Source organism: Pseudoxanthomonas composti (assembly GCF_004122095.1).
Taxonomy (GTDB): Bacteria; Pseudomonadota; Gammaproteobacteria; order Xanthomonadales; family Xanthomonadaceae; genus Pseudoxanthomonas_A; species Pseudoxanthomonas_A composti.
The window spans coordinates 1-57,671 of sequence record NZ_SAWZ01000003.1 but is presented as its reverse complement, the minus strand read 5'-3'; the positions used below and the strand labels follow the sequence as shown (position 1 = coordinate 57,671).

43 protein-coding genes and 1 tRNA gene (1 of these 44 running past the window's edge) are annotated in these 57,671 nt (G+C 69.3%); 19 read left to right on the top strand and 25 right to left on the bottom strand.

Annotated features, from left to right (window positions below; genetic code table 11):
* A protein-coding gene (gene bioF / locus EPA99_RS06750) for an 8-amino-7-oxononanoate synthase (RefSeq protein ID WP_129470457.1) crosses the window boundary here: on the bottom strand, positions 1–462 show its 5' portion. Its footprint begins 759 nt before the window's first position; the window shows 462 of its 1,221 coding nt (coding positions 1–462); its start codon is at positions 460–462; its stop codon lies beyond the left edge, outside the window.
* A 314-nt stretch (positions 463–776) separates the two neighbouring features.
* On the opposite strand from bioF, the gene EPA99_RS06745 reads away from it, so the two are divergent.
* A complete protein-coding gene (locus EPA99_RS06745) occupies positions 777–1,481 on the top strand; it encodes a ComF family protein (RefSeq protein WP_129470456.1) in 705 nt (234 codons plus the stop codon).
* Between the two features lie 107 nt (positions 1,482–1,588).
* Here the strand turns inward: EPA99_RS06745 and EPA99_RS06740 are convergent, their stop codons facing one another.
* Positions 1,589–2,983: a short-chain fatty acid transporter gene (locus EPA99_RS06740; RefSeq protein ID WP_129470761.1), complete on the bottom strand. Its 1,395-nt coding sequence runs from the start codon at positions 2,981–2,983 to the stop codon at positions 1,589–1,591.
* A gap of 217 nt (positions 2,984–3,200) precedes the next feature.
* A complete protein-coding gene (gene ubiA, locus EPA99_RS06735; protein ID WP_129470455.1) occupies positions 3,201–4,094 on the bottom strand; it encodes a 4-hydroxybenzoate octaprenyltransferase in 894 nt (297 codons plus the stop codon).
* A gap of 312 nt (positions 4,095–4,406) precedes the next feature.
* Here ubiA and EPA99_RS06730 point away from each other — a divergent pair, with 312 nt between their 5' ends.
* The 6 genes from EPA99_RS06730 to EPA99_RS06705 all read left to right on the top strand — a co-directional run bounded on the left by EPA99_RS06730 (position 4,407) and on the right by EPA99_RS06705 (position 11,214).
* Positions 4,407–5,957 (top strand): glycosyltransferase, encoded by a 1,551-nt coding sequence (locus EPA99_RS06730; protein ID WP_129470454.1) that lies wholly within the window; start codon positions 4,407–4,409, stop codon positions 5,955–5,957.
* 132 nt (positions 5,958–6,089) lie between these two features.
* Positions 6,090–7,385: a lipopolysaccharide biosynthesis protein gene (locus tag EPA99_RS06725; RefSeq protein WP_129470453.1), complete on the top strand. Its 1,296-nt coding sequence runs from the start codon at positions 6,090–6,092 to the stop codon at positions 7,383–7,385.
* The gene (locus tag EPA99_RS06720) at positions 7,382–8,377 is read left to right on the top strand and encodes a glycosyltransferase family 2 protein (protein ID WP_129470452.1); all 996 of its coding nucleotides are present in this window, start codon (positions 7,382–7,384) and stop codon (positions 8,375–8,377) included. Before EPA99_RS06725 ends, EPA99_RS06720 begins: the two co-directional genes overlap by 4 nt.
* Positions 8,374–9,876 carry a lipopolysaccharide biosynthesis protein gene (locus EPA99_RS06715; protein WP_129470451.1) on the top strand — a complete coding sequence of 501 codons (1,503 nt, stop codon included), beginning with the start codon at positions 8,374–8,376 and terminating at the stop codon, positions 9,874–9,876. Before EPA99_RS06720 ends, EPA99_RS06715 begins: the two co-directional genes overlap by 4 nt.
* A 228-nt stretch (positions 9,877–10,104) precedes the next feature.
* Entirely contained in the window at positions 10,105–10,971 is an 867-nt protein-coding gene (kdsA, locus tag EPA99_RS06710; RefSeq protein WP_129470450.1) for a 3-deoxy-8-phosphooctulonate synthase, read from the top strand.
* A 166-nt stretch (positions 10,972–11,137) separates the two neighbouring features.
* Positions 11,138–11,214, top strand: a tRNA-Arg gene (locus EPA99_RS06705).
* Positions 11,215–11,369: 155 nt separating this feature from the next.
* Here the strand turns inward: EPA99_RS06705 and EPA99_RS06700 are convergent.
* From EPA99_RS06700 to EPA99_RS06685, 4 genes are read right to left on the bottom strand one after another with little or no spacing between them, the layout of a single operon-like run.
* On the bottom strand, positions 11,370–12,824 hold the full coding sequence (locus tag EPA99_RS06700) for a 2-dehydro-3-deoxy-6-phosphogalactonate aldolase (protein WP_129470449.1): 1,455 nt from the start codon (positions 12,822–12,824) through the stop codon (positions 11,370–11,372).
* Positions 12,821–13,750: a 2-dehydro-3-deoxygalactonokinase gene (locus EPA99_RS06695; protein ID WP_129470448.1), complete on the bottom strand. Its 930-nt coding sequence runs from the start codon at positions 13,748–13,750 to the stop codon at positions 12,821–12,823. Before EPA99_RS06695 ends, EPA99_RS06700 begins: the two co-directional genes overlap by 4 nt.
* Entirely contained in the window at positions 13,747–14,484 is a 738-nt protein-coding gene (locus EPA99_RS06690) for an SDR family NAD(P)-dependent oxidoreductase (RefSeq protein ID WP_129470447.1), read from the bottom strand. The genes EPA99_RS06695 and EPA99_RS06690 overlap by 4 nt, the downstream gene beginning before the upstream one ends.
* A gap of 42 nt (positions 14,485–14,526) precedes the next feature.
* On the bottom strand, positions 14,527–17,220 hold the full coding sequence (locus tag EPA99_RS06685) for a TonB-dependent receptor (RefSeq protein WP_129470446.1): 2,694 nt from the start codon (positions 17,218–17,220) through the stop codon (positions 14,527–14,529).
* A 239-nt stretch (positions 17,221–17,459) separates the two neighbouring features.
* Between EPA99_RS06685 and EPA99_RS06680 the strand changes: the two genes are divergently transcribed.
* Together EPA99_RS06680 and EPA99_RS06675 are read left to right on the top strand one after the other, a co-directional pair.
* On the top strand, positions 17,460–18,392 hold the full coding sequence (locus tag EPA99_RS06680) for a dihydrodipicolinate synthase family protein (protein WP_129470445.1): 933 nt from the start codon (positions 17,460–17,462) through the stop codon (positions 18,390–18,392).
* Positions 18,389–19,558, top strand: coding sequence for a mandelate racemase/muconate lactonizing enzyme family protein (locus EPA99_RS06675; RefSeq protein ID WP_129470444.1), 1,170 nt, complete (start codon positions 18,389–18,391; stop codon positions 19,556–19,558). Before EPA99_RS06680 ends, EPA99_RS06675 begins: the two co-directional genes overlap by 4 nt.
* A 122-nt stretch (positions 19,559–19,680) precedes the next feature.
* On the opposite strand, the gene EPA99_RS06670 is transcribed toward EPA99_RS06675, so the two are convergent.
* Positions 19,681–20,946, bottom strand: a complete 1,266-nt coding sequence (locus EPA99_RS06670) for an MFS transporter (RefSeq protein ID WP_206733710.1) — start codon at positions 20,944–20,946, stop codon at positions 19,681–19,683.
* A 368-nt stretch (positions 20,947–21,314) separates the two neighbouring features.
* Positions 21,315–22,034 carry an IclR family transcriptional regulator gene (locus EPA99_RS06665; protein ID WP_129470443.1) on the bottom strand — a complete coding sequence of 240 codons (720 nt, stop codon included), beginning with the start codon at positions 22,032–22,034 and terminating at the stop codon, positions 21,315–21,317.
* A 337-nt stretch (positions 22,035–22,371) separates the two neighbouring features.
* Between EPA99_RS06665 and EPA99_RS06660 the strand changes: the two genes are divergently transcribed.
* Positions 22,372–23,379, top strand: a complete 1,008-nt coding sequence (locus EPA99_RS06660) for a glycoside hydrolase family 43 protein (protein WP_129470442.1) — start codon at positions 22,372–22,374, stop codon at positions 23,377–23,379.
* Positions 23,380–23,449: 70 nt separating this feature from the next.
* On the opposite strand, the gene EPA99_RS06655 is transcribed toward EPA99_RS06660, so the two are convergent.
* Both EPA99_RS06655 and EPA99_RS06650 read right to left on the bottom strand, forming a co-directional pair.
* On the bottom strand, positions 23,450–24,172 hold the full coding sequence (locus EPA99_RS06655) for a response regulator transcription factor (protein WP_425479184.1): 723 nt from the start codon (positions 24,170–24,172) through the stop codon (positions 23,450–23,452).
* Entirely contained in the window at positions 24,169–24,525 is a 357-nt protein-coding gene (locus EPA99_RS06650) for a hypothetical protein (RefSeq protein WP_129470440.1), read from the bottom strand. Before EPA99_RS06650 ends, EPA99_RS06655 begins: the two co-directional genes overlap by 4 nt.
* A 157-nt stretch (positions 24,526–24,682) precedes the next feature.
* On the opposite strand from EPA99_RS06650, the gene EPA99_RS18665 reads away from it, so the two are divergent.
* Positions 24,683–24,859 (top strand): hypothetical protein, encoded by a 177-nt coding sequence (locus tag EPA99_RS18665; protein ID WP_164978592.1) that lies wholly within the window; start codon positions 24,683–24,685, stop codon positions 24,857–24,859.
* A 193-nt stretch (positions 24,860–25,052) separates the two neighbouring features.
* Here EPA99_RS18665 and EPA99_RS06645 read toward each other — a convergent pair whose 3' ends face one another.
* The 11 genes from EPA99_RS06645 to EPA99_RS06595 all read right to left on the bottom strand — a co-directional run bounded on the left by EPA99_RS06645 (position 25,053) and on the right by EPA99_RS06595 (position 37,835).
* On the bottom strand, positions 25,053–26,690 hold the full coding sequence (locus EPA99_RS06645; RefSeq protein ID WP_129470439.1) for an IclR family transcriptional regulator domain-containing protein: 1,638 nt from the start codon (positions 26,688–26,690) through the stop codon (positions 25,053–25,055).
* 204 nt (positions 26,691–26,894) lie between these two features.
* Positions 26,895–27,908 carry a DUF2268 domain-containing putative Zn-dependent protease gene (locus tag EPA99_RS06640; protein ID WP_129470438.1) on the bottom strand — a complete coding sequence of 338 codons (1,014 nt, stop codon included), beginning with the start codon at positions 27,906–27,908 and terminating at the stop codon, positions 26,895–26,897.
* 35 nt (positions 27,909–27,943) lie between these two features.
* Complete coding sequence (locus tag EPA99_RS06635; RefSeq protein WP_129470437.1) at positions 27,944–29,356, bottom strand: sugar porter family MFS transporter; 1,413 nt, start codon at positions 29,354–29,356, stop codon at positions 27,944–27,946.
* A gap of 295 nt (positions 29,357–29,651) precedes the next feature.
* Positions 29,652–30,410 (bottom strand): 2-dehydro-3-deoxy-D-gluconate 5-dehydrogenase KduD, encoded by a 759-nt coding sequence (gene kduD, locus EPA99_RS06630; RefSeq protein WP_129470436.1) that lies wholly within the window; start codon positions 30,408–30,410, stop codon positions 29,652–29,654.
* Between the two features lie 43 nt (positions 30,411–30,453).
* On the bottom strand, positions 30,454–31,302 hold the full coding sequence (gene kduI / locus EPA99_RS06625) for a 5-dehydro-4-deoxy-D-glucuronate isomerase (protein ID WP_129470435.1): 849 nt from the start codon (positions 31,300–31,302) through the stop codon (positions 30,454–30,456).
* A 131-nt stretch (positions 31,303–31,433) separates the two neighbouring features.
* The gene (locus tag EPA99_RS06620; RefSeq protein WP_129470434.1) at positions 31,434–32,486 is read right to left on the bottom strand and encodes a LacI family DNA-binding transcriptional regulator; all 1,053 of its coding nucleotides are present in this window, start codon (positions 32,484–32,486) and stop codon (positions 31,434–31,436) included.
* A gap of 41 nt (positions 32,487–32,527) precedes the next feature.
* A complete protein-coding gene (locus tag EPA99_RS06615; protein WP_129470433.1) occupies positions 32,528–34,132 on the bottom strand; it encodes a family 43 glycosylhydrolase in 1,605 nt (534 codons plus the stop codon).
* Between the two features lie 42 nt (positions 34,133–34,174).
* Positions 34,175–35,458, bottom strand: coding sequence for a TRAP transporter large permease (locus tag EPA99_RS06610; protein WP_129470432.1), 1,284 nt, complete (start codon positions 35,456–35,458; stop codon positions 34,175–34,177).
* Entirely contained in the window at positions 35,458–35,979 is a 522-nt protein-coding gene (locus tag EPA99_RS06605) for a TRAP transporter small permease (protein ID WP_164978591.1), read from the bottom strand. The genes EPA99_RS06610 and EPA99_RS06605 overlap by 1 nt, the downstream gene beginning before the upstream one ends.
* 10 nt (positions 35,980–35,989) lie before the next feature.
* Positions 35,990–36,979 (bottom strand): TRAP transporter substrate-binding protein, encoded by a 990-nt coding sequence (locus tag EPA99_RS06600; protein ID WP_129470431.1) that lies wholly within the window; start codon positions 36,977–36,979, stop codon positions 35,990–35,992.
* 40 nt (positions 36,980–37,019) lie between these two features.
* A complete protein-coding gene (locus EPA99_RS06595) occupies positions 37,020–37,835 on the bottom strand; it encodes a 2-keto-4-pentenoate hydratase (protein ID WP_164978590.1) in 816 nt (271 codons plus the stop codon).
* A 140-nt stretch (positions 37,836–37,975) separates the two neighbouring features.
* On the opposite strand from EPA99_RS06595, the gene EPA99_RS06590 reads away from it, so the two are divergent.
* From EPA99_RS06590 to EPA99_RS06575, 4 genes are read left to right on the top strand one after another with little or no spacing between them, the layout of a single operon-like run.
* Entirely contained in the window at positions 37,976–38,980 is a 1,005-nt protein-coding gene (locus EPA99_RS06590) for an alpha/beta hydrolase (RefSeq protein ID WP_129470429.1), read from the top strand.
* 8 nt (positions 38,981–38,988) lie between these two features.
* Entirely contained in the window at positions 38,989–40,617 is a 1,629-nt protein-coding gene (locus EPA99_RS06585; protein WP_241688321.1) for a carboxylesterase/lipase family protein, read from the top strand.
* On the top strand, positions 40,614–41,477 hold the full coding sequence (locus EPA99_RS06580) for a rhamnogalacturonan acetylesterase (protein ID WP_129470427.1): 864 nt from the start codon (positions 40,614–40,616) through the stop codon (positions 41,475–41,477). The genes EPA99_RS06585 and EPA99_RS06580 overlap by 4 nt, the downstream gene beginning before the upstream one ends.
* Positions 41,474–42,487 (top strand): D-hexose-6-phosphate mutarotase, encoded by a 1,014-nt coding sequence (locus EPA99_RS06575; RefSeq protein ID WP_241688300.1) that lies wholly within the window; start codon positions 41,474–41,476, stop codon positions 42,485–42,487. Before EPA99_RS06580 ends, EPA99_RS06575 begins: the two co-directional genes overlap by 4 nt.
* Before the next feature lie 997 nt (positions 42,488–43,484).
* Here the strand turns inward: EPA99_RS06575 and EPA99_RS06570 are convergent.
* Both EPA99_RS06570 and EPA99_RS06565 read right to left on the bottom strand, forming a co-directional pair.
* A complete protein-coding gene (locus EPA99_RS06570) occupies positions 43,485–47,342 on the bottom strand; it encodes a LamG-like jellyroll fold domain-containing protein (RefSeq protein WP_129470757.1) in 3,858 nt (1,285 codons plus the stop codon).
* A 164-nt stretch (positions 47,343–47,506) separates the two neighbouring features.
* Positions 47,507–50,263 carry a TonB-dependent receptor gene (locus EPA99_RS06565; protein ID WP_129470426.1) on the bottom strand — a complete coding sequence of 919 codons (2,757 nt, stop codon included), beginning with the start codon at positions 50,261–50,263 and terminating at the stop codon, positions 47,507–47,509.
* 244 nt (positions 50,264–50,507) lie between these two features.
* Here EPA99_RS06565 and EPA99_RS06560 point away from each other — a divergent pair, with 244 nt between their 5' ends.
* The 3 genes from EPA99_RS06560 (at position 50,508) to EPA99_RS06550 (ending at position 53,108) form a co-directional block, all read left to right on the top strand.
* A complete protein-coding gene (locus tag EPA99_RS06560; RefSeq protein WP_129470425.1) occupies positions 50,508–51,533 on the top strand; it encodes a sugar kinase in 1,026 nt (341 codons plus the stop codon).
* 511 nt (positions 51,534–52,044) lie between these two features.
* Positions 52,045–52,506, top strand: coding sequence for a DUF4019 domain-containing protein (locus EPA99_RS18660; RefSeq protein ID WP_164978589.1), 462 nt, complete (start codon positions 52,045–52,047; stop codon positions 52,504–52,506).
* Between the two features lie 263 nt (positions 52,507–52,769).
* Positions 52,770–53,108: a hypothetical protein gene (locus tag EPA99_RS06550; protein WP_129470423.1), complete on the top strand. Its 339-nt coding sequence runs from the start codon at positions 52,770–52,772 to the stop codon at positions 53,106–53,108.
* Positions 53,109–53,895: 787 nt separating this feature from the next.
* On the opposite strand, the gene EPA99_RS06545 is transcribed toward EPA99_RS06550, so the two are convergent.
* Positions 53,896–54,375, bottom strand: a complete 480-nt coding sequence (locus EPA99_RS06545) for an Lrp/AsnC ligand binding domain-containing protein (protein ID WP_129470422.1) — start codon at positions 54,373–54,375, stop codon at positions 53,896–53,898.
* A gap of 93 nt (positions 54,376–54,468) precedes the next feature.
* Here EPA99_RS06545 and EPA99_RS06540 point away from each other — a divergent pair, with 93 nt between their 5' ends.
* Positions 54,469–57,417: an L-glutamate gamma-semialdehyde dehydrogenase gene (locus EPA99_RS06540; RefSeq protein ID WP_129470421.1), complete on the top strand. Its 2,949-nt coding sequence runs from the start codon at positions 54,469–54,471 to the stop codon at positions 57,415–57,417.
* Positions 57,418–57,671: the final 254 nt, after the last annotated feature.

Sequence of the window (57,671 nt, the reverse complement as noted above, 5' to 3'; positions counted from 1 at the left end):
ATAGCGGCGCAGGCGGCAGCCAGCCAGGCGGGTGGCATCGAGCAGGCTGGCGTGATTCAGCCGGTCCTGCACGCAGACATCGCCTTCCTCCAGCAGCAGCGCCTGCTGCACGGCCAGGTTGGCCAGGTAGCCGCTGCCGAACAGCAAGGCCCGTGGATAGCCCAGCCAGTCGGCGACCTCGCGCTCCAGGGCTTCGTGCACGGCGTGATGACCGCACACCAGTGGCGAGGCCCCTGCCCCCACGCCGCCGCGGGTGGCCGCATCGGCCAGCGCGTTGACCACGCGGAACTGCTGGGACAGGCCCAGGTAATCGTTGCTGCAGAAGGCGGTCAGCCAGCGGCCGTCGACCTCCACGCGGGCGCCATCGCGACGGGCGATGGTGCGCCGCTCGCGCAGCCGGTCCTGGGCGCTACGCAGCTTGCGCAGGGCGCCGACGCGTTCGGACAGGTCGGGGCGGCTCATGGCGCGCTCGATCCGGCGCTGTCGAGGGAGACGTACTGGACTTGCACGGGGCGACACTCCATTGATCGTTGCGTGCCCCGCTGCGCGGCCACCGCATGTTCCGGGAACTCCGAGCCGCTGACGTGCCTGGATGCCACCAGGCGGATGAGGGCATGCCCTCGCCCTGCGGGCTCGACCTGCGCTGAACGATACGCGCAAGCGGGCGCTTCGCACAGGTCCACCCCTGGCCGGGTCGGATCATGGCGCCGGACCCAGCCAGCGCTTACAGTCCAAGGGTCGGGCCGGAGGCCCGTCCGAGCGAGCCAAGGAATGCGATGAAGCGCGAACGCTGGTTGCAACGACTCGGCCTGGCCGTGCTGTCCCCGCGTTGCCTGCTGTGCGGCGAGCCGGGGCATGCGGGCCTGGACCTGTGTTTGGCCTGCCGCCAGGCGCTGCCCTGGAACCACCTGGCCTGTCCGCAGTGCGCCCTGCCCCTGGACACCCCGACCGGCACCGCCAGTCCCTGCGGCCACTGCCTGCAACAGCCGCCGCCGCTGCATCATGCCGCGGCGGCCTTCGTCTACGGCTTCCCGCTGGACCGGCTGGTGCCGCGCTTCAAGTTCCATCAGGACCTGGCCGCCGGACGCCTGATGGCGCAGCTGATGGCCGAGCATTTCTCCGGTTGCGCCGCCGGCACCCTGGTGCCGGTGCCCCTGCATCCGCGGCGGCTGTCGCGACGTGGCTACGACCAGGCCGACCAGCTGGCCAGGGACCTGGCCCAGCACTTGGCGCTGCCCCGCCAACCGGGACTGCTGCGCCGCGTGCGCGACACCGCCGCGCAGTCCGAGCTGGAAGCCGAGGCGCGCCACCGCAACCTGCGCCAGGCCTTCGCCGTGCCGCCCGGCCAATCCCTCCCCGATCACGTGACCCTGGTCGACGACGTCATGACCACCGGCGCCACCCTGCACGCGGCCGCCCGCGCCCTCACCCAGGCCGGCGTGCCCCGCGTGGACGCCTGGGTCTGCGCGCGCGTGGCTTGAGGCGAGGAGTGAGCGAAGAGGAGTGAGGAGTGAGGGAAAGCAAGAGCCAAGCGAGGCTTTGCTGTTGCTCTTACTCACTCCTCACTCCTCCCCCCTCACTCCTGCTTTCAAGGTATGACCGGCGGCTCGTACGGCAAAGTCATGCCCAGCAGCCACAGCAGGCCGATCACCAGCGGGATGTGCACCAGCAGCTGGATGAAGGTGAAGCCGACGATGTCGCGCGCCTTCAGCCCCAGCACGCCCAGCAGCGGCAGCATCCAGAACGGATTGATCAGATTGGGCAGCGCCTCGGCGGCGTTGTAGACCTGCACCGCCCAGCCCAGGTGCGACTGCAGCTCGTTGGCCGCCTGCATGACATAGGGCGCCTCGATCAGCCACTTGCCACCGCCGGAGGGCACGAAGAAGCCCAGGATGGCCGAGTACACCCCCATCACCGCCGGGAAGGTGTCCTGCGTGGCCACGTGCACGAACAGCTGCGAAAGATGGTGGGCCAGGGTGTCGCCGTCAGCGCCCTTGGCGCCGGTCAGCATCATGGCGATGCCGCCGTACAGCGGGAACTGGATCAGTACGCCGGTGGTGCTGGGCACGGCCTTGGCCACGGCGTTGAGGAAGCTGCGCGGCCGCCAGTGCAGCAGCAGGCCCAGCGAGAGGAACAGGAAGTTGTAGGTGTTGAGGTTGGCGATCGCGGTGACGACGGGCTTGGCGGCGAACTCGCTGAACAGCCAGCCGAAGGCCAGCAGCGACAGCAGCACGGTCAGCAGCGGACTGTATTCCAGCCACTCGCCCGGACGCGCGCGCGGCGGCAGCGACTTGTCCGGCTCGGCCAGGGCCGCATCCGGGAAATCCTCGGCGGTGCGCGCGGCCTTGCCCGAGGGCGAGGTGACCCAGCAGATCAGCAGCGACACCACGATCAGCACCGCGGTGAGCAGGATCGACTGCCACAGGAAGATGGTCTCGGTGAAGGGCAGCACGCCGGTGATTTCCACCAGGCCCGGCGGCATGCTGGCCGGATTGGCCTGCAATTGGGCGGCCGAGGAGCTCAGGCCCATGGCCCACACCGCGCCCAGGCCCAGGTAGGCGGCCGCGCCGGCGGCGCGATAATCCATCCGCAGCTCGCTGCGCTTGGCCAGGGCGCGCACCAGCAGCCCGCCGAACACCAGCGAAAAGCCCCAGCTCAGCAGCGAGGCCAGCATGCTCACCAGGCCGACATAGACCACCGCGCCACGGCCGGTGCGTGGCACCTGCGCCAGGCGGTCGATGAAGCGCGCCACGATCGGCGCGGTCGCCACCGCGTAGCCGCCGATGACCACGAAGGCCATCTGCATGGTGAAGGGGATCAGGCTCCAGAAACCGCCGCCGAAGGCCTCGGCCGTGGCCTTGGGGGTGGCGCCGAAGGCCATCGCGCACAGCGCCACGATCACCACGCCCAGCACGGCGAAGACATAGGCATCGGGGAACCATTTCTCGGCCCAGGCCGCACAGCGCAGCGCGGCGCGCGCCATGACGCCTTCCTGCAGGGATGACGGGTGCGGGTCTGCCATGCCGGTCGCCTTTGCCTCGTGGGGAGGCTGCATGGTCGCCGCAGTGCGTCAAAACGTCTGCTGTACCTTCGTCTACGGGCTTTGATGACCCATGTGTCAGGCACGATGGCGGCATCGCGATGCAGTGCGATGGCCACGCCATACGCCGGCCGGCAGCGGCGTGCGCCGATGCCCGGGTTCAGCGCAGCAGCTGATCGCCCACGATGCCGGCGAAGACCACCGCACCGACCCAGTTGTTGTGCAGGAAGGCGCGGAAACAGGCGCCGCGTTCGCGATGCCGGCATAGCCGGAACTCGTAGGCCACCAGGCCGATGGCCACCAGCAGCGCCAGCCAGTAGACAGGGCCCAGCCCCGCCAGCCCGCCGACCGCGGCCAGGGCGAGGAACACCAGGGTGTACAGCAGCGCCTGGATCGCCAGATCGTGCCGGCCGAACAGGATGGCCGTGGAATGCGAGCCGGCGCGCAGGTCGTCCTCGCGATCGACCATGGCATACCAGGTGTCGTAGGCGGTGGCCCACAGGATGTTGGCCACGTACAACACCCAGGCCACCATCGGCACCCGCATCTGCACGGCGGCGAAGGCCATCGGGATGCCGAAGCCGAAGGCCAGGCCCAGGTACACCTGCGGCAGGTGCGTGTAGCGCTTGAGGTAGGGGTAGCTGGCCGCCAGGAACAGCGCGATGAAGCTCAGCCCGATGGTCAGCGCATTGAGCGTGAGCACCAGCACGAAGGCCACCAGCATCAGCACCGCGAACACCACCAGCGCCTCGCGTCCGGACACCGCGCCGGTGGCCAGCGGGCGGGTCTTGGTGCGTTCGACCTGCGGGTCCAGCCAGCGGTCGGCGTAGTCGTTGATGACGCAGCCGGCCGACCGGGTCAGCCAGACCCCGGCGGTGAACACCAGCAGGATCCACCACGGCGGCAGGCCGTCGGCGGCCAGCCACAGCGCCCACCAGGTCGGCCACAGCAGCAGCAAGGCCCCGATCGGCCGGTCGCCCCGGATCAGCTTCCAGTAGGAGAGCCAGCGCCCGGGGCGCGGCGCGGCCGGCGTATTCAGGTGTTCGGAAGCCATGGCGCAAAGGGTAGCAGCCCGACTGTCCGGCCGAAGGCCGATCCGCCGTTCTTGCATCCACCAGAGACCGATTTCGCGATCGCGCTGAATGTGACTTGCGTCGCGGTTGTTGCTATCGTGAGTACGGTTTTCGCTGCACTGCAACATCAGGCGCCAACATGGAGCTGGTGCGAACAAGGGGCAATCACCGCAGGCGTACGCAGCTCCGACCAAGCGCGCGCCACGTTGCGGTTACACAGGGAGGAGCGCCCAGCGACGGGCGTGACGCAGGGGACACAATGCGGAAGAACATGACAGCGGATCTGGCTCGGCTTGACGCCGCATGCCTGGTCAGCGGACGAGGCCACCGCTCGCCCGCTCCTGCGATACACCCTCACCATGCCGCGCCGATGCGCGTCTGGGCCACTCTCTCCTCCCCGACGCGACCGCGAAGCGCCGACGCCGCGGGCGACCGCCAGGCCCGATCGCGATGCCTTCCTACCCTCTCCGTCCTCAATTCCCAAGCCCGGGGCCCTCATGCATAAGCGCGTGGTTTATCTCTGCGAATCGTTTCCCGTCCTGTCGGAGACCTTCATCTCCGACCAGGTCGAGCAACTCCTGGCGGCGGACGTTCCGGTGCAGGTGCTGTCGCTGTTCGAAGGACGCAATGCGGCCCTCAACGCGCGCTGGCGTGCCGATTCGCGGCGCGACGCCGCACTGACCACGCTCTACCGCGACCGCCAGCAGGCACGCAGTGCCTTGATCGCGCCGTGGCTCGTGCTGCGCCTCCTGTTGCGTCCTGCAAGCTGGGCCATCACCCTGCGGTGCGCCTTGCAGGCGCGCGGCGCCTTGCGCGATGCGGTGTTCTACGCGGGCTGGCTCAGCAAGCACCCCCAGCGCGCGGACGTGCTGGTCTGCCATTTCGGCCCGGTCGGCTATCTCGGCGCGCTGCTTCGGGCCTGGGGTTTGATCGATGCGCAACAGGTCACCGTCTTCCATGGCTATGACATGTCGCGCGTGATCCAAAGCAAGGGCCGGGGCTTCTACCGCCCCTTGTTCCGCGACGATGGACACCACAGCCTGGCCATCACCCGCCACTGGCAGGCGCTGCTGCGATCGATCGGCGATGCGGCGCCCAGCTGGGTCCCCCTGGGCGTGGATACCACTGCCGTTGCCTTTCGTCCCCGTCCGTACCCGGAGCACGGGCCGATCCGGTTGATCACGGTCGGCCGCCTGACCGCGAAGAAGGGGCAGGCGGACACCTTGCGGGCCTTGGCGCAGCTTCCGGCGGACCAGCCCTGGAGCGGCAATTGGGAGTACCACCTGGTCGGCACGGGGCCCGACGAGGCCGAGCTCAAGGCGCTGGCCGCATCGCTGGGCTTGCAGGAGCGGGTGATCTTCCATGGTGGCCTGCCCCATGCGAAAACACTGGAACTGCTGGAGACCTCCGACGTATTCGTCCTCACCAGCAAGACCGCCGCCGACGGCGACATGGAAGGCCTGCCCATTGCCCTGATGGAGGCCCTGGCCAGCGGCATGCCGACACTCAGTACCCGCCACAGCGGCATTCCCGAGCTCATCACCCACCTGCACAACGGCCTGCTCTGCGACGAAGGCGATGTGCAGGGCCTGCGCGACAACCTGGCCATGATCATGGCCGAACCCCAGCTCTGGGGACGGCTGGTCATCGCCGGTCGCGAGACGGTGGAGCGGCAGTTCGATCTGCCGACCAATGCGCAGACCTTCGCCCGCTTCCTCGATGACGTCTGCGAAGGACGGCCGCTGCTGAGCTATGGCGAGGCCATGCCGGCACCAGAGGCCGAGGAGGCCAGCGAGCCTCTGCCACTGCTCGCGGCCGCGCCAGCATCCACGACAGAAGCCTGAGTCTGCGACCACCATGCCGCTCCGTCGCAGCCCAAGCCCGCGCAACCGGGCTTCACGGCGTGCTGCCCGCGGTTCGTCACTGGCCAGGCCGCGGGTCGTCCGCGCCGCGTTGCATCGCGGCGGGGTGATGCCTTGAGTGCGGCTGCGCGCCTCCGGCGGCTGGGGGCCAAGCTGGGGAATGGGCATTTCGCCGTGGCCGACCAGCTGGCCATGGTGGGCGGCAATTTCCTGATGAACCTGACCCTGGCGCGTGCGGGCGATCTGGAAGCCTTCGGATCCTTCAGCGTGCTCTATGCGCTGCTTGTGCTGGTCAACGCCGGCCAGAGCGCCTTGATCGGCGAGCCGTTGGCGCTCTCGCGCGAGCTGGATGCGCAGCAGCGTCCACGCGCGCTGGACGGACAGCGCGCCAGTCTCCAGATCGTGCTGCCGTTCAGCGCGCTGCTCGCCGTCCATGCATTCGCGACGATGCCGGGGCTTGGCCTGTTCCATGCGCTGTTGTTCGTCCTGGCCTGCACCGCCTGTTCGGCCTACTGGTCGTCCAAAGGACGACTCCATGCGCTGGGCAAGCACCGATCGGCCTTCAACGCGAGCCTTTCCGGCGGTGTGGTCGTGGTTGCGACCGCCTTGCTTGCGATCACGCGCACCGACGCTGTGACCGCAGGCCTGGTGGCCATCGTGGTCTCCTCGCTGTGCGGCCTGGCCGTGGCACTCCATGCCGATGGCGAACGTCGCGCGCATGCCAGCCTGTCGCTGCGGGGGGTGGCCGAGCTGGGCAAGGCCGGCCTGCCCATCGCCCTGCTGGTGTGGATCGCCAACAACATCGTCTTCCTGATGTTGGGGCAAGCGCAGCGCCTGGACGATGCGGCGGGTCTGCGGGCGATCCTGACGCTGTTGCTGCCGGTCAACCAGGTCATGATCGGATGCTCGGCTTTCGTGCTGCCCCAGCTGGCCGCCATGTCCAGGGCCGGTGAGCAGGCCCGCATCGCGGCCTTCAGCGGGCGTGCGCTGGCAGTGTCCGTCGGCGCCGCGCTGGTTTTCGGTGTTGCGACCTGTCTTGCGGCCGGCCCGGTGTCGCGCCTGGTGCTGGGACCGCAGTTCGACCCGTACATCCAGGCGCTGCGGCTGGTGGCGATCGCCTTGCCGGCCAGCTGGGCCTGCGTCATCGTCGTGCGCGCGCACTTCCAGGGCGGGCGGCGACCCCGTTTCGTCCTGTTTGGCTATGTTTCCGCGTTGGTGCTGGGTGTGCCCGTGGCGGCGTGGGCGCTACACCAGGATGGCGCCTGGGCGGCTGCGGCCGCCACACTGGCCATCCACGGTTCACTGGCGGTCGTCCTGTTTGGTCTGTTCGTCTTCGACGTGCGCGCCAGGCGCCACGCCGACGCCCATGCACGAACATCCGAAATCGCAAGACCCGAAGAGACGACATGAGCAAGTTGCAGGACCACCGCGATGTTGCCGCCGATGGCGCGCCGCGGATCTCGGTCATCATCCCCTGTTACAACGCCGCCGACTGCTTGCCGCGTGCGGTCGCCTCGGTCCAGCACCAGTCCGTCCAGGACTGGGAAATCCTGGTGATCGATGACGCATCCACCGACCAGACCCTGGCGGTGGCCGGCAGCCTGGCCCAGGCCGATGGCCGTTTGCGCATCCTGCGCCAGGAGGTCAACCAAGGCCCCTCGGCGGCCCGCAACCGTGGCCTGGAAGCTGCCGGCGGGCAGTGGATCGCGGTGCTCGATGCGGACGATGCGATGAATCCCGGCCGGCTGGAACGCCTGCTCGAGACCGCCGCACGCCACGGCGCCGATGTCGTAGCCGACAACCTGACGCCTTACGACCACGGCGCCGATTGCCTGATGCCTGCGGCCTTCGCATGGCGCCAGGAGCATCGCCTGAGCTTCGATCTGCTGCTGGCGCGCGATGTCTACATGCAAGGTGCGCCCCTGGGCTGGATCAAGCCCATGTGGAAACGAGAGTTCCTGATGGCGCGCGGGCTGCGCTATCCGGTCCAGTACCGGCATGCGGAAGACTTCTACCTGCTGGCATCGGTCCTGCTCGAAGGGGCCAGCTTCTGGCTGCGGCCGGATGCGGACTACATCTACACGCTGCGCCAGGGTCCGATCTCCAAGAGCAGGTCGCCCTTCTCCGCAAGCCAGCCCAATCTGGCGAATGTGGCCGCATCCTGCGAGGACCTGATGCAACGTTATGCCGCCCGCCTGAGCGCGTCGCAGAAGCGACAGTTGGCCGCGCGGGTGCGTCGCTTCATGTGGGGCGGCGCGCTGGTGGAGATCCGTAGCCTGTTGGGCGCGCGTCGCCCGCTGGCCGCTGGTGTGCGCGCCTTGACCCACCCCGGTGCGTTGGCGCTGTATGCGCAGGTCAAGCTGGCCGGGCTGTCCCGGCGCCTGGGATTGGCGCAGGCATGAGCGCTTCGGACAAGGGGGGGCGTGAATCGCTGGCACGCCTGGCCACCAGCGGTACGGCGTGGTCGTTCGTCGCCTCCCTGGGACAACAGGCCATTGCGTTCGTGGTCTTCGTCATCCTGGCGCGCCAGCTGGGTCCGGTCGAGTTCGGTGTGGTCGCCCTGGCCAATGTGTTCCTGGACCTGCTCATCCTGGTCGGCCGCGGCGGCCTGACCGAGGTGCTCATCCAGCGCGATCGGCTGGATGAAACGGAAAAGTCCACGGCCTTCTGGAGCAGTCTGTGCCTGGGCTCGGCGGGAACCTTGGCCATCTGGTTCGGCGCCGGGGCCGCCGCGCGCTACTTCGATACCCCCGGCATGGTCCCGGTCATGCACGGCCTGGCCCTGGTGTGCATGCTCAACGCGCTGGGCACCGTGCAGGAAGCCGAACTCAAGCGTGATTTCGGCTTCAAGGCCCTGGCCATGCGCACCCTTTTGGCGACCTGCGTCAGCGGCATCGCGGCCGTGGCCGCCGCCTACGCCGGGTGGGGGGCAATGAGCCTGGTCGTGCAGCGCCTGGTGGCCACGCTGCTGCTGACCGGAATCCTCTGGTATGCGGTGCGTTGGGTGCCGAAACTGACCTTCTCGCTGTCTGCCGCATCGCGGCAGCTGCGGATGGGCTCGGCGATCTGCGGTTCGTCGCTGTTGGGCGTGGGCAACCAGCGCGTGATCGATGTGGTCATCGGCCGCATGCTGGGCGCCACGCCGCTGGGTTACCTGCGGATCGCCTGGCGCGCCCTGGACCTGTTGATGGAGCTGGGGCTGCGCCCGATCCAGCAGGTCACCCTGCCTGCGTTCTCCCGGTTGCAGAACGACGCAGGGGCGTTGCGTGCCGCTTACCTGCGCACGGCGCGGGTGACGGCCATCGTCATCTATCCGGTCTTCATCGGCGCGGCGATCGTCGCGCCCGACCTGATCACCCTGGTCTTCGGCGCGCAGTGGGGACCGAGTGTGCCGCTGATGCAGATCCTGGCCCTGGGCGTGCTGGTCATGCCCCTGATCTGGTTCAAGAGCAATGTGTTGCTCGCCATCGGGCGGGTGCGCGCGGTCATGCTGCTGAACATCGTCGAGTTCGCGTTGAGCGTGGCGGTGGTGACCATTTCCTGCCGCTGGGGCGTGACAGGCGCCGCATGGGGCAATGTCATCCGCCTGTGCCTGGCGGTGCTGCCGATCTGGTGGGTGCTCCATCGCTACCTGGGCATCGAGCTCATGCCCTTCTTTGCCAGTCAGTGGCAAGCGGCCACGTGCACGGCCCTGATGGTCATCGCCACCTTCCTGGTCGGCCTGCTCTGTCCTGGCCTGCCCGCGGTCGTGCGCATCGCCGTGGTGATCACCGTCGGTGCCGTGGTGTATTTCGCCGCACTGTTCCTGCTGCACAGGCAGGCATGGAACGAGCTGGTCGACCTGGCGCCGCGGCCGGCACGCAGCCTGCTCGCGCGCCTGGGATTGGCCCAGCGCGGCTGAGCGTGTCGAGTCCGGACGCCGCGGGCTGACCGGCGCAGGATGCGCCGGAGTCTGCGCGCCTGGACAGCCCGGGAGGCTCGGCAAGGCCGCCGTGGCGAGGGTGCTCCCGACACGTGGCCCATCGCATGCCCAGTGTCGGCGCATGGCGTGGCCGGGGTTACGCAGCGGTGACTGCGTCGCGGCGGGCGTCCACTAGAATGGGCGCGCAATCCTTCAGCGAGTCCTGCCATGACGCTTTCCGCCACCTCCGTCCCGGTCGTGATCAACGATCGGGTGTCCGTCGCCAACGATGCGCCGTTCGTGCTGTTCGGCGGGCTCAACGTGCTGGAGGACCTGGACTCCACGCTGTTCGCCGCCGAGGCCTACAAGCGGGTGACCGACAAGCTTGGCATTCCCTTCGTGTTCAAGGCCTCCTTCGACAAGGCCAACCGCTCCTCCATCGCCTCCTATCGCGGGGTCGGGCTGGATGAGGGACTGCGCATCTTCCAGCAGGTCAAGGCGCAGCTCGACGTGCCGGTGATCACCGACGTGCACGAGCCGGCGCAGGCCGCACCGGTGGCCGAGGTGGTGGACGTGCTGCAGATCCCGGCCTTCCTGGCCCGGCAGACCGATCTGGTCGCGGCCATCGCCCGCACCGGCGCGGCGGTGAACATCAAGAAGCCGCAGTTCATGAGCCCGACGCAGATCAAGCACATCGTCAGCAAGATCCGCGAGGCCGGCAACGAACGCATCATCCTGTGCGAGCGCGGCGCGCAGTTCGGCTACGACAACCTGGTGGTGGACATGCTGGGCTTCCGCGAGATGGCCGAGTCCACCGACGGGCTGCCGGTGATCTTCGATGTCACTCATAGCCTGCAGCGTCGCGAGTCCGGCAGCGAAGCCTCCGGCGGTCGCCGCCGCCAGGTGGTCGAACTGGCCCGCGCCGGCATGGCCGTGGGCCTAGGCGGCCTGTTCCTGGAGGCGCACCCGGACCCGGACCACGCCCGCTGCGACGGCCCCAGCGCGCTGCCGCTGGATGCGCTGGAGCCTTTCCTGACGCAGATCAAGGCCCTGGACGAGCTGGTCAAGGGGTTCGCGCCGCTGCGGATCGCCTGAGGGCCCGCGGGCGGTCTGGCTGTTTCGGGGCTGCCGGATCGCGGCCTAAGGGCCGGCAACCGGCATCGCTGCAAGTCCGCCGATGAATCTTCCCACCAGGCGGGCTCGCCTCCAGCCGCGGCTTCGGCCATACTAGCCGGCCTGCGCAGGCGAGCTTGCGCACCGTGCGCCTGTAGCTCAGCCGGATAGAGTAGTGGCTTCCGAAGCCATTGGTCGGGGGTTCGAATCCCTCCAGGCGCGCCATCTGCTTGTCCATCCGGAAGTGCCAAGACCCTCGCGCAGTCGGGGGTTTTTTGTTGGTCGCTCCTGTGATGTCCGCGATGACCGGATGCCCTTTGCCGAGCGCGCAACTCGCGTTGATGCGAGGCGCCCGTATGCGCGCGCCGGCTGCGCTGCCGCTATCGACGCGGCGCCACGCGAAACAGGCCGCCGGATCCGGGCCAGCGCTCCAGCGCCTCGGGCGTCAGGCGCGCCCGGGCGGTGGTGATGAACATGCCGCCGCCCGGGTCGAAGCACAGGCTTCCCACGTGATGCGCCGGCACCGGCACGCTGCGCAGCACCGCGCCGTTGTCCGCCAGCTCGACCACCGCCTCGCCGCCCCACATGGCCACCCACAGCGTCCCTTCGGGCGAGAGCGCCATGCCGTCGGGCTTTCCCGGCACACCGAGGAAATCGGTGACCACCCGCGGCTCGCCGAGGCGGCCGCCCAGCGTGTCGGCCGGATAGGCCAGCAAGGTCCGCGCGAGCGTATCGATCACGAACAGCGTCTTTTCGTCCTGCGAGAACGCCATGCCATTGGCGACGCCCAGCCCTTCGGCGACGACGCGGGCGGGCTGGTCGAAGGCGGGTGCATGGAACAGCGCGCCCTTTCCCGCCAGCAGCCCACGATGCATGGAGCCGCCCCACAAGCCACCACGGCTGTCGATCACCAGGTCGTTGAGGCGACAGCCCGGCGCCATGGCGATCGGCGGCCCACGCTCGACCTCGCCGGCGCGACCCAGGCGCACGAACCAGGGCTCGCCGTTGCCGACCAGCTCGCCTCTGGAAATCCCCAGGGCCCACACCGGCTCGGGCAATCGCACTTCATGGCACTCCCGCCCATCCCATGACAGCAGGCATGGGCGCGTGGGATCGGCCCACAGCACCTGCTCGCCCACCACCATCGGCGACTCGCCGACCATCGTGCGAGGGTTGCAGACCAGCTGCGCGGCGGGCGCGCGCAGGCTGTCCATCGCGGTGAGCCAGGCCTGGGCCCGCGCCTGGACCTGCGCTGGCGCATGCCCGGGTCGATAGAGGTCCGAGCCGATGCCGACCGCGCACACGCCCGCCTTGCCCAGACCGGCCAGGTCTGCCGGCTGCACACCGCCGACGGCGATCAGGCGCGCCTGCGGCGGCAGGACTGCCGACAGGGCCGCCAGGCGCTGCTGCGCGCCATGGGCGGGAAAGGCCTTCAGGTGGCGGGCACCGGCCGCCAGGGCGGCAAAGGCTTCGCTCGGCGTGGAAAAGCCCGGCAGCGGCACCATCCCGGCGGCGAGCGTGGCGCCGATCACGCCGGCATCGGTGTTGGGAGAGACCACGAACGCGCATCCGATGCTGGCCAGGCGCTCGACCTCATCAGTCCGCAGCACCGTGCCGGCGCCGATCAGCATGCGTCCCTGGAAGTGCTGACACAGCAGGGCGATGCTCTCGTACGGGTCCGGTGAATTGAGCGGCACCTCCGCCAGGCGCACTCCGGCTGCATACAGCGCCTCGCCGACCGCGATGGCCTCCGTTGGCGTGAGGCCACGCAGGATGGCGATCAGCGGCGCGGCCTCCAGCGCCTGATCGAACGCCTCCTCTCGCGTTGCGGTCACGCCAGCGCTCCGGCGGCGCGGTCCAGGGCCAGGAATCCGCGTGTAACCGCATCCTGCGACGCCGTGGCTTCGCCCTTGCCGCCCACCACGGCCAGCGCGCGCGCGTAGAGCGCACACACCGGCCCGGCGCCGACCAGCGGCACCACGCGCGCCCAAGCATCCGGCCAGAGCCGGGCCACATCGGCCAGCTCGGCGCCCATCAGCACACCGCGCACCCACGAGGCGCCCTGGTCGCGGCGCAGGTCGCCGCGGATCACGCGGGCACGCGCGCCGAACAGCAGGCTGCCCAGTCCCATGCCGCTGCCATGGCCCATGCGCACGGCCTGGTCGAAGATCTCATCCTCCCGCGCTGGCCCGTCGACCACCGAAGCCAGCAGCCCGGCGGCGGTGAGCCGGTCGAAGATCTCGCCGGACATGGCGGTCAGGAACTCCACCACCGCGCCTTCGCGCAAGCCGATCCACTTGCTGTGCGTCCCAGGCAAGGCCACCAGCCCATCGCCCGGCACGCGGCCGGCGTCGATGAGCCCCAGCAGCTCGGTTTCCTCCCCACGCATGATGTCCGGGGCGTCATCGCCCGCGCGCCTGCACGCCAGCCCCGGCACGATGGCCACCGGCACCTCGCCCACGGTGACATGGTGCAGCTGGCGGGCCAGGGCCGCGGGCGTGGCGGGACAGTCGAGATAACCCGCATCGCTCCAGCCGATGTTCGAGCCCACCATGCCGCAGGCGTAGAGGCGCCTGGCCTCTGGCCAGCGTCCTGCGATCTCCTGCACCAGCGCCTGCATCTGCGGACGATCCAGCGCGGCGATGCCCGCCGGGCGTTCGACCAGATCCACGGCCGCTCCGCCGGCATCGATCAGATACGCGCGGAAATTGCTGCTGCCCCAGTTGATGCCAATGATCGGGCGCGCTGCGTCATCGCTCATCGGCGCGTCACTCCCGCACCGCCGTCCAGGGGGAAGACGCCCCCGGTGATCCAGGCACTGCGCGGCGAGGCCAGGAACAAGGCCAGTTCCGCTGCGTCCTGCGGCGTGCCCAGTCGGCCCAGGGGGTGGCGCGCGATGTTGCGCTCCCGCGCGTGCTGCGGGTCGTCGGTGCGTGCGAAGGAGGCTTGCAGCATGGGCGTGTCCACCGAGGCCGGGGCGATGCAGTTGACGCGGATGCCGTCGCCAGCGAATTCCAGCGCCGCGGTGCGGCTCATCGCCTCCAGCGCCGCCTTGGAGGCGGCGTAGGCGGCCAGGGACGGGGTCGCAAAGCGCGCATTGATGGAGGACACCAGCACGATGCTGCCGCCGCTGCGACGCATGGCGGGCACCACCAAGCGCATCACCCGCAGCGCACCGAGGACGTTGACCGAATAGGTCTCCAGCCATTGCGCGTCATCGCCCTCCAGGGTGCCGCCGCTGGGGCAGTACCCGGCGCAGTGCACCAGCACATCGAAGGCGCCGGCCTGCCGCGCAAGCGCGGCCACCGCCTGGGCGACCGCATCGCCATCGCGAAGGTCGGCAAGGGCCTGAATCGCCAGCCCGGCCATCGGCTGGCGATCCAGGCCCGCCACGCGCGCCCCTTCCTCGGCCATGCGCCTGGCCACCGCCGCACCGATGCCACTGGCTGCACCGGTCACCAGGGCGTTCAGGCCCTGGACCTCTGGCTTGCTCATCGCCTCTTCGTCCTCACGCTTCACCCCTGCTTCTTCGTGCTTTCAGAACCGGTAGGTCAGCAGCGCCTGATAGGTGCGGCCGAACACCACGTTGGTGCGCAGCCCTTCCTGGTAGCCATCGTACGTGCGCTGTTCGCTGTCCAGCAGGTTGGTGCATTCCAACTTGAGCGACAGGTCGCTGCCGAAGTCGTAACTGAAGCTGGCCGACAGGTCCTTGTAGGTGTCGTTGTAGATGCCCGTGGCCGCCGCCGAAAGCCCCATCAGGTACTCATCGCGCCAGTTGTAGGCCACGCGCACGCCGAAGGGTCCGTTCTCGTAGTAGCCGATGAGGTTGACGTTGTTCTTGGACAGTCCCGGAAAAGTCAGGGCGTTGCCGTTGACGTCGCGGATCGGGGTTTCCGAGTCGATCCAGGTATAGGTCGCCACCATGCCGAAGCCATCGAGCATGCCGGTGAAGGGCACCTGGGCCAGCAGCTCGGCGCCGCGCACCGTCGCACTGTCGCCGTTGACCTTGCGCAGCACCAGGTAGTTGGTGCCGTTGTAGGTCTCCGCGCTCTGGCGCTGGACGATGAAGGTGGAGACGTCCTTGTAGAACAGGCCCATCGACAGCAGGCCCTGGCCGCCGTAGTACCACTCCAGCGACAGGTCGTACTGGGTGGCCTTGAACGGGTCCAGGTCCGGTGCGCCGCCGCTGCCGGTGCCTGGCGAGATCTGCGTGCCATTGGTGTCGAACACGGCGTTGTTGTTGAGCGTTACGCCGTTGTTGAGGTCCTCGGTGTTGGGAAAAGCCACGACCTTGGCCGCGCCACCGCGCAGCACCAGCGTATCGCTGAGCTGCAGCTTGGCCACCGCCGAGGGCAGGAACTCGCGGTCGCTACGCGTAAACAGCGAAGGCTGCGCCGCGCCCGACGCACTGAGCAGGTTGCCGCGCGATTCAAGGTCGCGATCGACCATGCGCACACCGACGTTGCCCGAGAACCCCAGCTCGCCCAGGGTCGTGTCCCAGTTGAGCTTGGTGTAGGCCTCAAGGAAGTCCTCATCCACGCCAAAGGTCGCCGCATAAGCCAGCGCGTTGTTGCGCGGGTCCAGGCACTGTGCGTTCTGCGAGATGACCGGCACCGTGGTGAAGCTGCCGCAGCCGCCGAACTGCGCGCGGTAGGCCCCCAGGTAGGCGCGGGGCAGGCCTGCGAACTCGCCGGGGAGGAAATCCGGGTTGCTCCACACCCGCAGGTAGTCCGCCAATTGCGTGGCGGGCAGGCCGCCTGCCGGCCGGATGTCGGCGCGCAGCGGGTCCTGGCGGCTCTCCATCCGGTTGAAGCGCGCACCGAAGTCCAGCGTGGTGAAGGCGCTCTGGTCGAAGGCCAGGTTCCAGTCCGTGCGCAGGGCCTTGCTGTCGGTCTGCGCGCGCCAGTCGTTGTCGAACATGATGGTCATGCGCCACTGCGCCGGGTCGGTGACATCCACCCCGCTCACGTTGAAGCTGCCGAAGCTTCCGCTGCGCAGGTCGAAATCGGTCACCGAGGTGATGCCCGCCATCGGCGCCAGGCGCATGTAGCGCTGGTGATAGCTAGCCGTGGATTTGCCCAGGTTGGCCTCCACGCTGCCGTCCAGGCGCTCGCCAATTCGGAACTTGGCACGCAAGGCCGAAGACCAGGTGTCCGAGTCGATATCGGCCACCTCAGTGTTGAGCAGCACCGTGCCGCTGGAACGCCCAGCCAGCAGGATGTCGTGATCGGAGTAGGTGGCGTTGCTCAGGCCCGCGGCCGGATTGAAGGCGACCCAGTAACGGTCGCGCTCGGCTTCCTGCCTGGCGTAGAAGGTATCGGCGGTGATCTCCACGCCGTCGGCCGGTCGCCATTGCAGCACCGCGCTGACGCCGGTCTTCTCGCGGTCGTCATCGATGTTCTGCGCGCGCATGTCGGTGCTGCCAAAGCGCGTCTGGCCACCGGCATCGGTGTAGCGGGCATAGCCGGAGAACGTGTCCAGCCCCTGCTGCATGACCTGGCGCCGGCCGTAGGTGGCCGACAGCAACGCGCCGAAGGTGCGGTCTTCGTTGCGCGTGCTCAGCAGGCCGAAGGCATTGCCGCCCAGCTTGTCCGGCAACTCGTTGTAGACCCCGGCCAGGCTCAGCACGTTCTGGCTGACATCGCCATCGAGCGGCTGGCGGGTGTTGATGTCCACGATGCCGCCCAGGCCACCGGCGATCTGGTCCGCGCCGGCCAGCTTGGTGACCGACAGGCGCGAGATCAGCTCCGAGGGCACCAGCGACAGCAGGCCGTAGGTCGAGGTGGCCAACTGGTCCAGGCCGTTGCCGCCGCGGCCGGTGGCATCGACGATCTGGCGGCCGTTGTAGAGGATCACGTTCTCCTTCAGGCCGCGCACCAGGATGTCGCTGCCCTCGCCCATGCCACGTTCGAGCTGGACGCCCGCCACGCGCGCGAGCGACTCGGCGACATTGGTATCGGGCAGCTTGCCGATGTCGTCGGCGACGATGGCATCGACGATCTGCGCCGAGTCGCGCTTGATATCGCGCGCCGCCTCCAGGCTGCCGCGGATCCCGACGACACTGACCGCGTCCAGGGTCTGCGCCTCCTGCCCGGCAGGCGCGCCAGACTGCGCGCTCGTCGGCGATTCCTGCGGCGGTACGGGCGAGGCCGCCTGCGCCAGCGCGGTGATGGGTGCGAGCAGGCAGGCGCCTACCGCCAGAAACAAGGTCGAACGTCGAGCAATGCGCATGTTGGGCCCTCCCCCAAATGTGAGATCCGCCTGGCGGCGCCCTGCAGGCGCCGTCCCCCGGTATCCGTCGCGATCTATCGATGCTGCTGCGCTGCGACTTGGCAGCTTGTAGCTAATATAGCAATATCATTTCGCGCTGCACGCTGCAGCGCAGCGACATTTGGCGGCACTGCGCATCTGCCTGGCCAAGTGACACTTCAGGATGTTGCTTTTAACGCAACGAAATCAGAGAGCATCACATGGCCAAGCTGCAAGGCGTTTTTCCGATCCTGCCCACCATCTTTCACGCCGATGGGCGGGTGGATGAGGCCGGGACCGAGCGGGTGTTCGAGTACCTCATCGAGGCTGGCGCCGCAGGCGTGGTGTTCCCCGGCCTTGCCAGCGAATACGACATGCTCAGCGAGCAGGAGCGCCTGCACCTGACTGCGTGCATCGGGCATTGGAACCGCGGCCGCGTGCCGCTGGTGGTGGGCGCCAGCGCCAGCACGCTGGAGCAGGCGGTCGCCTACGCCAGCGCCGGCGCCCAGGCCGGCGCGCAGGCGGCCATGGTCCTGACCCCGCATGCACATGCGGGCGATCTGCCGGCCATCGCGCGTTTCTTCACTGAGCTGCATGCCCGCAGCGGCGTGCCGATCATGCTGCAGAACGCGCCGCCGCCCATGGGCATCGGGCTCGGCGTGGAAGAGGTGGTCAACCTTGCCACCGAAGTGGCGGGCATCCACTACATCAAGGAAGAAACCATGCCCTCGGGCCACCGCATCACCGCCCTGCAGGAGCGCGCCGGTGCGCACATCCAGGCGGTGTTCGGCGGTGCGGGCGCGCGCTATGTGCTGGATGAGCTGGCGCGCGGCGCGGTGGGCACGATGCCCGCCTGCGAGATCACCGAGGTGCACGTGGCGATGCTGGACGCCTGGGCCGACGGCGACACCCTGGGTGCGCGGGAGCTGTTCGAACGCACGCTGCCGCTGCTGAGCATGCAGGCCGTGTTCCGCTGGCGCCTGACCAAGGCCGTGCTGCTGCGGCGCGGCCTGATCGCCAGCGACCATGTCCGCGCCCCGGGCCCGGCCCTGGATGCGGCCGACCAGCGCGAGCTCACCCTCATCCTGGAGCGCATTGCCGACCTGCTGCCGATGGATCAGGCTCCCGGACCGATCAGCAGGAGCCGCGCATGAGCAAGGTGTCATCGGTCGAAACCTTCATCCTCACCGTCCCGCGCGAGGTCCCCTACCTGGGCCCACTCGGCGCCGGTGAGCGCGTCAACAGCCGCGGCTATCTGGTCCGCAAGGGCAATGGCACGCTGTACCCCACCGTGGATCGCTCGCTGGTGGTCAGGCTCACCACCGAGGACGGCGCGGTGGGCTGGGGCGAAACCTATGGCATCTGCGCACCGCGCGCGGTCTGCGAAATCGTCCACGACCTGCTTGCGCCCGAACTGATCGGACGGGAACCGGAAGACGTGGAGCGTGTGTGGGACGACCTGTACGGCCTGATGCGCGTGCGTGGCTGCTTCGGCGGCTTCCATGTCGATGCCATCGCCGCGCTGGACATCGCCCTGTGGGACCTGCGCGCGCGTGCGCGCCAGGTTCCGCTCTGGCAGCTGCTGGGCACGCGCCAGCGCGAGCGCATTCCCGGCTACGTGTCCGGCCTGCCCACCGCCACGCTGGAGGGAAAGGTGGCGATGGCGCGCGAGTTCCACGCGGCCGGCCACGATGCCTTAAAGGTGCACGCGGTGGTCAGCCATGACGGCATCGTCGAGGAGATGCGCGCGCTGCGCGATGCCCTGGGCCCCGGTCCGCAGCTGATGGTCGATCTGCACTGGAAGTTCGACGGCGCCCAGGCCCTGGCGCTGGCCGAGCAGCTGGCGCCGTGCGCACTGACCTTCATCGAAGCCCCGCTCAAGCCCGAAGACGTGGCCGGTCTGATCGAGCTGGGCCAACGCAGCCCCATCGCGATCGCCGCCGGCGAGGAGTGGCACACCGAGTACGAGGCGCGCCTGCGCCTGGCCGGCGGCACGCTCAGCTACATCCAGCCGGAGATGGGCCATACCGGCATCACCCAGTTCATGCGCATCGCGCGCCTGGCGCAGGCGCACGGCGTGCAGATCGCACCGCACGCCACCATCGGCGGCGGGTTGTTCATGGCCGCCAGCCTGCATGCCGCCAGCGTGGTCGCGCCGCTGTGGCGCCACGAGTGGCAGCACTCGATCTTCTCCCGCTCGCTGGAAATGCTGGACACCGACATGGCCTATCGCGATGGCTACTACCAGTTGCCATCCGGGCCCGGCCTGGGCGCGACCCCTGGCCCGCGCTTCTGGGAACACGCAGAAGCAGTGGACTGAGCCAGGCTGATGAAACCTCGCGCCTACCCGCCAGTGAGATGCGGACGGCGCGACGGGACCACGGGGGCGTGAGTGGTTCATGACAACCCCGACCGCGCACGCCTGGCTGTGCGGTCGTTTCGTCAGGCGCGCTGGGCAGGCCCGGCATACAGCAGGCTCAATGGCGAACGCCTGGCCAGTCGCAAGGCCAGGTAGGCCAACAGCACCGCCAGCGGATGCAGAAAGGCCATCAGCACGAAGGTGCGATCAAAGGCGTTGCCCGAGACCAGCTCGCCCACGACCTGTGCCGAGGCCATCCCGCCCAGTGCGCTGCCGCAGCCGATCAGCCCGGCCACCGAGGCGATGTAGCGCGAGGGGAAGATGTCCACCACCATCGAGGTCAGATTGATCTGGTAGACCAGATGGGCAAAGGTCACCGTGCAGGCCAGCGCGAACAGCACCGGCACGGACGGATGTAGGGTGATGAAGAAGCCCAGCGGCGCCAGGATCGCCGCGCCGGTCATCGCGGTCAGGCGGCTGCGCACCGGCGTCATGCCTCTGCGCACCAGCACGCCGGAAATCGCCCCGCCGCCGACGCTGCCGATGTCGGCGGTCACGTAGACGATCCAGGCCAGCGAGGCGACCGTCGCCAGGCTCATGCCACGCGCATCGCCCAGGTACTTGGGAAACCAGAACAGATAGAAGTACCAGACCGGATCGGCGACCGCGCGCGAGGCCACCAGCGTCCACACCGCCGGCGTGCGCGCCAGCTTGCCCCACACGCCCTTCATCGACGGCTGCGCAGCCGTCGCCTCGGCCTTGGGCTGCTTCGGGTAGGCCCACCACCACAGCACGATCCACAGCAGGCCGACCACGCCGGTGATCCAGAACGCGCTGCGCCAGCCGTAGACCAGCGCGATGCCGCCGATCAGCGGTGGTGCGATGGTGGCCCCGATCATCGCCCCGGCCGTGTAGAGCCCCAGCGCCAGGCCGCGCTCGCTCGGCGGGAACTGCTCGGAGACCACCTTGGTCCCCACGGTGTAGTTGCCCGGCTCGCCCAGGCCGAGCGCGAACCGCGCCGCACCCAGCTCGACCGCACTGCGCACCATGCCCGTGGCGATGTTGGCCAGCGACCACCAGCCGATGAACAGCATCAGCGCCAGCTTGGCCCCCAGCCAGTCGGTCACCCGGCCTGCCAGGACGTAGGCGCCTGCGTAGGCCAGCAGGAACACCTGCACGACCCGCGCGTACTCCAGGTCCGACATTCCCAGATCGGCCTGGATGGTCGTGGCCAGGATCGAAAGCGCCTGCCTGTCCAGGTAATTGATGATCGTCGACAGGAACAACAGGCCAAGCAGGACCCAACGCGTCCTCCCCGCCCGGCTCACGCCCCCCACTCCCATGGTCATGCGTATCCTCCACCGCGAACGGCGAAGCTATTGCTATTTTAGCAACATGTCAAACCGCACCGCGGCGTAGGGTGGATGGCGCTCTCCCATCCACCATCGCGCGAAACGAACAACGTGAGCGCGTGACCCGCGCCCAGTTGGTCACCCAAACCTCGGTGGACAAGCTTCGCGTTGTCCACCCTACGTGGGATGGATCGCGCTCTTCCATCCACCATCGCCGCGAAATGAACGACATGGGCGCGTGGCTCACGCTCAATCGGTCACCCGAACCTCGGTGGACTAGCTTCGCGTTGTCCACCCTACGTGGCTGGGAGACGCTCTCCCATCCACCATCACCGCGACCCGCCGAACGTAACCGTCGCAGCGCCTCAGCCGATCTCCTCGGCCGCCTTCCGCAACGCGGCCACCAGCTCGGCCGTGGCCGACTCCGGGATCCACCCCGACATCGCGATGCCCGCATGCACCGGGTCGCCCATCGCGATGGCCACGATGTGGTGGTCGCGCGCATCGGCCACGTGCACCCGGGCATGCCCCTGGCGACGGGTGGTCTCCAGGGTCGCGAGCAGCTGCTCGACGCCCTGCGGGAACATGGGAATCTCCCGCCCCTCGTACAGCTCGCGCACCTCCTCATCGGACAGCTGCGAGAGCAACACGATGCCGATGCCGCTGGTGGTCGCCGGCAGCAGGCCGATGCGTCCCAGGCCCCTGGCCGCCTCGATGCCGGGCGGCGCGTGGAACAGGTAGCTGACGCTGTCGTTCCAGAGCACGCCCAGGGCCACCGTGTGCCCGAAACGCCGCAGCCCCTCCAGCACCGGCAGCGCGCGCCGGATCAGCCCGGAGGCGAACAGGCTCTGCGCGGCCAGCACATGCATGCCAGGCCCCGGGGTGTACTTGCGGTCCGCGGTCTGCCGCGCGATCCCCAGGTACGCCAGGGTCTTCAGCAGCCGATTGACCCGCGTGGGGTTGGCATCGAGCTGCCGCGCCAGCTCCCGACAACCGATCGGCTCAGGGGAAGAGGCAAGCGCCTGCAGCGTGGCGATGCCATCGATCAGGCTCTGGTTGGGCTGGGCATTGGGCTTGGTCCGCATGGGCGAAGCGTACCGAGCGGCCGGCGCCAATTCCATCTATAGCAACAGATTTGGCCGGGCCTCGCTCATAGCGCTTGCTGTCGACGTGCCGCGTGCACGCCGATCCCCGGAAAGACGCCGCCCGGGGCCGCTACGAATCCTCGCCCATTGCGTGCCACTCCTTGCATTGACGCGACGCAGTGCCCATCAGCAGCAGCCGAAGCGATTTCCCTCGTGCGGTCGCACCGGCTCCTGGGTCGACCCAGCGCATCGCCACGTTACATTTGTCCGATAATATGATTCATTGATACCCGCGGCAGGAGCGTGCAACGAGTGCCGCATCGAACCAGGAGCCCGTATGCATCGCCGTATTCCCGCCGTCTTCGCGCTGTTGGCGTCCTGCCTGGTCGCCAACGTCCAGGCGCAGTCCACCTTTACCAATCCGCTGCTGGACTCAGGTCCTGACCCCTGGATTGCGCGCGATGGCGACACCTACTTCTTCATGAGCACGCGGGGGGATCGCCTGGCCATCCGCAAGACCACCGATCTGGGCCGGCTACGCGAGGCGCGGGAAGTCACGGTGTGGACGCCACCGGCGGCCGGCCCCAACGCCAAGTCGATCTGGGCGCCGGAGCTGCACCGGATCGACGGGTCGTGGTTCATCTACTACACGGCTTCGGACGATGCGCACAACGACGATGCGCACCGCGGCATCTTCGTGCTGGAGAACAAGGGCCAGGACCCGACCCAGGGCCAGTGGATCGACCACGGCCAGCTGAAGACCGCACGCGCCGGCATCGATGGCACCACCTTCGTCGATGGCGGCAAGCGCTACTTCGTGTACTCGCCGTACGTGGGCCCGGACAGCGTGCTGGCCATTTCGCTGATGCGCGACCCATGGACCCTGCAGGGCGAGGAAACCATCATCGCGCGGCCGGACAGCGCGTGGGAACGCCAGGGCGGTCGGCAGATCCTGGAGGGCCCGCAGTTCCTGCGCGGGCCGCGTGGCGATGTGTTCCTCAGCTATTCCGGCAGCGCCTGCTGGTCCGACGACTACGCCATCGGCCTGCTGCGCGCCAAGCCCGGCAGCGACCTGTTGCAGGCGGGCAACTGGACCAAGGGCGAGCGCCCGGTCCTGGCCAAGGATCCCGAGCGAGGCGTGTTCGCGCCCGGGCACAATGGCTTCTTCGACACGCCGGACGGCGCGCAGACCTGGATCGTCTATCACGCCAATCCGGAGGCGGACATGCAGTGCACCGGCAAGCGCTCGCCGCGCCTGCAGCGCATCCGCTGGACCCAGGAAGGCCTGCCAGGCTTCGAGCGGCCCGCGCCGCTGGGCGCCCCGCAGCCAACCCCAGGCAGCTGAGGCACCCGCCCCGACGAAAACGCCCGCCTGGGTCCAGGCGGGCGTCGAGGTGTCAGGCAGGCAGGCCGGCTCAGGTGGCCGAGACTTCCGAGCGCGCGTCGGCGATGCGGAACCCGAAGCTCATCACCGTGTGGATCAGCGGGTGATCGAACGGCTTGTCCACGACCTTGCGCAGGTTGTAGAGGTGGCTGCGCAAGGTATCCGAGTCGGGCAGGTTGCCGCCCCAGATTTCGCGCTCGATGTCCTGCCGGCTCACCACCGCCGGCGAGGCCCGCATCAGGATGCTGAGCAGCTGCATGCCGATCGGCGAGACGTTGAGCGTGCGGCCTTCGCGCTTGACCGTGTGGCTCAGCAGGTCCAGCACCAGGCCACCGACCTCCAGCTGCTCGCCGCCGCCGACCTCGCGGCGCACGCGGCGCACCAGCGCCTCGATGCGGGCGCGCAGTTCCTGCACGGCGAACGGCTTGGTCAGGTAATCGTCGGCACCCGCCTCAAGCCCGGCGACCTTGTCGTCCAGGGTGTCGCGCGCCGTCAGCATCAGCACCGGCGTGGCCTTGCGCGCCTCGGTGCGCAGGCGACGGCAGAACTCCAGGCCGTCGATGCGCGGCAGGCCCACGTCCAGCACGATCACGTCGTAGTGGTTCTCCGTGGCCAGGCGATAGCCCTCCATCCCATCCATCGCGTAATCGACGTCGTAACCCGCCGATTCAAGGAAAGCGCCTTCGGCTTCTGACAGTTGGCGGTTGTCTTCAACGAGCAACACGATCTTGCGGGTGGAGCGGTCTGACATCAGGTCATTCTCGGAACGAGGGCAGGAATATCCGCCGGGAGGACGCCATCCATGGCGCCGGCATCGACTGCCCACAGTCCCTGGCCGCCCTCGACAGGCTGCCAGCGGCGCGACTGCATGCTTTCGACGCGGGGCAGGCGCCCCTCGACGTGACGCCACAAAGCATCGGCGAGTGCGCGTTCAGGCCCGGTGAACCAGCGCACGCCAAAGACATCGGTCAGCACCGGCCGCTCCTCGGCGGTGCGGTAGTCCGGGACCAGCAGGACCAGGGTGCGCCGCGCCTGCGCGGGGGTGAGCTTGTGGAAGCGCTCTGCGGTGAAGAAGGCGCGCAGCTTGCGATAGTGCCAGGGCGACATGCGGGGGATCTCCTCGGGGGGCCATCGGATTGAGTCTTGCTCCGACTTTGTAAACGTGACGTCGAGCACAGTGCGGCCGCGCTTCACGCCTCGGGGATTTCGCGATCCATTGACCCGGCCCCGGTCAGGCTGCGCGGAACCCGAAAGGAGCATCGCCATGACCCAGCAGAACCCCTCGCCCGGCTACCGGGAAACCCCGGATCCCCGCGGAAAACCCGGTGGTGGGCAGCGCGATGACGGCGCGCAGACCCCGGAGGACATCGACAAGCACCGCCGGGTCAAGGACCGCGACCACACCCCCGCGGACCCGCCGCCGCACGACCAGGCAAGCTGAACGAATCGCAACGCGGCTTCCGGACCCGCCTCAAGACGGGCCGCGCGTTGCCGATGATGCCGCGCAAGTCTCCGCGCCTACAGGGTGGCGCGTGAGCTCCCGCCCACAGGGACCGCCAGGATGGCGTGGGCACCTGCTGGCCCAGACGCCAGCGCCGGACGAGAGTACCCGGCGCTCTTTCCCTGCCCGAGCCTCAGCCGCCTGACAGGTCGATCCGCAGCAGGCTGCTGCGGGTGCTCACGTGCGAGGCCATTTCCGCGGTGATCGCCGCCGGTGAGGTGGTGACGTACAGCGACTGGCTGGCTGCATCCACGCACAGGTCGGTCGGGTCCGGCACCGGCAGGCCGATGACCTTGGTCAGCGCGCCGTCGCCGGAATAGCGCACCACGCTCCAGGAATGCCGCAGGGCGACCCAGAGCGCGCCGTTGCGATCGGTGGCCATGCCGCCCAGGCGGCCGGAGATCTCCGGGACCGAGACGAAACGGCGCACGCGTGTGTCTTCCAGGGTCATCACGAAGATGGTGCGGGCATCGGCGCAGGCGGCGAACAGGCGCAGGCCATCGGCGCTCCAGCACAGGCTGGTGATCTGCTGGTCCAGGTGCCAGCGCTCGGTGCGCTGCATGTCCAGGCAGCGCAGCGACCAGCCGCCGGCGCCGTCGGCCTGCGCGGCCCACAGCCGGCCTTCCGGGTCGGCGCACACCAGCGAGGGCGCGGTGCCGCGCCAGGTGCGCATGATGGTCGAGGTGGCCGCCTTGCCCTTGCCGAAGGCCAGCGCCTCCACGCTTTCGCTGGTGCCGCACAGCAGGGCATGGCCGTCGTGGGTCAGCCACAGCGGCGCTTCGCCCGGCCGGTGCACCGGCTGCAGCTTGCCGCCGTGCACGCGCACCACGGCCGCGCCCTGGCGGTCGATCATGAACAGCCCTTCGGCGCAGGCCACCGGCGAGGCGCCCTCCACGCGGATGTCCTCGCCCACCGGCTCGACCCGGGCGTCCTGCTTGATCGAGACCTCGGCCACCAGGCGCTCGTTGACGCGGCGGGCCGCATCCACCAGCTCCTGGCCGATGCTGTCGATGCGCGCCTGATCCAGGCGGAAGCTGGGCCCGGACACGCTCAGCGCGCCGGCGATCTCGCCCTTGGCATTGCGGATGGGCGCGCCGACGCAGCGCACGCCGGGCAGGCTTTCCTCATCGTCGATGGCATAGCCACGCGCGCGAACCTGCTGCAGCTCGCTGTTGAGGCGCTTGCGCGAGACGATGGTCTTGTCGGTCATGCGCTGCATGGTCAGCTGCTTGAGCACGGCCGCGCGCTCCTCGCCATCCAGGTAGGCGACGATGGCCTTGCCCTGGCTGGTGCAGTGCAACGGCTTGGGCTGGCCGACCAGCGAGGACGGCCGCACCGAGTGCACGCCGTGGCAGCACTCCAGCACCAGGGTCTGCAGCTCGTCGCGTACGGACAGGTAGGCGGTCTCGCCGGTAGCCGCGCGCAGGTAGCGCAGCTCGATGTGCGCGGCAGCCAGCAGCTCGGGCGCGGGGTTGGCATCGTGCGCCAGCTGCAGGAAGCGCGCGCCCAGGTGGAACATGCGGCGGCGCTTGTCCTTGCGGATCAGCCCACGGTCCACCAGGCCGGTGAGGATGCGGTAGACGGTGGTGCGCGGCAGTTCGAGCAGCTGCACGATGTCCGAGGAGCGCAGGCCGTTGGGCGCCGCGCCGATGGCCTCGAACACCGCCAGGGTCTTGGCCGCGGCGGCCGGCTCGGCATTCCAGTCGGACTTGCGCGCGCTGCCTTCTTCCTGCTCTTCGACGTCCTCGTGGTCCGACGCGAGGGCCGTCATGACCGCCACCCATCGAATTGCGCGTGGAACACCATCTTCTATGCCTGGGCCGGGCCCGTGAACAACATGAGCCGCGCATCGTACAGCGCTGCGCCGCCAGCGTCTTGCCAGTCCGGGTACCCGTGGACCTTGGAGGCAGGGGCGCGGCGACCCGAAGCATGGGCCCGGTGTCGCACGACGCGGCAAGGCGCGGGTGCGCGGCGCTCAGGGCGCGGAAACGCCCATCGCGCCGCGGGCCTGGCGGTCGGAGGCGGCCGCTGGCGCGTGGCGGTCCGGCGCGTAGCCGCTCTGCGCCAGGACCTGGGCAGGGCTGCGCGCACCGACCAGCTGCGACAGTGCGCCCGCCGCCTGGCCCTGGCGTTGGTACCACTGCGCGGCGATGCGCTGCCCTACCCAGTAGCCCAGGTCGGGCGGCCAGCCCTCGGCCGTGCCGGCATTCCAGAACCAGCGCGTGCCGGCGGCCAGGGCTTGCGGATCCGGCTCGCCGCCCTTGGGCCAATGCTGCAGCATCGTTTGCCGGTCCTGCTGGAAGCGCGGCCACAGCATGGCTTCGCGGGATATCGCCCAGCTGTCCTGCGCGCCTGTATAGGGCTGCCCCAGCACCAGCGCGCCGACCATGTTGGCCGTGCCTTCGCGCAGCGCCCAGGCCAGCAGGTCGCGGCGCGCGTCGTCGGCCATCGGTGGCTGCAGCACGTGCACCAGTTCATGGGCCAGCAGCCCTTGCAGGCGCGTGCGGAAGGCGGCCGCATCGGCGACACCCTCGCAGGCCTTTTCCAGGCCGATGTAGATCGCGCCGGACAGCGTGGTGCCTGCAGAGGTGTTGGCGCCGAACAGCAGGTGCACCGCAGGGCGCGCAGGCACCGGCATGTGTGCGCCGTAGCGCGTCAGGACCTCGTCCATCACCACATTGACGGTGTCGGCGTCCGGCAGGCAGACCGCCAACGCATGCCGGTACGCCGCCGGCGCCCGGACGATCGCCTCGGCCAGGCGCTTGGCATCGCCGATGTACTCGGGAACGAACGCGCGCAGCCCCGCGCTGGCGGGTGCGAGATAGCCGGCGTCCAGGGCGGCCACATCCGGATGGCCATCGGCGGCGGTCCACACCTGCGCGAAGCGCTGGGCATCGTCCACCTGCGCCTGTGCGCTGGAAGCCAGCAGGGCCAGGCCTCCGATCAGCGCCCTTGCGATCCAGCGCCTTCGCTGCGAGGCGACGTGCATTGCGGGCCCAGCGGCGGCGGCGCGGCCCTGCCGCATCAGCCCTGCATGTCCTCCAGCTCGCGCCCGGCGGTTTCCTTGACGTAGCGGGCGACGAACAGGATCGAGAGGAAGGCGGCGGTCGCGTAGAGACCGTAGGCCACGGCCAGGCCGACGGTGGTCAGCAGCACCGGGAAGGAGATGGTGATGAGGAAATTGGAGGTCCAGTGCGCGGCGCCGGCCACGGCCAGGGCCGAGCCACGGATCTGGTTCTGGAACATCTCGCCCAGCATCACCCACATCACCGGGCCCCAGGTGGAGTTGAAGAACACCACGTAGGTGTTGGCGGCCACCAGGGCGACCAGGCCGGCGCTTTCGGACAGCTTGAGCGCGCCGTTCTCGGTGGATGCGCCGGCAAAGCACCAGGCCACCACCGCCAGAGCGATGGTCATGCCGATGGAGCCGAACAGCAGCAGCGGTTTGCGGCCGATGCGATCCACCAGTGCGATGGTGACGCTGCAGGCGCCGATGCTCAGGCCGGCCGAGAGCACGTTGATCAGCAGCGCGTCGGATTCGGAAAACCCCACCGCCTGCCACAGCACGGCGCCGTAGTAGAACACCACGTTGATGCCGACCAGCTGCTGCAGCATCGCCAGGCCGAAGCCGACCCAGATGATGGGGCGCATCCTGCCGGTCTGCGGGTGGATCAGGTCAGACAGCTTGGGGCGGTGGTGATCCTGCGCCAGCGTGCCGCCGATGTCCTTGAGCTTGCGCTGCGCCGACGATGCCCCGTACAGGCGCGCCAGCACCGCGCCTGCCGCCTCCAGCCGGCCCTTCATCGCCAGGTAGCGCGGGCTCTCGGGGATGGCCAGCAGCAGGACGAGGAACAGCAGGGACGGAAAGGCCTGCATCCAGAACATCCAGCGCCAGGCCGCATGTCCGCCCCAGAGTGGTTCGGTCGAAGCACCGGCGGCCCTGGCCAGGAAGTAGTTGGACAGGAAGGCGCAGAACAGCCCGGAGATGATGGCGATCTGCTGCAGCGTGGCCAGCCGGCCGCGATAACGCGCCGAGGCGACCTCGGCGATGTAGGCCGGGGAGATCACGCTGGCCGCGCCCACCGCGAAGCCGCCGAGCACGCGCGCACTGATGAACACCAGTGAGCTGCTCGCGCTGCCGGCCCCCAGGGCCGACACCAGGAACAGCACCGCCGAGATGATGAGCACCGTGCGCCGGCCCCAGGCATCGGCCAGGCGCGCGGCGATGAAGGCGCCTGCAGCGCAGCCCAGCAGCATCGAGGCCACTTCGAAGCCCAGGCCCGCCGAGCTGGAGTGGAAGGTCTGCTTCAGCCCATCCACGGTGCCGTTGATGACCCCGCTGTCGAAGCCGAACAGGAAGCCGCCCAGCGTGGCCACGCAGCTGATGAGGATGATGAAGCCGGTGTTCTCTTCGCCGCCGACCGTCGTGGTGCGCATGCAGGCTCCCGTGTCCGATGTCCGCCGGGCGATGCGCCCAGGGGTGGACACCTCTGCCGGCCGACGCGCGCGTCGCGCGGCCGGCCCAGGACCTGCCGGATCATAGGCGCTCGCTCGGCACGGGGATGTTGCGGTGCATCGATCCGCAGCACCGCGCGGAGGCGCTGACCGGGTTCTGTGCCCTCCCTTCAACGTGCAGCGCCGGCCCCTGTGGGAGCCGATTCATCGGCGAAGGTGCTGGCCCGGGAAGTTTTCTTCGCAGCCGCTGGCACAAGGCGTCCAGCCGCCCCACCGATCAGCGCGCCAGCCAGCCGCCATCCACCGGCAGGATCGCGCCGTGCACGTAGTCCGAAGCGGCGCTGGCCAGGAACACCGCCGCACCGCCCAGGTCCGAGGGCTTGCCCCAGCGCGCGGCGGGGATGCGCTCGAGGATGGAGCGGTTGCGGTCGGCGTCGGCGCGCAGCTGGGTGGTGTTGTCCGTTTCCATGTAGCCCGGGGCGATGGCGTTGACGCACACGCCCTTGGCCGCCCACTCGTTGGCCAGCAATCGGGTCAGCCCGGCGATGCCGGACTTGCTGGCCGTGTACGAGGGCACGCGGATGCCGCCCTGGAAGGACAGCATGGAGGCGATGTTGATGACCTTGCCGCCGCCCTGGGCGATGAAGTGCTTGCCCACGGCCTGGGTCAGGAAGAACGTGCCCTTGAGGTTCACGTTCATCACTGCATCCCAGTCTTCCTCGCTGAAATCCACCGCATCGGCGCGGCGGATGATGCCGGCGTTGTTGACCAGCACATGCAGCCCGCCCATCTCCTCCAGCGTGCGCGCCAGCAGCTGCGGGATGGGCTCGAGTGTGCCGAGGTCGGCTTCGATGCTGAGGAAGCGACGGCCCAGCGCGCGCACCTGCTCGCCGGTCTCCTCCGAGGGGCGACGGGCCACGGAGACGATGTCGGCCCCTGCCTGCGCCAGGGCCACGGCGATGCCCTGCCCCAGGCCGACGTTGCCCCCGGTGACCAGCGCCACCTTGCCTTGCAGATCGAACGGATGTGAGGTCATTGCGCGTGTCCTGGTGCGAATGGAGAAGCCGATGCGCGGCGCATCACTTGAGCTGGCAGATGTCCAGCACGTGCATGTCGGTGTAGTCCAGGTTTTCGCCGCCCATGGCCCAGATGAAGGCGTAGTTGGAGGTGCCCGCGCCCATGTGGATCGACCACGGCGGGGAGACCACCGCTTCGTTGTTGCCGATCACCAGGTGACGCTGCGCGTGGGGCTCGCCCATGAAGTGGTACACGCGGTCGTTCTGGCCCAGGTCGAAATAGAAATAGACCTCGCTGCGGCGGTCGTGCAGGTGCGGCGGCATGGTGTTCCAGACGCTGCCGGGCTTGAGGATGGTCAGCCCCAGCAGCAGCTGCGAGGACTGGCAGGTGGCCGGCACGATGTACTGGTAGATGGTGCGCTCGTTGCTGGTCTCCAGCGCGCCGCGCTCCAGCGGCACCGCATCGGCGATGGAGATCTTCTTGACCTCAAAGCGCGCGTGCGCCGGGGTGGAGGCCAGGTAGAACGCCGCCGGGGTGGCGGCATCGTCCGAGGCGAAGCTCACCTCGGTGCTGCCCATCGGGATGTACAGGCCATCCTTGGGCCCCAGCGTGTGGGCGGTGCCATCCACCGTCACCGTGCCGGTGCCGGCGCCGACGTTGATCACGCCCAGCTCGCGGCGCTCCAGGAACGGGTGACCGGCGGCAGAGGCCGGCTCGGTCTGCGCCGGCAGCGCGATGGCCTGCGTGCGCGGGCACACGCCGCCGAGGACGAAGCGCTCGTAGTGGGTGTACTTGAGCGTGATCGCATCGTCCACGAACAGGCCATCCAGCAGGTACAGCTCGCGCAGTGCGTCGTTGCTGACGCCGTCGATGGCGGCCGGGTGGGTGGCGTAATGGGTCTTGGCGTACATGGGCTCTCCTGGGTCGAGCCGCCCGGGCATGGTCACGGCGGGCGGAAGAACGATTCTAGCCAAAACAGGTAACCGGTGTCATATCGCGGCGCCGCAACCGCGTCCGACTTTGGACGTAGCCGGCGGGAGGTTCAGAGCTCGGGGGGTTGGCAGCTGTCGCGCACGGCCAGGTGCGGGCGCACGCTGGCGGTGCGCAGGGCGCTGCCTTCGGGCTGGATCAGCATCGCCGCCGCGGTGCGGCCGGTGTCGCGCGTCTGTCGCCGCACCGAGGTCAGCGACGGCCACAGGCGCGAGGCCAGCGGGCTGTCGTCGTAGCCGATGATCGAAAGCTGGCGCGGGATGGTCAGCCCGGCGCGCATGGCGACCTTGTACACACCGGCGGCCATTTCGTCGTTGCCGGTGAAGATCGCCGTCGGGCGCTGCCCGCCCAGCAGCAGCTTCTCGGCGGCGGCCACGCCCGATTCGAAGGTGTAGCCGGCCTCGATGATGCGCTCGGGCGGCAGCCGCAGGCCACGCCGCTCCAGCGCCTCGAGGAAGCCGGAGGTGCGCTCGTGCGCGGAGCGGTAGGCCGACGGGCCGGTGATCAGGGCGATGTCGCGATGACCCAGCGAGAGCAGGTAGTCGGCGGCCTCGGCCGCGCCGTCGCGGTCATGGGTGACCACCGTGGCCGAGGTCTCATCCAGCGGCAGGGCGGCGATGCGCGTGAAGCGGCAGCCGATCTGGTCGAGCATCTCCACCAGGGCCTGGTCTTCCGAGGCGCGCGGCACCAGGATCACGCCATGCAGCTTCTGCTGCTGCACGAAGCGGCGCACGCCCTCGATGTAGCCGGGGCTGCGCGTATCGCAAGGGTGGACCACCAGTTCGAAACTGGTCCCGCGCAGGGCATCCAGCGCGCCGTACTGCATGTCCACGATGTACTGGGCGGTGGGGTTGTCGTAGACCATGCCGATCAGGAACGAGCGCCGGAACGCCAGGGCGCGCGCCAGCGGATCGGGCGCATAGCCCAGCTCCTTCATCAGCGCCTGCACCTTCTCGCGGGTGTCCTGCCGCACCAGCGGCGAGTCGTTGATGATCCGCGAAACCGTCTTCTTGGACACACCGGACAGGCGCGCGATGTCGTTGATCGTCGCGGCCTGTCCGGGGGCGAGCGGCGCGTTCGGGCTGTCGGCTTTCTTGCGGGGCATGTGGGAGCGGACCAGCCTCGGGGGAGTGGCGATTCTACCGGTTACCGTGAAGGCGCTAACGCACGGTAGCTGAAACGGTCGAACCGCACCGTGCCCTGGCCGGCCGCATAGATCGCAGGCTTCAGCGCCAGGAACTGCCCGGCCACGTTGTGGTGGTAGCCGGAGACTTCCATCTGCACCGGGTACTTGCGCCAGGCCTTGCCATCGGTGCTGGTGTGGAGGGTGACGATGTGGTGGTCGTTGCGCACCCGCAGCCACAGGCGCCCGCCCTTGCCGGGGGCCAGCCCGCCATCGGGGCGCTCCTGGCCGTAGCGGTGCAAGACCAAGGCCTCGCCGTTGCTACCCACGCCGGCATAGAGCCTGTCGTTGTAGAACAGCAGCGCCCCGCCGATGGCCCCGGGGGAGATCTCCATCTCCACCTCGAACTCGTAGGCCCGATCCCCGGCGATGACCGTCAGCGGCGAGCTGTCGGCCGGCGTGCGGCCCTTGCCCTGCAGCGTCATGTCGCCATCGACGAAGGAGACCCGTCGATGCTCGTCCGGTCCCGGGTCGTAAAAGGCCCACTGCGGGCCCAGCCTGCCGGCGCCGAAGCCATCGGACAGCGCCATGCCGTGCGGGCCGACCTTGCTGCCGCCGGGCATGGGCAGCGGCTTGCCCAGGTCGCCGCCCTTGGCGTTGAACCAGCCATCGTCGGTCCATTCGATCGGGTCGAGCAGCATCTGCCGGCCCAGGGTCCAGAAGCCATGCTCGTAGCCGTGGTACAGCATCCACCAGCGCCCGTCGGGTCCCTCGACCACGGTGGCATGGCCGCGCGACCACCACGGCTCGGCGCGGCTGGCGGTGCGGGTGATGGGATTGTTGGGCGCGTTCTCCCAGGGCCCGTGGATCGAGCGCGAGCGCGCGGTGATGACCATGTGCCCCGTGGGCGGGCCGGCGGTGCCGCCGACCGCGGTGGTCATGTAGTACCACTCGCCGCGCCGGTGGATCTTCGGGCCTTCCTGCGCATAGCCCTCCACATCCCAGCTTTCGGGATACTTCCAACCGTCGTAGACATGCCGGGGCGTGCCGACCACGCGCAGGCCATCGTCGGACAGCTGCACATAGTCGCCACCGCTGAGGAACAGGTAGCGCTTGCCGTCCTCGCCCACCGCGTGGCCCGGATCGATGTACTGCGGCAGGCCCAGCTCCACCGGCTCGCTCCAGGGCCCGCCGATGTGATCGGCCCAGACTACGTAGTTGCTGCGCCGCTTACCCTCGGTGCCCCCGGTGCGGGCCGGGAAGTAGATGTAGTAGCGGCCCTGGTGCTTGACCAGATCCGGCGCCCAGATCGCCCCGAGGTTGCGGGTGATGGCATGTCCCAGCGGCACCCAGTTGACCAGGTCGCGCGAGTGCCAGATCGGCAGGCCCGGATAGGCGTCGAACGAGGACAGGGTGAGGTAGTAGTCCTGTCCATCCTTGAGCACGGATGGGTCGGGGTGGTCGCCGGCCAGCACCGGGTTGAGGAAGGTGCCATCGCCCAGGTCGGCCTGGCGCTGCTGTTCGATGCCGCGCTTCCAGGCGCCCTCCACCGGCTCGTGCGCCTGCGCTGCAGGCTGCACCACGGCCGCGATCAGGGCCAGCAGCGCGACAAGGGAACGAGTCCACATGGCAGGTCTCCGTTGGATTGTGACGCACACGGCCGGTCCGCCTCAGCCGCGCAGCAGGGCCGGCAGGGTCAGCGACAGGGCGGGGAAGAAGGCCACCACCAGCAGCACGCACAGGGCCGCCAGCCAGAACGGCCAGATCGTGCGCATGCTCTGAGCGACGGTGATCTTGCCGATGGCCGTGCCGATGAACAGCACCGAGCCGATCGGCGGAGTGATCAGGCCGATGCCGCCGGCCAGCACCATCACCAGGCCGAAGTGGATCGGGTCGATGCCGTAGGCCTTGACCACGGGCAGGAAGATCGGCGTGCAGATCAGGATCTTCGGCGCCAGGTCCATGAACATGCCCAGCAGCAGCAACAGCACCACGATCATCAGCAGCACGGTGCGCTGGCTGTCGGCGATGGCCTGCAGGAACTTCACCGCCGCCGCCGGCACTTGCAGATAGGCCAGCAGCCAGCCGAACACCGCCGCGGTGGCGATCACGAACAGGATCACCCCGGTGGTGCGCGCGGCATGGCTCACCGCGGCGAAGAACTCGGCCCAGCGCAGCTGCCGGTACAGCACGGCGGTGACGATCAGCGCGTAGACCACGGCGATGGCCGCGCTCTCCACGGCGGTGAAGATGCCGGCGCGAATGCCGATGAAGATCAGCGCCACCAGCCCCAGGCCGGGCAGTGCGCCGACCAGCCGCAGCGCCACCGCCCGCCAGCCTGGGAAGGGCTCGGTGCCGTAGCCGCGATGGCGCGCCACCGCATAGCCGGTGACCATCATCGCCACGGTCATCAGCAGGGCTGGCACGATGCCGGCGGCGAACAGGTCGGCGATGGACAACCCACCGCCGGCCGCGGCCGAGAACAGGATCAGGTTGTGCGAGGGCGGCACCAGCAGCGCGACCAGCGCCGCGGTCATGCTGACGTTGACCGCGTAGTCGCGGTCGTAGCCGCGCTTGATCATCTGCGGAATCATCGTGCCGCCGACGGCCGAGACATCGGCGATCGCCGAGCCGGACACGCCGCCGAAGAACAGTGAGGACAGCACGCTGACCTGGCCCAGGCCGCCGCGCACCCGCCCCACCAGCGAGGAGGCCAGGGCGATCAGGCGCTCGGAGATGCCACCGCGCAGCATCAGCTCGCCGGCGAAGATGAACAACGGAATGGCGATCAGCGAAGCCGAGCCGCTGCCGGCGGAAATCTGCTGCACCAGCACCACCGTCGGCAGGTCCAGATACAGCAGGGTGGCCAAGGCCGCGGCCGCCAGCGCGAAGGCCACCGGCACGCCGATCAACAGCAACACCAGGAAGGTGCACAACAGGATCGCGATACCCATCAGCGCGCGCCTCCCACGTGGGTCGGGCGCAGCAGCCGCCACAGCTTGTACAGCGCGAACACCACCATCAGCACGCCGCCCAGCGACAGCGGCAGGTAGTTGATGCTCTGGGGCATGCGCGCGCCGGCCATCTTGATGTCCAGCCCATCCAGCAGCAGCACCGCGCTCCACCACGCCAGCACCGCGCCGATGGCGATGATGGCCAGCGGGCGGATCAGCTCGAACATCCGACGCACCGCTGCCGGCACGTGCTCGCCCAGCAGGTAGAAGCCGAAGTGCCGGCTGGTGTGCACGCCGGCGGCCGCGCCCAGGCTCAGCGCGGTACTGAGCAGCAGCAAAGTGACAGGCTCGGTCCAGCTGGGCGAATCGTTGAGCACGTAGCGGGTGAAGACCTGCCAGCCTTGCACCACCACCAGGCCCAGCAAGGCCAGCGATGCTCCGCCGATGGCGATGTCGGACACGCGGTCCAGCGCGCGCTCGATGGGTGCGACCGGCGCAGTGGCGATCTCGGGTTCGGTCATCGGGTCACCTCTATGCGAAATCGCGGATGCGGCGGTACAGGGCTTCGATCTGCGGCTGCTTGCGGTACTCGGCCAGCAGCGGCGCGGCGGCAGCGCGGAAGGCCGGCATGTCCACCGCGTTGACCTTGACGCCATGGGCGATCACCTGCTGCCTCGCGGTGGCCTCGGAGGCGTCCCACAGCGTGCGCATGACCGGCACCGACTGCCGGGCCAGCGACACCACCAGCGCGCGATCCTCCGGCCGCAGCGCCTGGAAACTGCGCTTGGACATCACCAGCACGTCCGGCGCGTAGGAGTGCTGGCTCTCGGACCAGTAGCGCGCGGCCTCGAAGTGGCGGCTGGACTGGAAGCTGCGCATGTTGTTCTCGGCGCCGTCGATCATGTGCGTTTCCATCGCCGAGAACGTCTCGCCCAGCGACATCGGCGTGGGGTTGGCCCCGAGCCTGCGCATCAGCTGCAGGAAGATGTCCGAGGACGCCACGCGCAGCTTCAGGCCATGCAGGTCCCTGGGGTGATGCAGCGGATGCTTGGTGTTGTAGAAGCAGCGCGCGCCCGAGTCGTAGATGGCCAGGCCGACCAGATCGCGCTGCTCGAAGCTGCGCAGGATGCTGTCGCCGACATGGCCGTCGATGGCCCGGCGCAGGTGCGCCACCGAGTCGAACACGTACGGCAGGCATAGGGCCTGGGTCAGCGGGAAGGTGTTGTTCAACGCACCGGCGTAGACGCGGGTGATGTCGATGGCGCCGAAGCGCGCCATGTCGATGGCCTCGGACTCGCGGCCGAGCTGGCCGGAGTGGTACTGCCGCAGGCGCAGGCGCCCGCCGGTCTGGCGCTCCAGAGCCTGCCCGATCCAGCGCACCGCCTCGACCGTGGGATAGTCCGCCACGTGCACGTCGCTGGCCGTCAGCAGGCGCGAGCCCTCGGCGGCCGGCTGCGCCGACAGCGAGCGGCATGCCACCGCCCCCAGCCCGGCGGCGATCAGTTGTCTGCGAGTGATCATGGCGCCCTCCCGCGCGTTGCATCACCCCATCGCTGGCGATTTACGCCGCGATGGCCTTACACAATAGGTCGCCATAGCCCTGGAACCGCACCAGCGCCTGCTGGCCGATGGCGATGTCGTGGATGCCGGTGGCGTTGCCGGTGGCGATCAGGTCGCCCTTGCGCAGCGGCCGGCCGCGCTGGGCCGAGCGCCGCAGCGCGAAGGCGATCGCCGTGCGCAGCCCGCCCGGCAGCGAAGGCGCCCCGCCGGTGCCCACCCGCTGGCCTTCGATGAAGGTTTCCGCCTTCAGCGTGGCCTCGTCCAGGGTCTTCCAGTCGGCGATCTCCGCCCCGACGATCAGCCCGTTGTTGTTGCCGAAGTCGGAGATCACCACGCGCGGGCCGAGTTGGTTGATGGTGGCCAGCGGGCTGCTGGCCACCTCGATGCCGACGTGGAGCCTGCAGGCCAGGCCGTCGATCTCGTCGGGGGACCAGACTTTGGCGGCATCGGCGTCCTGGTCCAGGACAAGGACGTATTCGGCTTCGATCGCCGCGAATCCCCCCTGGAACACGCGAATTTCCGCGATGCTACCGGTAGCATTTTGATGGGAGGCGGCGAAGATCGGGCCCAGCAGGCGGTCATCGCCGCTGTGGTCACGCCGCTCGGCGGCGATGTAGCCGACCTTCCAGCCGACGATGCCGTCCTGCCACTGGGCGATGGCGCGGTCCTGGACCTGGTAGGCCATCTCCAGGTCATCGGGGATCTCGCCGGGGAACGCCGGCAAGGCCTCACCTGCGCGGCGCGCCTGCACGAAGCGGGTAGCGATGCCGTCCAGATCTGGCTGGTTCATGGAGGGGGTTCCGGCGTCCTGGTTCACGTATCTGCCTGCAGAGGGATGCTGCGCTGCCAATCGACAGTGCCTGTGATGCTGTATATGGTAAACCGGTGTCATTGGCAATGTGCAACGCGACAGTACGGGCTTGAACCAAAGTCGCAACCACCTTGGGAGGGGCGGAAATGCAGCGCTGGAAAGCATGTGTCGCGGCGGCGATGTGGCTGGCGTGGGCCGGTGGCAATGTCGTCCGTGCCGAGGCCCCGCCCCCGGTGGCGGAGTCCGAACGCGTCATGCTCTGGCCGGGCGAGCTGACCCCGGGCGAGCACGCCCGGCCGGGGTCGGAGCGCATCGTCGAGCGCAGTGCCGATCCGATGCGCTCGGACCGCTACATGGACCGCATCGCCCGGCCACACCTGGTCGTCCACCGCCCTGCCCGCCCGGATGGCAGCGCCCTGCTGGTGATTCCCGGCGGCGGCTACACGCGCGTGGTCCTGGACAAGGAGGGCACGGCGCTGGTGCCGGCCTTCGCCGGGGCTGGGGGCGTGACCCTGTTCGTGCTGCGCTACCGACTGCCGGGCGAAGGGCACGCGCAGGCGGCCCAGGTCTCCCTGGCCGATGCGCAACGCGCATTGCGCCTGATCCGCGCGCACGCGGCGGACTACGCCATCGACCCGGCGCGCGTGGGCGTGATGGGCTTCTCCGCTGGGGGTCACCTGGCGGCGATGCTGGCCACGCAGCACGCGCGGACTGTGTACGCCGCGGTCGATGCGGCCGACACGCTTTCGGCCAGGCCAGACCTGCAACTGCTGGTCTACCCGGTGATCGCCATGCAGGGCCAGGCGGCCCACGCCGGCTCGCGCCGCCGGCTGCTGGGTGAGGCGCCAAGCGAAGCTGCAGTGCGCGCGGCCTCGCCGCAAGCGTGGGTGCAGGCGCAGTCTCCGCCGGCCTTCCTCCTGCACGCCCAGGACGATGCGGCGGTGCCGGTCGCCAACAGCCTGCTCTACGCGCAGGCCCTGCTGCAGGCCGGCGTGTCCACCGAACTGCACGTATTTCCCAGGGGCGGCCACGGTTTTGGCGTGCGCGGCACCGAGGGACTGACGGCGGCGGCATGGCCGCAGCTGGCGCTGGACTGGATGCGCTGGCAGTACGCGCAACGTGCGAAGCCGCAAACGGAGAACACGCCATGACCCAGCCGATGTCACCTGAGAACGACGCGGCCGGGCACGCGCTGCCGCACGGCGTGCTCTCCCGCCGCCGCCTGCTGCAATGCGCGGGCCTGGGCCTGCTGGCCGCCGGCGCACCGCGGGTGGCCCGTGCCGCCGCCGAGGCGCCCATCGTCCAGCTGCGCAGCGGCCGCGTGCGCGGCGTCCGCGATGGCGCCAGCTTCGTCTTCAAGGGCATTCCCTACGGCGCCGACACGGCGACCTCCCGCTTCGCGCCACCGCAGCGCGAGCCTGCCTGGCGCGGCATTCGCGAGGCGACGCAGTCCGGCCTGGCCTGCCCCCAGCTCAACGCCAGCGAACCCACCGGCGAGGACTGCCTGTCGCTCAACGTGTGGACCCCGGGGCTGGGCGATCGTGCCAAGCGGCCGATCCTGGTCTACATCCATGGCGGCGCCTTCAGCACCGGCTCGGGCAGCGACCCGCTCTACGACGGCCGCCGCCTGAGCCGCCGCGGCGATGTGGTGGTGGTGACGGTCAATCACCGCCTCAATGCCTTCGGCTATCTGTTCCTGGCGCAGCTGGGCGATGCCGGCCTGGCCCAGTCCGGCAATGCCGGCCAGCTGGACCTGATCGCGGCCCTGCACTGGGTGCGCGAGCATGCCGAGGCCTTCGGCGGCGATGCCGGCAATGTCACCGTGTTCGGCCAGTCCGGCGGCGGCGCCAAGATCGCCACGCTGATGGCGATGCCGGCAGCGCGCGGCCTGTTCCATCGCGCCTGGACGATGAGCGGGCAGCAGGTCACCGCCGCCGGGCCGCGCGCGGCCACCCAGCGCGCGCAGCGTTACCTGGAGGCGCTGGGGGTGGGCCCGGATCAGCTGGCACGCGTAAAGCAGCTGCCGAGCGCGGCCCTGGTGGGGGCCTTGCGGGTGCGCGACCCCTCGCGCGTGGAAGACACCGCGCTGTACCTGGGCCCGGTGCTCGATGGCCAGGCGCTGCCGCGGCACCCGTTCTGGCCGGATGCGCCGCCGCAGGGCGCACAGATTCCCATGGTGGTGGGCAATACGCGCGATGAGACGCGTGCGTTCCTGGGCAACGATGCGCGCCACTTCACCCTGGACTGGGACGCCCTGCCGGCGCTGCTGGAGCGCCAGCAGTTCGTCGACCTGCCCACCAAGGGGGTGATCGACGAATACCGCCGCCTGTACCCGCGTTACACGCCCTCGGAGGTGTTCTTCGCCGCCACCACCGCCGGACGCTCCTGGCGCGGGGCGGTGGAAACACTGGAGGCACGCGCACGCCAGGGCGCGCCGACCTGGGCCTACCAGTTGGACTGGTACGACCGCGATGGCCCGCATGCGTCGCGGCGCGCCTTCCACACCCTGGATATCCCGCTGGTGTTCGACAACGTCGGCCAGCCGGGCGCGGCCACCGGCGATGGCCCGGGCGCACGCGCCATGGCCGCCGCCATGGCCGACGCGCTGCTGGCCTTCGCCCGCCATGGCGATCCGCGCCATCCCGGCCTGGCCGACTGGTCGCCGTACACGCTGGAGCGCCGGCAGACCATGGTGTTCGACGATGCCAGCCGGCTGGAGGACGACCCACGCGGCGGCGAGCGCCGACTGTATGCGCAGGCGCCCTTCCTGCAGCGAGGCACGCAATGAAGCATCACCACGCACTGGCGCTGCTGCTGGCCTTCCTGCCGCTGGGCGCGCAGGCCGCGCTCGTCAGGCCTGCACCGACGCCAATCCAGGCCAGCAAGATCGTGCTGGTGGGCGATTCGACCACCGCGGTCAACAGCGGCTGGGGCGGCGCATTCTGCGCGCACCATGTCACCTCGGCCCTGACCTGCACCAACCTGGGCCGCGGCGGGCGCAGCACCTACAGCTACCGCGCCGAAGGCGCCTGGGACATCGCGCTGGAGGAAATGCGCAGCTCGCGCTACGCGCACGTGTGGGTGCTGGTGCAGTTCGGCCATAACGACCAGCCGGGCAAGCCCGAGCGTTCCACTGACCTGGCCACCGAGTTCCCCGCCAACCTGGCGCGCTACATCGCCGATATCCGCAGCACGGGTGCCACACCGGTGCTGGTGACGCCGCTGACGCGGCGACAGTTCGACGATGGCGTGCTGCGGGATGACCTGGCGCCCTGGGCCGCGCAGATCCGTGCCGTGGCCGAGCAACACCAGGTGCCCCTGATCGACCTGCACGCCCGCAGCCGCGCGGTGGTCCAGGGCATGGGCCCGGTGCTGTCGATGCAGCTGGCCCAGCGCCCGCCCAGTGCGTCGCAGGTGGCCGCGGCGCAAGACGGCGATAGCCTGGAAGTGCCGGCCGCCACGCCCAGCACTGCGCCGCAGCCGCCGTTGCCTGGGCCCGATCCCGGTGCGCAGAACACGATGGCCACGGCCAAGCTGGCTTTCGACCACACTCACCTGGGGCCCGGAGGCGCCGCACTGTTCAGTGCCATCGTGGCCGACGAGCTGGCCCGGCAGCTTCCCGCGCTGCGGCCGTTGCTGATTCCATGAGCGCGCGCCTGCCTTCGCTGCTGCTGTTGTGCGTTGCCGCTTTTGCGCTGCCGCTGCATGCGGACCAGGCCGCCGACGCGCTGCCGGCGCACACCGCCTTCGCGCCGCCGGCCGCGGCCGTACCGACACACGACGCCATCAAGCTGCCGATGCCCGGCCTGTCCTATGCGCGCCACGCGGGGATGGAGGTGCTGGTGATCCGCAGCGTGGCGTCCACCGCGATGGTGACCCGCCACGGCGGGCAGCTGGTGTCCTTCGTGCCCCATGGGCAGCAGGATCTGCTGTGGCTTTCGCCCACCACGACATTGCCGCCGCAGCCGATCCGCGGCGGCGTGCCGGTGCTGTGGCCTTACTTTTCGCGGCAGGGTCAGGCCACGCAGATGCCGGCGCACGGCCTGGTGCGCACGCTGGCCTGGTCGGTGCTGCAGGCGCAGCGCCACGCCGATGGCAGCATGACCGTCACCCTGGCGCCGCCGCCGTTGCCGGAGCTGCCGCTGTCCCTGCGCATGACGCTGCGCGTGGGGCGCGCGCTGGAGCAGACCCTGGTCACCACCAACACCAGCGCGCAGGTGGTGCGCTTCACCCAGGCCCTGCACAGCTACTACCGCGTGGGCGATGTGCGTCAGGTCCAGGTGGAGGGGCTGGGTGGGGCGAGTTACCGCGACAAGCACGATGGCTATACCACCGCCTGGGTGCAGGCCGGTCGCTGGTCGCTGGGCGAGGCCGGCGCGCGCAACGGTGTCGACCGCATTTATGGCGGTGTGGGCGGGGCTTACACGCTGATCGACCCGGTGCTGCGGCGGAAGATCCATGTGCGCACCGGGGGCAGCGACAGCGTGGTGCTGTGGAACCCGGGCGAGCAGGCGCAGACGCGCATGGCCGACGTGGGAGCAGGTTGGCGCCATTACTTGTGCCTGGAGACGGCCAACGCCGGGCAGGACGTGGTGGAACTCGCACCCGGCGCGCAGACCCGGCTGTCCCAGCGCATCGAAGCGCTCGCGCTGGATTGATCAACCGTCCGAACCTATACGTAGGGTGGATGACGCTTTTTCATCCACCAGCGCGGCAAAACAAACGATGTAGGCGTGGGGCGCATCTTGATCCGGCGCCGACGCGCTGGTGGACAAGCTTCGCGTTGTCCACCCTACGTGGGGCGACGCGCTCCCATCCACCATCGGTGCGGAACGCCGGGCGTTCGGCCCACACCTGATCGCGCGATTGGGCCTGGGCATCACGTAGGGTGGATGACGCTCTTCCATCCACCATCGCAGCGAAACAAACAAAGTGGGCGTGGGGCGAGCCCTTGACCCGACGCCGGCGCGCTGGTGGACAAGCTTCGCGTTGTCCACCCTCCGGTGGGACGCGCTTTCATCCGCCATCGCCGCGGAACGACGAGCGTTCGGCGCACACCTGAGCGCGCGATTGGGCCTGGACATCACGTAGGGTGGATGACGCTCTTCCATCCACCATCGCAGGAAAAAAACAACGTGGACGTGGGGCGCACCCTTGACTCGACGCCGACGCGCTGGTGGACAAGCTTCGCGTTGTCCACCCTACGTGGGGTGACGCGCTCTCATCCACCATCGGTGCGGAACGCCGGGCGTTCGGCCCACACCTGATCGCGCGATTGGGCCTGGGCATCACGTAGGGTGGATGATGCTTTTCCATCCACCATCGCAGGAAAGATAACGATGTGGACGTGGGGCGCACCCTTGATCAGGCGCCGGCGCGGTGGTGGACAAGCTTCGCGTTGTCCACCCTACGTGGGGTGCGCTTTTATCCATCATCGCTGCAGAACGGCGAGCGTCCGGCGCACACCTGATCGCGCGATTCGGCCTGAATATCACGTAGGGTGGATGATGCTCTTCCATCCACCATCGCAGGAAAGAAAACGATGTGGACGTGGGCGCACCCTTGACCCGACTCCGGCGCGCTGGTGGACAAGCTTCGCGTTGTCCACCCTACGTGGGGCGACGCGCTTTCATCCACCCTCGCTGCGGCTCACGCTCAGTTGATGCCTGTGGCCTCGCCGGGGCTGCAGGACGCGCCCTGCCACGCCTCGGCATCGAGCACGTTGTTCAAGCGCGTCACTTCCGGCACATCGCCTTCGGTGACCAGGCGCAGGCGCGCGCCGGGCCGCTGGAAGCCGGCGGGAAGCGGCAACACCACCTGCGCATGGCGCGGCTGCAGGTCGCGCGGCGCGGGCAGGGCCGGGAAGCCGGCGCGTGCCAGGACGCGTCCACGCGCATCTTCCAGCCGCACCTCGCCGGCAGGCGCGTCCACATGCCCCAGGCTGTGCACGGTGACCTGCAAGCGCTCCTGGCATTGCTGGACATCGCCATGGCCGATGCCCACGTCGGCGCGCTGCTCGGGCAGGCTGTCGGCCGCCTGCACGCGCTCGAAGTGCAGCACCTGGGTCTTGCCGGCAGGAAAGTCCAGGACCACCTCGGCACTGGACTCCAGCATCAGCTCCCGCACCTGCTCGCGGCCGTCGATGCGGCCATCGCCATCGGCATCGTTCCCCGCGCGCAGGCGCCACAGGCCGGGGGCCACGTTCCAGGTGGTCATGCGCGCGCGCTGCGAGGTGCGCCCCAGGTTGTGGGCGATCACGGTGAAACGCTCGCGCGTGGGCCGGGGCAACAGCAATCCGACCTTCACCGCGCCCTGCGGATCGTCGAAGCGCCAGCTCACGGTGTGTCCGGCCCAGGTCTGGTTGCGCTTGAGCGCCACGCCGCCCAGGCGCGCGCGCTGCAGCAGCTCGGTGGGCGATTCGACGCGGTCGCTCCACCATTGGCCGTCGGTGTTGAGGTAGAGATCGCGCTGCTTCTGCCGTGTCTCGTTGCGATACAGCGCCGCCAGCTGGCCGGTGTCGCCGCTGGCTTCCCAGGCGACGTGGCGGGCAAAGCCCGGCGCATCGCTGGCCGCCGCTGCGCCGACCAGCGCCGCGCCCCAGTCCGCGCGCCTGTCCAAGGCATCCAGCGCGTTCTCGTTGAGTACCTCCAGGCCCGTCGGTCCGCTGCGCGCGACGCGGTAATCCAGCACCCGCAGGTAGCGCGCATCGCCGGAGAAGCGCCAGGCGGCCCAGAACGTCTGCAAGGTGTCGCCACCACCGCTGCCATCCCACAGCTCGCCGCCGCGGGTCTGGCCGGTGGCCCACTGGATCTCATTGGGCAGGGTCCAGCGGCCCTCGCCATCGGTACTGGCGTGGGCGAGGTAGCCATCGGCCAGGCCGGTCACCAGACCGCGGCTGGTGGCGTCGGCGTTGTAGGCGCCCAGTTGCAGCACCGGGTGCAGGATCGGGAAGTTGTACGGCTTCTGCCACTGCCAGCGCGGCTCGCGATACACCTTGCGCCCGCCGAACCAGTTGCTGGAGAACAGCAGGTGCCCCTGCGGATTGACCCGGATGATGTCGGTCAGCGCATGCACCGTGCCCATGATCCGCTCCAGGGTGCGCGGATCGCCCCAGTTGAGCAGCAGCAGCGCGCTGTTGAGGTTGATGCCTTCTTCGTAGGCGTGCAGCTCGTCGGTCTCGATGGTGGACAGGCCGCCGGTGAACATGCCGTTGCGGTAGTTCGCATCGGACAGCGCCAGCATCGAGGCATTGAGCTTGTCCGGGTCCACGCCCATCAGCGCCAGGCCCGGCCATTGCTGCACCAGGTCGCTGTCATCGGAGATGCCGCCACCGAAATCGCCGTAGTCGACCTGGCGCTGGTCGATCCACCAGTTCACGAACTGCCGTGAGCGCTTGAGGCTCTCGGTCTGCCAGAACGCCCAGGCCGGCACGCCCTCGGGCGGCTCCGGCAGGTCCACCGGCACCGGCGCCTGGTTGGAATAACTGATGTCGTTCCACAGCGCCCGGCCCAGCGCGTGGTCCGGATCCACCCGCAGCAGGTCGCGCATGTCGCCTTCCAGCCGCCGGTACAGCAGCTGCCGCCGCGAGGTGGTGTGCTCTTCCACCAGGAAGGCCCAGTTGTCGCGCGCCTGGTTGAAGCGGTCGGCCACGTGTTCGGCGATGGCCTGCGCGCGCGGCTTGAACACCAGGCGCAGCCGCGCCCCGTTCAACGACGCCGCGGAAAAGCCCGGCGCGCCCGAGGCGATGGTCAGCGCCAGGCTGCTGTCGTCCAGGATGCGGTCGCGCAGGTCCAGCCACAGGGTCTGCGCCTGGCCGGGGCGCACCGAGACGCTGATGTCCAGCAAGTGGCGGGCCGGCCAGATCGGGTCGCGCACCTGCACGTTGAGCGGGATCAGCCCATCGGCCAGCGCCGGCAGCGCCAGCGCGGGCAGCTCCAGCACGATGCCATCCAGGCCATCGTGCATGTTGGTCCAGCCATAGGCCCAGCTGCGCATCAGCGGCTCATCCGGCGGCGGATCGCCCAGGGTGGAGGGCACCAGCACGTGCACGATCGGCGCCATGGCCTGTGTGGTCGCAGGCACCGCGCGCTTGCGCGCCGGGGCGCGTTTGGGCAGGGCGATGACGGTGCTGCGCTCTTGCGCCGGGTAGCGCCCGTCGATGAAGGCACGTAGCGCCTCCAGGTTGGCGTAGTCCGGCGCGACCTGCGAATCGATGCTGTACTCCAGCGTGGCGCTGCCCACAGGCGCCGGCACGGCATCGACCTGGTAGGCGGCGATCTCCTGGATCGGCGTTTCCTGCGCGCGGTTGGTGAAGGTCAACGTGCCGCCCTGTCGCTCCGGCAGCGCGTCGCTGGTGCGCACCACCCCCTCGGGCCGCTCGAAGAGTGTCACCGCAGGCGCGGCCTCATCGGCCTGCCAGCGCGCCTGGCCGTAGGCGGCGCCCCGCAGTTCGATGCGGTTGAACGGCTCGTCCGGCAGGGTCAGGGCCAGCGCCTTGCCGCCTTCGACGTAGGTATTCCAGTCGGGCAGCTGGAAGTAGTCGTCGCGCCCTTCCAGGCGCGAGCGGTTGTAGACGCCGGGCCAGGTGGTCTCGGCGATGCCATCGGTGGCCTTGTACATCCATGCCTTCAGGTCGCGCGCATCGGCGAACTCAACCTTGCGGATGCGCGTGGCCGGCCCCTGAAGCGCGGGGGGCAGCGCATGGTCCCAGCCGTAGCGGTGCCGCCATGCCTGCTGGGCGGCCTGTTGCTGCCAGGCCTGGCCCGCCGGCGGCGACGGCTCGCGCAGCCGCGCCAGCGCGGCCACGTCGCCGGCCGCCAGCATGCGGTCGTAGACGCGGATCTCATCGAAATCGCTGCCGCGCAGGAAGTTGTAGCGGCTCTGCACCTGGTGCGGCGCCAGCACCCGCCCGGCCAGGCCCAGCTGGTCCAGCCCGGCATCCAGGTCGGCCGGACCCTCGCGGCGCCCCACCTCCCTGCCATCGACGTACAGGCGCACGCCCTGGGTTTCGTCCCAGCTGAAGGCCAGGTGCGTCCAGGCATCGGCCGCCGGTGGCGTGGTCATCCTGAAGGACACGCGCTTGCGCGCCAGGTTGGCGTCGGTCACGAAGGCATCGAAGCCCTGGCCGTTCCAGTCGATGCGCAGCCAGGCCATGTCCCAGCTGCTGTGATCGGCATAGCCGATACGGAAGACCACGAACGGCGCCTGCCCCAGCGGGTCGCGCGCACGCCAGAAGAAGGACAGCGTGCCGCGCTGGGCGTAGACATTGCCCGGCGCGTTCCAGGCCAGCACACCGTCATCGGCCCATTGGATGGCCTTGCCCGACTTGCCGTCCTCCACCAGGCGCACCTTGTCGCGGAAGTTCGGCACGGCCTGCCCGCCGGCCACGTCGGCGTCGAACCCGTGGTCCGCGCTGACCCGGAACAGCAACCCGGCCTCATTGCACCAGGCCGGCGCCGCGGCGACCAGGGCCAGCACGGCCACGGACAGAAAGCGACCGCAGCCGCGAAGCATCTGGATCATGTCGGCAACACGCGTCCTGTCTGGAAGTGGCCGGCCAGGCCGCAGGCAGGCGCGGCCCGCCGGTGTGGTGCCTGGCGCGTGGCCAGGCACCGGCCATCATGCGCCGCGCCGTGGGGCCCGGCGCCACTGCACCATGGTCGAACAGCGATGCGGCATCAGAAGCGATAGCGCAGGCCCAGCAGCACCTGGCGTCCGGTCTCGGTGTACTGCAGCGGCAGCTGCGAAGCCGCACCCACCCATTCGTCCGAAGGCTCGTTGGTGAGGTTGATGCCCTCTACGCTGATCTCCAGCTTGTCGTCGATCCGCCAGCTCACCGACGCGTCCACGGTGTTGACCGCGCTCATGCCATGCACATCGAAGCCCGCTTCCGTGGCCGGCACCTGGGTCAGGTACTCGTCGCGGTGGGTATAGGACACGCGCGCACTGAGCTGCTCGCCTTCGTAAAACAGCGTGCCGTTGTAGGCGTTCTTGGACAGGCCGGTGAGATCGGTCTTGAGCGAGGCCGCGCCGGTGCTGGTCAGGTACTGGATCTTGGAATCGACGAAGGTGTAGTTCAGCTGCACGCCGAAGTTCTGCCACTTGCCCGGCAGGAAACTGAAGGGCTGGGTGTAGTTGAACTCCGCACCGGTCAGCTCGCCGCCGGGGGTGTTGAGCGGCACGCTGAAGGTGAAGTCGTCGTTGGGGCCGGCGCCGGTACCGTCCAGCAGGCTCAGCGGCAGGCCGCTGCTGCTGTACGGGGCCACGGTGCGCGCGGTCTGCACGAAGCTCTCGATGTCCTTGTAGAACATCGCCAGGCCCAGCATGGCGCCTTCGTTGAAGTACCACTCAAAGCCCAGGTCGGCGGTCTTGGCGCGGATCGGGTCCAGGTTGGGGTTGCCGCCGCTGACCGTGCGCGCGCCACCGGCGACGTTGACCGTCACGCCGGGGGTCAGACTGCCCAGGCCGGGCCGCGACATGACCTTCGCCGCGCCGAAGCGCACCAGGAAATCCGGGGTGATCTCGGCCACCAGGTTCAGCGAGGGCAGCGTGTCGTCGTACTTGCGCTTGGCCGTGGTCTGCACCGGCGTGCCGCTGACCGTGGCGTAGCCGGTGGCCTCCTGCTTGGTCTCCACGTAGCGCACGCCCAGGTTGCCCGAGATCGGCACGTTGCCGATGTCGAAGCCGAAGTCGCCCATCAGCCACACGCCGTTCTGCTTTTCTTCCACGCTGCGGGTGTTGACCGCGCGCTCGGCCAGCGCCAGCGTGCCGGCGTTGCTGTAGATGTCCAGCGCATCGGCGATCGCGTTGAAGTCGGGCACCACCCAGGTGCCGGGCGAGCCGTTGATGCCGCCCAGGCTGGTGAGCTGGGTGAACTCGGCCGGCACGGTGCGGGTGCCATTGGCGAAGGCCGGCACGGTGACCTCCGAAGCCCGGCGCAGCTCCCGGGTGCTGAAGGTGTAGTCCTTGGCCAGCACGCCACCCTTCAGGCTGAAGGACGGGCCGAAGTTCCAGTCGAAGTTCAGGCTGCCGGTGTCGAAGGTGTTGTCCACGTACTGCGGGCGCAGCCGCAGCTCGGCCAGGGTCCAGCCATTGGGGTCGGTGGGGTCGATGCCGTAGTCGAACACCGGCGCGCGGCTGTTGCCGCGGTAGTCGTAGCTGTAACCATCGACATTGAGCTTGTCCATGATGATGGTGGTCTGGATCGGATTCTCGTGCTTGGAGCGCGAGGTGCCGATCTGTCCATCGATCTTGAAGGCATCGCTGAAGCGGTGCTCGCCATTGAGCGTGACCTGCTTGAACACCGTGTTCCACTCGTCATAGCGGCTCTCCGAGCGCACGTCGACGTTGTCGAACTGGCCGTACAGCAGCGCCCCGGTGCGCGGATCGACGTAGCCGTCGTTGACGATCATCTCCGGCTTGCCGTTCTGCGAGCGGCCGCGGCTGAAGCTGATCGCCTCGATGTAGCGCTCGGTGCGCTTGGCATCGATCTTGGCGTACAGGCCGTCCAGCGAGAACTCGGTGGCATCGCTTGGCGCCCACTGCAGCGAGCCGGTCACGCCCAGGCGCTCCTGGTCGTGGATCATCTGCGTGTAGCGCGGGAAACGCGGGGTGAACACGTCGGCGCGGTTGGCGTCGGTGAAGGGCGAAGCCGGATTGAACCCGTTGTTGGCCGGGCCATTGGCCCAGCGGCCGGTGTTGCTGCCCTCTTCCAGCACCTCGCGCTCGGTGTAGGCCACCGACATCAGCGCGCCGAAGGTGCCGTCGGCCCAGGTGTTGGCCATCAGCGCGGCCAGGCGCGGGTTGGCCTTCTGCGACATGTCGTTGTAGGCCGCCTGCCCGCTGGCGGCGAAGGTGAACTTGTCGTAGTCGAACGGCCGGGCGGTCTTCAGGTCCACCGTGGCGCCGAGCGAGCCTTCCTCGACATCGGCCGAGGCGGTCTTGCGCACCACCAGCTGGGTGAACAGGTCCGAGGCGAACACATTGAAGTCGAAACCGCGGCCGCGATTGGAACCGCCGCTCTGGTCCGAGCTGCCGACCGTGGTCAGCGCCTCCATGCCATTGATGCGCACGCGGGTGAAATCCGGGCCCAGGCCGCGCACGGAGATGTTGCGGCCCTCGCCGGCGTCGCGGGTGATCACCACGCCCGGGATGCGCTGCAGCGACTCGGCCAGGTTCAGGTCCGGGAAGTTGGCGATGTCCTCGGCGACGATGGCATCGACCATGCCCTTCTCGGCGCGCTTGATGTCCATCGCCTTCTCGACACTGGCCCGGTAGCCGGTGACCGTGACCGTATCCAGCTCAGTGGCGCCCGTGTCCTGCGTGCCTCCCTCCGGCACGGTCTGGGCGAAGGCCGTGCCGGCCGAGAGCGCCATTGCGATCGAGGCAGCGAGCAAGGTAACCGGTGTCTTTTTTTTCTGCGTGCGGAAAGCCATGTGGGTCCCCTCCCAGGGCAACATGAATCTGCGGTGCGGTCAGCCGATGGCTGCGAATGACACCGCTGGTCAAAAAAAAGTAGCAGGTGCCGTCAGGCCAGGCATCTTGCAGCGCAACAGCCTGGATTGGCGCTCCTGCTTTGGTCGTAGGCCTGGGCGCGGCTGGGGGCTGGGCCGGACTGGACCGCGCGCGCGTGCCATGCGGATAATGCGATGACACCGCTGGTCATTGGAGGAGAGGGAGATGCCGCAGGCTTTCAGGTTCGTCTGCTTCGGGGAAGTGCTGCTGCGACTGGGCGCGCCCGGACGCCAGCCGCTGCTGCAGTCGCCCATGCTGGAGGCGCACGTGGGCGGCGCCGAGGCCAATGTGGCCGTGTCGCTGGCCCGCTTCGGCCACCACGCCGCCCTGGTGAGCCGCGTGCCGGACAACCCCCTGGGCGAGGCCGCGCTGGGGCAGCTGCGCCGCCACGGCGTGGACACGACCGCGGTGGACTGCGGGGAGGGCCGCATGGGCCTGTACTTCCTCACCACCGGCGCCATGCAGCGGCCCAGCCAGGTCGTCTACGACCGCGCCGGCTCGGCCTTCGCCAACACCCCGCCTGCGGCCTTCGACTGGCCACGCCTGCTGGAAGGCGCCGCGTGGCTGCACCTGTCGGGCATCACCCCGGCCCTGGGCGCCGACAGCGCCGCGGCGGCACGCGATGCGGCGCGCCAGGCGCGGCAGCAGGGCGTGCGGGTGAGCTTCGACGGCAACTACCGCCCGCAGCTGTGGCAACGCTGGCAGGGCGATGCCGCAGGCGTGCTGCGCGAGTTGTTCTCGCTGGCCGACATTCTGTTCGTGGATCACCGCGACCTGGCGGTGGTGCTGGGGCAGCAGGTGCCGCCGCACCAGGATGCCTTCGAGCACGCCCAGGCCACCGCCGCGCTGGCGTTTTCCAGTTTCCCGCACCTGCAATGGGTGGCCTGCACCCACCGCCAGGCCAGGGCCAGCGACCACCACCTGCTCTCGGCCAGCATCTGCACGCGCCAAGAGGCCACTTTCGCCCCGGCGATGGAGCTGTCGGGCGTGGTGGACCGCATCGGCGGCGGCGATGCCTTCGCTGCCGGCATCCTGCACGGCCTGACCCAGGCCTGGCCGTTGCCGCAGGTCGCGCGTTTCGGGCTGGCGGCAGGCTGCCTCAAGCACTCTTGGCCAGGCGATTTCAGCCACTCCAGCGAAGCCGACGTCGAACGCCTGGTGCAAGGCGCCTCGATGGACGTGAGTCGCTGACGCCACCTCCCTGGATCGGGGCCGGCGCATTGGTGGACAAGCTTCGCGTTGTCCACCCTACGCGGCCGGGTGGATGACACGCCCTCATCCACCATCGCGGAACCTACAACCTGCGCGCGGCGCATCCATGATCGGGCGCCAAGCCCTACGCCGTAGGGTGGATGGCGCTCCTCCATCCACCATCGCCAAGCAACGAACGACACCAGCGTCGTGGCCGGTCCCTGACGCCACGCCGGCACTTGGTCGTCGCAGCGCGGTGTTGCATGCTGATACGAGCGCCGCGCCGACCTGGCGCGTGGCCTTGCGCCGGCACCTGCCACCCACCCCGCTGCACGGACCCACGATGAACATCACGGACGACCCCCAATTGGCCGGCCCCGCCACCAGACCCGCGGGCACGCCCCTTGCCGACCCCGCACCCGCCCACACGCCACGTTCAACTGCTGCGCCCGGACGACCCGCACGCCTCCCCTCGCGCTGGGAGCCACCGGGCAGGCGATGGTTCGCCGCCATGCTCCTCGTCCTGCTGCTGGCGGGCTGCACGGTGTCGTTCTCTCCGGGCAACCAACAGGACGCACTGCCCGCGCCAAGCGCAGGGACGCCGGCACAGCGCGAGGAAGCCGAGCGCGCCGCCAGACGCTACCTGCAGATGATCGACCGCGGCGATGCACAAGGGACCTGGGCCGAGGCCGGAACTGTCATGCGTGACATGACCAGTGAGTTCGCCTGGAAACAGATGATCAAGCTGGTGAAGAAGGACGACGGCCTCTCGCCTGCGCGGGCGCTCGTGGGCATCGGCTTCACCTCCCGGGTGGACGCCAAGGTGCCGGAGGGCGAGTACGCCGTCGTGCAGTTCGGTCGCGACCTGGACCAGGCCCGCGTCAGCGAGAAAATCGTCCTGCAGCGCGAGTCTGGGCGATGGAAGCTGATTGGATTCTTCGTCAACCAGCACACCCGTTCCGGGGCGGGCTGAGCGCGCCTGGCGGCCCGGCGTATGATCCCCGCGACGTCGCAGGCGCCCTGCGGCGATGGCTAAGAAGTCCACATGCACCACCGTGTCGACCACCGATCGCGCAGCCGCTTCCGCCTCGGCGTGGCCATGCTGGTCCTGGCGCTCAGCGCCTGCAGCCCGGACGCACCGCCGGCAGCCGCGCGGACGCGCAAGAAGCGCCTGCCGATGCTGGCAAGCCCGGTGCGGGGCCGGAGACGCCCGCACCGGCCAACGCGCTCGCACCGATGGCCGACGCCTTCCAGGCCTGCATGATCGCCGGCGAGTTCAAACTCATGGGCCGCACCATCCGCTCGCGCGACTGCATGCGCGCACCCCGCACGCAGGACCAGGCCGTGTTCCGCCAGCAGTGCAACGCGCTGGCCGAGACCTCCGGCAAGATCGGCAACGGCAAGCCCGGCACGGTGGCGTGGCTGGAGGACTGCCCGCGCCCGGCGCAGGGCAGTTGCCTGGGCATGGCCGGCGGCCAGATGGACGGCTTCTACTACGAGCGCGATGCCGAAGGTCTGGCCGGCCTGCCGGAGAGCTGCACGGCCATGGGCGGGGGCTGGGAGGCGGTGCCCTGAGGCGGCGGGTCGGGCGCGGCCTTTTCCTTGAGCAGGTGCCGGCGCCCCGCCTGGGTGGACAAGCTTCGCGTTGTCCACCCTACGTCGGCTGGATCGCGCTCTTCGATCCGCCATTGCCACGAGAGACGAGATGGGCAAGGCGTGCGCGCGGCTCATCCTCCATCAAGTTGTGGGTTGTCAGCCTCACGTAGGGTGGATGGCGCTCTTCCATCCACCATCGCCACGAGACACGAGATGGGCAAGGTGGGCACGCGGCTCATTCTTGATCGGCGCCGGAAAGTGGGTGGACAAGCTTCGCGTTGTCCACCCTACGTGGGGGGGCGCGGCGAGCTTCCAAACACTGCCACCGCGAAGGGGCAGGCATGGCGCGGCCGGCGTCGGGGGCGCACACGCTCAGGGCCGTAGGGTGGATGACGCTGTTTCATCCACCATCGCCGCGCCAGGGACGATGTGCGCGCGTGACTCGTGCTTGATCGGCGCCGGAGAGTTGGTGGACAAGCTTCGCGTTGTCCACCCTACCTCGGGGCGTGGCGACGCTTCCGAACACCGCCGCCGAGAACAGGAAGGCATGGCGCGACCGGCGTCGGGAGAACGCACGCCCAGTGTCGTAGGGTGGATGACGCTGTTTCATCCACCATCGCCGCGCCATGGACGATGTGCCCGCGTGACGCGTGCTTGATCGGCGCCGGAAAGGCGGTGGACAAGCTTCGCGTTGTCCACCCTACGTCGGGGTGGCGCGCTTGGGTCCGCCATTGCGCGGGATGGGCATCGCCGCCAGGCGCGGCGCTCACACGCCCAGGTACAGGTCGGCGCTGTTCTTGACCTCCTCCATCACCGCGTAGGTGCGGGCCTCGCGCACGCCGGGGAGTTTCCACAGCACCTTGCCGGCCAGCTCGCGGTAGTCGGCCATGTCTGCGGCGCGCAGCTTGATCAGGTAGTCGAAGCCGCCGGCCACCAGGTGGCATTCCATGACCTCGGGCTGGTCTTTGATCGCGGCCTGGAACTGCTCGAGGATGTTGTGGGTGGTGCGGTCCAGCAGGATCTCCACGAACACCAGCATCCCCACCCCCAGCTTCTGCGGGTTGAGGCGGGCGCGGTAGCCGATGATGTAGTTCTCGGCGGTGAGCCGGCGCACGCGCTCCAGGGTGGCGGTGGGCGACAGGTGCACGGCCTCGGCCAGCTTGAGATTGGTGATGCGGCCGTCCTGCTGCAGCAGGGCGAGGATTCTGCGGTCGGTGCGATCCAGCGCAGCGGGAAGTTTGCTCATGTGTCCTCCAGGCCTGCGGCTACCGAATTTAATGCGGCAGGTTCCGGATGAGAATGCCACATTCTCAGCGCTTTCCGTCCCGGGTGGTGATTTATGCGGCTTCCCCTTCCCTATCGCCCGGAACATGAAGTCCTGGCCGGCCTCCTGCAGCAGCTGAGCGACCTGGACTGGTCGCTGGCCAGCAGCGACGCCATCGGCTGGATCGAGCAGGTCCGCGCCAGCAAGCCCTCCTCCTTCGCCATGGAGACGCTGCTGCGCGAGTACCCGCTGTCCAGCGCCGAAGGGCTGGCACTGATGCGCCTGGCCGAGGCGCTGCTGCGCGTGCCCGACGCCGAGACCGCCATGATGCTCACCGCCGACCAGCTGGGCCGGGCGGATTTCTCCGGCGCCTCCCAGTCCTGGCTGGCCACCCTGTCCAGCCAGGCCATCGGGCTGTCCAAGAAGATGCTGGGCGAGGACGGCCAGAAGGCCGGCTTCTTCGCCAAGATGGGCGCCAAGGCGATCGTGGCCGCCACCGTGCGCGCGGTGCAGCTGATGGGCAAGCAGTTCGTCATGGGCGAGACCCTGGACGAGGCCATGGACGATGCCCGCAAGCAGCGCAAGGCGCGCAAGGGCCTGCGCTTCTCCTACGACATGCTGGGCGAAGGCGCGCGCACCGATGCCGATGCGCGCGAGTACATGCACAAGTACCACGCCGCCATCGCTGCCCTGGCCAAGGGCCGCGAGCGCGCGGTGCCGGTGGAACAGGCCGATGGCATCTCCATCAAGCTCTCGGCCATCGATGCGCGCTACGAGGCGGTCCAGCGCGCGCACGTGTTCGAGGTGCTGGTGCCACGCGTGGTCGAGCTGGCGCTGGCCGCGGCCAAAGCCGACCTCAACCTGACCATCGATGCCGAAGAAAGCGAGCGCCTGGAGCTGTCGCTGGACGTGTTCGAGGCGGTGGCCACCCAGGTGGCCGCGCAGTTCCCGCAGTGGCGCGGTTTCGGCCTGGCGGTGCAGGCGTACCAGACGCGTGCGCTGCACACCATCGAGGAAGTCACCCGCATTGCCCGCAAGCTGGGCATGCGTTTCATGGTGCGCCTGGTCAAGGGCGCGTACTGGGACTATGAGATCAAGCGCGCGCAGGAGCTGGGCCTGGCCGCCTTCCCGGTGTTCACCCACAAGCACCACACCGACGTGGCCTACCTGGCCTGCGCGCGGGCGATGCTGGCCGTGCCTGATGCGATCTATCCGCAGATCGCCGGCCACAACGCCGGCACCATCGCCGCGATCCTGCACATGGCGCGACAGGCCGGCGTGCCGTTCGAGCTGCAGCGCCTGCACGGCATGGGCGAGGCGGTGTACCAGCAGATCTACGCGCAGTATCCGGACGTGGGCCTGCGCGTGTACGCCCCGGTGGGCCCGCACAAGGACCTGCTGGCCTATCTGGTGCGACGCCTGCTGGAAAACGGCGCCAATTCCTCCTTCGTCCATCAGCTGGCCGACACGCGCCTGCCGGCCAGTGCGCTGGTGGCCTCGCCGCTGCGCCTGGAGCAGCGCAGCGGCGTGACCCTGCCGCTGGACATCCTGCCCACGCGGCGCAATACCGCCGGCACCGACGTGACCTGCCAGGCGCTGTCCGATGCGCTGCTGGCGCCCTACGCGCAGACCACGGTGCCGCGCCCGGCCGACACGCCGCTGGCGCAGGTCGATGCGCTGGTGCAGACCCTGGCCAAGGGCCAGAAGGCCTGGAACGCCACCCCGGTCGAGCAGCGCGCCGCCGCGTTGGAGCAGGCCGCCGACGTGCTGGAGCGCGACCTGGCGGTGTGGTGCGCGCGCATCGTGCGCGAAGGCCACCGCACCTGGGGCGATGCGGTGTCCGAGGTGCGCGAGGCGGCCGACTTCTGCCGCTACTACGCCCAGCAGGCGCGCACGCTGATGGCCCCGCAGGTGCTGCCGGGCGTGACCGGCGAGCGCAACACCTATTCGCTGGCCGGACGCGGGGTGTGGGCGTGCATCTCGCCGTGGAATTTCCCGCTGGCGATCTTCGCAGGGCAGGTTGTGGCTGCACTGGTCACCGGCAATGCGGTGGCAGCCAAGCCGGCCGAACAGACCCCGGGGATCGGCGCGGCCATGATCGCGCTGCTGCATGAGTGCGGCGTGCCGCGCGACGCGCTGGTGGGCGTGTATGGCGCTGGCGAGACCGGCGCGGCGCTGGTGGCGCACCCGCAGATCGCCGGCGTGGTGTTCACCGGCTCCACCGCGGTGGCCAAGTCCATCGCGCGCACGCTGGCGGCCAAGGACGGCCCGATCGTGCCGTTGATCGCCGAGACCGGCGGGCTCAACGCCATGATCGTGGACTCCACCGCCCTGCCCGAGCAGGTGGTCGATGCGGTGGTGCAGAGCACCTTCCGCAGCGCCGGCCAGCGCTGCTCGGCGCTGCGCGTGCTGTGCGTGCAGGACGAGATCGCCGATGGCGTGATCGCCATGCTGTCCGGTGCGTTGTCGCTGCTGCAGGTCGGCGACCCCAGCAAGCTCTCCAGCGACCTGGGCCCGGTGATCGATGCCGAGGCCCACGACAAGCTGCAGGCACAGATCGATGCGCTGTCCGCGCGCGGCAAGCTGATCGCGCGCGCGCCGCTGCCGGCCGATGCGCCGGCCAACAGCATCGCCCCGGTGGCCTTCGAGATCACCTCGCTGGAGCAGGCGCGCGAGGAGATCTTCGGACCGGTGCTGCAGGTACTGCGCTGGAAGGGTGAGGTGGAGACCCTGGTCGAGCAGATCAACGGGCTGGGCTACGGCCTGACCCTGGGCGTGCAGACGCGCATCGACACCCGCGCCCAGGCCATCGCCGCCCAGGCCGAGGTCGGCAACATCTACGTCAACCGCAACATGATCGGTGCGGTGGTCGGCGTGCAGCCCTTCGGCGGCGAAGGCCTGTCCGGCACCGGCCCCAAGGCCGGCGGCCCGAACTACCTGCCGCGCTTCTGCGCCGAGTACTGCGTGACGGTCAACACCACCGCCGCTGGCGGCGATGTGGACCTGCTGATGTCCATGCACTGATCGCCATCGCGGCAGCGCCGCCTGGCGGCGTCATGCAAGGCAAGGGCACGCGTCGTCAGCGACGCGTGCCTCTTTGTGGCGCTTGGCCGGAGTGCGGGAAGTGAGGTTCCTGACGAAACGTGGATGGTCGTGAAAAGCCGGCTTCGCCAAACAGCCTGGCCCCGAGCCGGGGATGGCTGCTCGGCTCGGTCAGCCCTCCATGGCTGACTCGCCGCGGCCGGCCCTCCTGTCCCGCTTTCCGCCATCCCCGGCTC

Bases quoted from the DNA above. Each gene is read 5' to 3' on its own strand.
- EPA99_RS06605 (WP_164978591.1), bottom strand. From the start codon at position 35,979: ATGACCGAACCCGAGATCGCCACTGCGCCGGTCGCACCCATCGAGCGC.
- EPA99_RS06550 (WP_129470423.1), top strand. From the start codon at position 52,770: ATGGCCGACGCCTTCCAGGCCTGCATGATCGCCGGCGAGTTCAAACTC.
- EPA99_RS18660 (WP_164978589.1), top strand. From the start codon at position 52,045: ATGCTCCTCGTCCTGCTGCTGGCGGGCTGCACGGTGTCGTTCTCTCCG.
- EPA99_RS06610 (WP_129470432.1), bottom strand. From the start codon at position 35,458: ATGGGTATCGCGATCCTGTTGTGCACCTTCCTGGTGTTGCTGTTGATC.
- EPA99_RS06665 (WP_129470443.1), bottom strand. From the start codon at position 22,034: ATGCGGACCAAGCCCAATGCCCAGCCCAACCAGAGCCTGATCGATGGC.
- EPA99_RS06660 (WP_129470442.1), top strand. From the start codon at position 22,372: ATGCATCGCCGTATTCCCGCCGTCTTCGCGCTGTTGGCGTCCTGCCTG.
- EPA99_RS06695 (WP_129470448.1), bottom strand. From the start codon at position 13,750: ATGAGCGATGACGCAGCGCGCCCGATCATTGGCATCAACTGGGGCAGC.
- EPA99_RS06615 (WP_129470433.1), bottom strand. From the start codon at position 34,132: ATGTGGACTCGTTCCCTTGTCGCGCTGCTGGCCCTGATCGCGGCCGTG.
- EPA99_RS06740 (WP_129470761.1), bottom strand. From the start codon at position 2,983: ATGGCGCGCGCCGCGCTGCGCTGTGCGGCCTGGGCCGAGAAATGGTTC.
- EPA99_RS06670 (WP_206733710.1), bottom strand. From the start codon at position 20,946: ATGACCATGGGAGTGGGGGGCGTGAGCCGGGCGGGGAGGACGCGTTGG.
- EPA99_RS06690 (WP_129470447.1), bottom strand. From the start codon at position 14,484: ATGAGCAAGCCAGAGGTCCAGGGCCTGAACGCCCTGGTGACCGGTGCA.
- EPA99_RS18665 (WP_164978592.1), top strand. From the start codon at position 24,683: ATGACCCAGCAGAACCCCTCGCCCGGCTACCGGGAAACCCCGGATCCC.
- EPA99_RS06635 (WP_129470437.1), bottom strand. From the start codon at position 29,356: ATGCGCACCACGACGGTCGGCGGCGAAGAGAACACCGGCTTCATCATC.
- EPA99_RS06560 (WP_129470425.1), top strand. From the start codon at position 50,508: ATGCCGCAGGCTTTCAGGTTCGTCTGCTTCGGGGAAGTGCTGCTGCGA.
- EPA99_RS06575 (WP_241688300.1), top strand. From the start codon at position 41,474: ATGAGCGCGCGCCTGCCTTCGCTGCTGCTGTTGTGCGTTGCCGCTTTT.
- EPA99_RS06685 (WP_129470446.1), bottom strand. From the start codon at position 17,220: ATGCGCATTGCTCGACGTTCGACCTTGTTTCTGGCGGTAGGCGCCTGC.
- kduI (WP_129470435.1), bottom strand. From the start codon at position 31,302: ATGTACGCCAAGACCCATTACGCCACCCACCCGGCCGCCATCGACGGC.
- EPA99_RS06745 (WP_129470456.1), top strand. From the start codon at position 777: ATGAAGCGCGAACGCTGGTTGCAACGACTCGGCCTGGCCGTGCTGTCC.
- EPA99_RS06545 (WP_129470422.1), bottom strand. From the start codon at position 54,375: ATGAGCAAACTTCCCGCTGCGCTGGATCGCACCGACCGCAGAATCCTC.
- kdsA (WP_129470450.1), top strand. From the start codon at position 10,105: ATGACGCTTTCCGCCACCTCCGTCCCGGTCGTGATCAACGATCGGGTG.
- EPA99_RS06570 (WP_129470757.1), bottom strand. From the start codon at position 47,342: ATGCTTCGCGGCTGCGGTCGCTTTCTGTCCGTGGCCGTGCTGGCCCTG.
- EPA99_RS06645 (WP_129470439.1), bottom strand. From the start codon at position 26,690: ATGACGGCCCTCGCGTCGGACCACGAGGACGTCGAAGAGCAGGAAGAA.
- EPA99_RS06600 (WP_129470431.1), bottom strand. From the start codon at position 36,979: ATGATCACTCGCAGACAACTGATCGCCGCCGGGCTGGGGGCGGTGGCA.
- EPA99_RS06680 (WP_129470445.1), top strand. From the start codon at position 17,460: ATGGCCAAGCTGCAAGGCGTTTTTCCGATCCTGCCCACCATCTTTCAC.
- EPA99_RS06590 (WP_129470429.1), top strand. From the start codon at position 37,976: ATGCAGCGCTGGAAAGCATGTGTCGCGGCGGCGATGTGGCTGGCGTGG.
- EPA99_RS06650 (WP_129470440.1), bottom strand. From the start codon at position 24,525: ATGTCGCCCTGGCACTATCGCAAGCTGCGCGCCTTCTTCACCGCAGAG.
- EPA99_RS06580 (WP_129470427.1), top strand. From the start codon at position 40,614: ATGAAGCATCACCACGCACTGGCGCTGCTGCTGGCCTTCCTGCCGCTG.
- EPA99_RS06540 (WP_129470421.1), top strand. From the start codon at position 54,469: ATGCGGCTTCCCCTTCCCTATCGCCCGGAACATGAAGTCCTGGCCGGC.
- EPA99_RS06585 (WP_241688321.1), top strand. From the start codon at position 38,989: ATGTCACCTGAGAACGACGCGGCCGGGCACGCGCTGCCGCACGGCGTG.
- EPA99_RS06565 (WP_129470426.1), bottom strand. From the start codon at position 50,263: ATGGCTTTCCGCACGCAGAAAAAAAAGACACCGGTTACCTTGCTCGCT.
- kduD (WP_129470436.1), bottom strand. From the start codon at position 30,410: ATGACCTCACATCCGTTCGATCTGCAAGGCAAGGTGGCGCTGGTCACC.
- EPA99_RS06715 (WP_129470451.1), top strand. From the start codon at position 8,374: ATGAGCGCTTCGGACAAGGGGGGGCGTGAATCGCTGGCACGCCTGGCC.
- EPA99_RS06620 (WP_129470434.1), bottom strand. From the start codon at position 32,486: ATGCCCCGCAAGAAAGCCGACAGCCCGAACGCGCCGCTCGCCCCCGGA.
- EPA99_RS06640 (WP_129470438.1), bottom strand. From the start codon at position 27,908: ATGCACGTCGCCTCGCAGCGAAGGCGCTGGATCGCAAGGGCGCTGATC.
- ubiA (WP_129470455.1), bottom strand. From the start codon at position 4,094: ATGGCTTCCGAACACCTGAATACGCCGGCCGCGCCGCGCCCCGGGCGC.
- EPA99_RS06675 (WP_129470444.1), top strand. From the start codon at position 18,389: ATGAGCAAGGTGTCATCGGTCGAAACCTTCATCCTCACCGTCCCGCGC.
- EPA99_RS06720 (WP_129470452.1), top strand. From the start codon at position 7,382: ATGAGCAAGTTGCAGGACCACCGCGATGTTGCCGCCGATGGCGCGCCG.